35 protein-coding genes, 6 tRNA genes, 2 rRNA genes and 4 pseudogenes (1 of these 47 cut by a window edge) are annotated in these 47,328 nt (G+C 64.2%); 39 read left to right on the top strand and 8 right to left on the bottom strand.

Annotated elements, in window-relative coordinates; genetic code table 11:
• Positions 1-128: 128 nt before the first annotated feature.
• From MRB47_RS15230 to MRB47_RS15140, 19 genes and pseudogenes are all read left to right on the top strand, one after another.
• Positions 129-3,004, top strand: a 23S ribosomal RNA gene (locus MRB47_RS15230).
• 120 nt (positions 3,005-3,124) lie between these two features.
• Positions 3,125-3,237, top strand: a 5S ribosomal RNA gene (gene rrf, locus MRB47_RS15225).
• A 74-nt stretch (positions 3,238-3,311) separates the two neighbouring features.
• Positions 3,312-3,608, top strand: a pseudogene (locus MRB47_RS15220) (16S rRNA pseudouridine(516) synthase); the annotation flags it as partial.
• Positions 3,609-3,792: 184 nt separating this feature from the next.
• Complete coding sequence (istA, locus tag MRB47_RS15215) at positions 3,793-5,337, top strand: IS21 family transposase (RefSeq protein ID WP_252100662.1); 1,545 nt, start codon at positions 3,793-3,795, stop codon at positions 5,335-5,337.
• A 36-nt stretch (positions 5,338-5,373) separates the two neighbouring features.
• A complete protein-coding gene (istB, locus tag MRB47_RS15210; protein WP_011805003.1) occupies positions 5,374-6,111 on the top strand; it encodes an IS21-like element helper ATPase IstB in 738 nt (245 codons plus the stop codon).
• 152 nt (positions 6,112-6,263) lie between these two features.
• Positions 6,264-6,710 (top strand): annotated as a pseudogene (locus MRB47_RS15205) (pseudouridine synthase); the annotation flags it as partial.
• A 162-nt stretch (positions 6,711-6,872) separates the two neighbouring features.
• Positions 6,873-7,844 carry a YncE family protein gene (locus MRB47_RS15200; protein WP_376748844.1) on the top strand — a complete coding sequence of 324 codons (972 nt, stop codon included), beginning with the start codon at positions 6,873-6,875 and terminating at the stop codon, positions 7,842-7,844.
• Positions 7,831-8,667, top strand: a complete 837-nt coding sequence (locus MRB47_RS15195) for a polysaccharide deacetylase family protein (RefSeq protein ID WP_252101115.1) — start codon at positions 7,831-7,833, stop codon at positions 8,665-8,667. The genes MRB47_RS15200 and MRB47_RS15195 overlap by 14 nt, the downstream gene beginning before the upstream one ends.
• A 50-nt stretch (positions 8,668-8,717) precedes the next feature.
• Entirely contained in the window at positions 8,718-9,716 is a 999-nt protein-coding gene (locus MRB47_RS15190; RefSeq protein WP_252101114.1) for a sterol desaturase family protein, read from the top strand.
• 15 nt (positions 9,717-9,731) lie between these two features.
• Complete coding sequence (locus tag MRB47_RS15185) at positions 9,732-10,634, top strand: EI24 domain-containing protein (protein ID WP_011804619.1); 903 nt, start codon at positions 9,732-9,734, stop codon at positions 10,632-10,634.
• Positions 10,631-11,452, top strand: a complete 822-nt coding sequence (locus MRB47_RS15180) for a competence/damage-inducible protein A (protein WP_252101113.1) — start codon at positions 10,631-10,633, stop codon at positions 11,450-11,452. Before MRB47_RS15185 ends, MRB47_RS15180 begins: the two co-directional genes overlap by 4 nt.
• Positions 11,453-11,602: 150 nt before the next feature.
• Positions 11,603-13,018 carry a type I glutamate--ammonia ligase gene (gene glnA, locus MRB47_RS15175; protein WP_047351607.1) on the top strand — a complete coding sequence of 472 codons (1,416 nt, stop codon included), beginning with the start codon at positions 11,603-11,605 and terminating at the stop codon, positions 13,016-13,018.
• Between the two features lie 207 nt (positions 13,019-13,225).
• The gene (locus MRB47_RS15170) at positions 13,226-13,729 is read left to right on the top strand and encodes a hypothetical protein (RefSeq protein WP_015912808.1); all 504 of its coding nucleotides are present in this window, start codon (positions 13,226-13,228) and stop codon (positions 13,727-13,729) included.
• 34 nt (positions 13,730-13,763) lie between these two features.
• Entirely contained in the window at positions 13,764-14,834 is a 1,071-nt protein-coding gene (glnL, locus tag MRB47_RS15165; protein ID WP_047351613.1) for a nitrogen regulation protein NR(II), read from the top strand.
• A gap of 51 nt (positions 14,835-14,885) precedes the next feature.
• On the top strand, positions 14,886-16,421 hold the full coding sequence (gene ntrC, locus MRB47_RS15160) for a nitrogen regulation protein NR(I) (protein WP_411275702.1): 1,536 nt from the start codon (positions 14,886-14,888) through the stop codon (positions 16,419-16,421).
• 181 nt (positions 16,422-16,602) lie between these two features.
• Positions 16,603-17,238 (top strand): annotated as a pseudogene (locus MRB47_RS15155) (DUF2383 domain-containing protein); the annotation flags it as partial.
• Positions 17,239-17,422: 184 nt separating this feature from the next.
• A complete protein-coding gene (istA, locus tag MRB47_RS15150; RefSeq protein ID WP_252100662.1) occupies positions 17,423-18,967 on the top strand; it encodes an IS21 family transposase in 1,545 nt (514 codons plus the stop codon).
• 36 nt (positions 18,968-19,003) lie between these two features.
• Positions 19,004-19,741, top strand: a complete 738-nt coding sequence (gene istB, locus MRB47_RS15145; protein WP_011805003.1) for an IS21-like element helper ATPase IstB — start codon at positions 19,004-19,006, stop codon at positions 19,739-19,741.
• Positions 19,742-19,896: 155 nt separating this feature from the next.
• Positions 19,897-20,217 (top strand): annotated as a pseudogene (locus tag MRB47_RS15140) (PA2169 family four-helix-bundle protein); the annotation flags it as partial.
• A 42-nt stretch (positions 20,218-20,259) separates the two neighbouring features.
• Here MRB47_RS15140 and xth read toward each other — a convergent pair.
• The 5 genes from xth to MRB47_RS15115 form a co-directional block, all read right to left on the bottom strand.
• Positions 20,260-21,036 (bottom strand): exodeoxyribonuclease III, encoded by a 777-nt coding sequence (xth, locus tag MRB47_RS15135; RefSeq protein ID WP_252101112.1) that lies wholly within the window; start codon positions 21,034-21,036, stop codon positions 20,260-20,262.
• A 71-nt stretch (positions 21,037-21,107) separates the two neighbouring features.
• A complete protein-coding gene (locus MRB47_RS15130) occupies positions 21,108-21,602 on the bottom strand; it encodes a dihydrofolate reductase (protein WP_252101111.1) in 495 nt (164 codons plus the stop codon).
• A gap of 16 nt (positions 21,603-21,618) precedes the next feature.
• A complete protein-coding gene (locus tag MRB47_RS15125) occupies positions 21,619-22,452 on the bottom strand; it encodes a thymidylate synthase (protein ID WP_047351250.1) in 834 nt (277 codons plus the stop codon).
• A gap of 52 nt (positions 22,453-22,504) precedes the next feature.
• Positions 22,505-23,929: an FAD-binding oxidoreductase gene (locus MRB47_RS15120; protein ID WP_041838803.1), complete on the bottom strand. Its 1,425-nt coding sequence runs from the start codon at positions 23,927-23,929 to the stop codon at positions 22,505-22,507.
• Positions 23,930-23,970: 41 nt separating this feature from the next.
• On the bottom strand, positions 23,971-24,387 hold the full coding sequence (locus MRB47_RS15115) for a DUF2069 domain-containing protein (RefSeq protein WP_252101110.1): 417 nt from the start codon (positions 24,385-24,387) through the stop codon (positions 23,971-23,973).
• A gap of 21 nt (positions 24,388-24,408) precedes the next feature.
• Here MRB47_RS15115 and MRB47_RS15110 point away from each other — a divergent pair, with 21 nt between their 5' ends.
• Positions 24,409-25,698: a YihY family inner membrane protein gene (locus tag MRB47_RS15110; RefSeq protein WP_252101109.1), complete on the top strand. Its 1,290-nt coding sequence runs from the start codon at positions 24,409-24,411 to the stop codon at positions 25,696-25,698.
• Positions 25,699-25,722: 24 nt separating this feature from the next.
• Here MRB47_RS15110 and hpnE read toward each other — a convergent pair whose 3' ends face one another.
• A complete protein-coding gene (hpnE, locus tag MRB47_RS15105; RefSeq protein ID WP_252101108.1) occupies positions 25,723-27,027 on the bottom strand; it encodes a hydroxysqualene dehydroxylase HpnE in 1,305 nt (434 codons plus the stop codon).
• Positions 27,024-27,863: a presqualene diphosphate synthase HpnD gene (gene hpnD / locus MRB47_RS15100; protein ID WP_011804634.1), complete on the bottom strand. Its 840-nt coding sequence runs from the start codon at positions 27,861-27,863 to the stop codon at positions 27,024-27,026. Before hpnD ends, hpnE begins: the two co-directional genes overlap by 4 nt.
• Before the next feature lie 147 nt (positions 27,864-28,010).
• Between hpnD and MRB47_RS15095 the strand changes: the two genes are divergently transcribed.
• Both MRB47_RS15095 and MRB47_RS15090 read left to right on the top strand, forming a co-directional pair.
• A complete protein-coding gene (locus MRB47_RS15095; protein ID WP_252101107.1) occupies positions 28,011-28,901 on the top strand; it encodes a UDP-2,3-diacylglucosamine diphosphatase in 891 nt (296 codons plus the stop codon).
• A 5-nt stretch (positions 28,902-28,906) separates the two neighbouring features.
• Entirely contained in the window at positions 28,907-30,073 is a 1,167-nt protein-coding gene (locus tag MRB47_RS15090) for a glycosyltransferase (protein WP_252101106.1), read from the top strand.
• A gap of 83 nt (positions 30,074-30,156) precedes the next feature.
• Here MRB47_RS15090 and hpnC read toward each other — a convergent pair whose 3' ends face one another.
• The gene (gene hpnC / locus MRB47_RS15085) at positions 30,157-31,047 is read right to left on the bottom strand and encodes a squalene synthase HpnC (RefSeq protein ID WP_252101105.1); all 891 of its coding nucleotides are present in this window, start codon (positions 31,045-31,047) and stop codon (positions 30,157-30,159) included.
• A gap of 87 nt (positions 31,048-31,134) precedes the next feature.
• Between hpnC and MRB47_RS15080 the strand changes: the two genes are divergently transcribed.
• The 17 genes from MRB47_RS15080 to MRB47_RS15000 all read left to right on the top strand — a co-directional run.
• Positions 31,135-32,388, top strand: a complete 1,254-nt coding sequence (locus MRB47_RS15080; protein ID WP_252101104.1) for an efflux RND transporter periplasmic adaptor subunit — start codon at positions 31,135-31,137, stop codon at positions 32,386-32,388.
• An 11-nt stretch (positions 32,389-32,399) separates the two neighbouring features.
• The gene (locus tag MRB47_RS15075) at positions 32,400-35,549 is read left to right on the top strand and encodes an efflux RND transporter permease subunit (protein ID WP_252101103.1); all 3,150 of its coding nucleotides are present in this window, start codon (positions 32,400-32,402) and stop codon (positions 35,547-35,549) included.
• Between the two features lie 89 nt (positions 35,550-35,638).
• Positions 35,639-35,725: transfer RNA gene (locus MRB47_RS15070), tRNA-Leu, on the top strand.
• A 78-nt stretch (positions 35,726-35,803) separates the two neighbouring features.
• Entirely contained in the window at positions 35,804-37,114 is a 1,311-nt protein-coding gene (gene tig, locus MRB47_RS15065; protein ID WP_252101102.1) for a trigger factor, read from the top strand.
• A 123-nt stretch (positions 37,115-37,237) separates the two neighbouring features.
• Positions 37,238-37,846: an ATP-dependent Clp endopeptidase proteolytic subunit ClpP gene (gene clpP, locus MRB47_RS15060; RefSeq protein ID WP_015912823.1), complete on the top strand. Its 609-nt coding sequence runs from the start codon at positions 37,238-37,240 to the stop codon at positions 37,844-37,846.
• Between the two features lie 97 nt (positions 37,847-37,943).
• Positions 37,944-39,209, top strand: a complete 1,266-nt coding sequence (clpX, locus tag MRB47_RS15055; protein ID WP_011804642.1) for an ATP-dependent Clp protease ATP-binding subunit ClpX — start codon at positions 37,944-37,946, stop codon at positions 39,207-39,209.
• A gap of 139 nt (positions 39,210-39,348) precedes the next feature.
• Entirely contained in the window at positions 39,349-41,769 is a 2,421-nt protein-coding gene (lon, locus tag MRB47_RS15050; RefSeq protein WP_252101101.1) for an endopeptidase La, read from the top strand.
• Positions 41,770-41,866: 97 nt separating this feature from the next.
• Positions 41,867-41,942, top strand: a tRNA-Gly gene (locus tag MRB47_RS15045).
• A gap of 53 nt (positions 41,943-41,995) precedes the next feature.
• Positions 41,996-42,069: transfer RNA gene (locus tag MRB47_RS15040), tRNA-Cys, on the top strand.
• A 114-nt stretch (positions 42,070-42,183) separates the two neighbouring features.
• Positions 42,184-42,259: transfer RNA gene (locus MRB47_RS15035), tRNA-Gly, on the top strand.
• Positions 42,260-42,392: 133 nt separating this feature from the next.
• Positions 42,393-42,484, top strand: a tRNA-Leu gene (locus tag MRB47_RS15030).
• Between the two features lie 12 nt (positions 42,485-42,496).
• Entirely contained in the window at positions 42,497-43,117 is a 621-nt protein-coding gene (locus tag MRB47_RS15025; protein ID WP_252101100.1) for a DUF6806 family protein, read from the top strand.
• A gap of 100 nt (positions 43,118-43,217) precedes the next feature.
• A complete protein-coding gene (uvrC, locus tag MRB47_RS15020; protein ID WP_252101099.1) occupies positions 43,218-45,191 on the top strand; it encodes an excinuclease ABC subunit UvrC in 1,974 nt (657 codons plus the stop codon).
• Between the two features lie 48 nt (positions 45,192-45,239).
• On the top strand, positions 45,240-45,806 hold the full coding sequence (gene pgsA / locus MRB47_RS15015; RefSeq protein WP_015912838.1) for a CDP-diacylglycerol--glycerol-3-phosphate 3-phosphatidyltransferase: 567 nt from the start codon (positions 45,240-45,242) through the stop codon (positions 45,804-45,806).
• 406 nt (positions 45,807-46,212) lie between these two features.
• Positions 46,213-46,485: an HU family DNA-binding protein gene (locus tag MRB47_RS15010; RefSeq protein ID WP_011805814.1), complete on the top strand. Its 273-nt coding sequence runs from the start codon at positions 46,213-46,215 to the stop codon at positions 46,483-46,485.
• Positions 46,486-46,499: 14 nt separating this feature from the next.
• Positions 46,500-46,575: transfer RNA gene (locus MRB47_RS15005), tRNA-Val, on the top strand.
• Between the two features lie 59 nt (positions 46,576-46,634).
• Positions 46,635-47,328, top strand: the 5' portion of a protein-coding gene (locus MRB47_RS15000; RefSeq protein WP_135149264.1) for a SurA N-terminal domain-containing protein. 1,229 nt of this gene lie beyond the right edge of the window; 694 of the gene's 1,923 nt are visible here — the first part of the coding sequence; its start codon is at positions 46,635-46,637; its stop codon lies off the right edge, out of view.

Below are 47,328 nucleotides of genomic sequence, written 5' to 3'. Positions count from 1 at the left end.
TTCTCTAGGCTGCGTTGAAAGACGCAACCGAAGAACATTCACATTACGGCATAACGCGCGAGGTGAAAGACCTCGCAAGTCTTTGAACTCGAAATGGCGATTTCTTGCAAGAGAAGTCAAAGTTATAGGGTCAAGTGACTAAGAGCATGTGGTGGATGCCTTGGCGATGATAGGCGACGAAAGACGTGATAGCCTGCGATAAGCTTCGGGGAGCTGGCAAATAAGCTTTGATCCGGAGATTTCTGAATGGGGAAACCTACCCGCAAGGGTATCGCTGACTGAATACATAGGTCAGCGAGGCGAACCGGGTGAACTGAAACATCTCAGTAGCTCGAGGAAAAGACATCAACCGAGATTCCGAAAGTAGTGGCGAGCGAAATCGGAGGAGCCTTCTAGTGATAGCACGACTGTTAGCAAAGCGGCATGGAAAGGCCGGCCATAGTGGGTGATAGCCCCGTATGCGAAAACAGACGTGTGGTACTGAGCTAGAGAAAAGTAGGGCGGGGCACGAGAAACCCTGTCTGAACATGGGGGGACCATCCTCCAAGGCTAAATACTCATCATCGACCGATAGTGAACCAGTACCGTGAGGGAAAGGCGAAAAGAACCCCGGGAGGGGAGTGAAATAGATCCTGAAACCGCATGCTTACAAAAAGTCGGAGCCCTTAGGGGTGACGGCGTACCTTTTGTATAATGGGTCAGCGACTTACATTCAGTGGCGAGCTTAACCGAATAGGGGAGGCGTAGAGAAATCGAGTCCGAATAGGGCGTTCAGTCGCTGGGTGTAGACCCGAAACCAAGTGATCTATCCATGGCCAGGATGAAGGTGCCGTAACAGGTACTGGAGGTCCGAACCGACTAGTGTTGCAAAACTAGCGGATGAGCTGTGGATAGGGGTGAAAGGCTAAACAAACTTGGAAATAGCTGGTTCTCTCCGAAAACTATTTAGGTAGTGCCTCAAGTATTACCTGCGGGGGTAGAGCACTGTTTTGGCTAGGGGGTCATGGCGACTTACCAAACCAAGGCAAACTCCGAATACTGCAGAGTACAGCTTGGGAGACAGAGCACCGGGTGCTAACGTCCGGACTCAAGAGGGAAACAACCCAGACCGCCAGCTAAGGTCCCTAAAATTGGCTAAGTGGGAAACGAAGTGGGAAGGCTAAAACAGTCAGGATGTTGGCTTAGAAGCAGCCATCATTTAAAGAAAGCGTAATAGCTCACTGATCGAGTCGTCCTGCGCGGAAGATGTAACGGGGCTAAGCCAGTTACCGAAGCTGCGGATGTGCAATTTATTGCACGTGGTAGGAGAGCGTTCTGTAAGCCTGTGAAGGTGTCTGGTAACGGATGCTGGAGGTATCAGAAGTGCGAATGCTGACATGAGTAGCGTTAAAGCGGGTGAAAAGCCCGCTCGCCGTAAGCGCAAGGTTTCCTACGCAACGTTCATCGGCGTAGGGTGAGTCGGCCCCTAAGGCGAGGCAGAGATGCGTAGCTGATGGGAAACAGGTCAATATTCCTGTACCGATCAATAGTGCGATGTGGGGACGGAGAAGGTTAGCTCAGCCAACTGTTGGATATGTTGGTTCAAGCCTGTAGTCGTGCCTGGTAGGCAAATCCGCCGGGCTTAGATGAGGGGTGATAACGAGTCTGCTTGCAGACGAAGTGAGTGATACCCTGCTTCCAGGAAAAGCCACTAAGCTTCAGCTATTGACGACCGTACCGCAAACCGACACTGGTGCGCGAGATGAGTATTCTAAGGCGCTTGAGAGAACTCAGGAGAAGGAACTCGGCAAATTGATACCGTAACTTCGGGAGAAGGTATGCCGCAAGTAGGTGAACTTGTACAAAGGGAGCCCAAAGCGGTTGCAAAAAATCGGTGGCTGCGACTGTTTAATAAAAACACAGCACTCTGCAAACACGAAAGTGGACGTATAGGGTGTGACGCCTGCCCGGTGCTGGAAGATTAAATGATGGGGTGCAAGCTCTTGATTGAAGTCCCAGTAAACGGCGGCCGTAACTATAACGGTCCTAAGGTAGCGAAATTCCTTGTCGGGTAAGTTCCGACCTGCACGAATGGCGTAACGATGGCCACACTGTCTCCTCCTGAGACTCAGCGAAGTTGAAATGTTTGTGATGATGCAATCTCCCCGCGGAAAGACGGAAAGACCCCATGAACCTTTACTGTAGCTTTGTATTGGACTTTGAACGGATCTGTGTAGGATAGGTGGGAGGCTTTGAAGTGAGGTCGCTAGATCTCATGGAGCCAACGTTGAAATACCACCCTGGTGCGTTTGAGGTTCTAACCTAGGTCCATTAGCTGGATCGGGGACAGTGCATGGTAGGCAGTTTGACTGGGGCGGTCTCCTCCCAAAGCGTAACGGAGGAGTTCGAAGGTACGCTAGTTACGGTCGGACATCGTGACGATAGTGCAATGGCATAAGCGTGCTTAACTGCGAGACTGACAAGTCGAGCAGATGCGAAAGCAGGACATAGTGATCCGGTGGTTCTGTATGGAAGGGCCATCGCTCAACGGATAAAAGGTACTCTGGGGATAACAGGCTGATACCGCCCAAGAGTTCATATCGACGGCGGTGTTTGGCACCTCGATGTCGGCTCATCTCATCCTGGGGCTGTAGTCGGTCCCAAGGGTATGGCTGTTCGCCATTTAAAGAGGTACGTGAGCTGGGTTTAAAACGTCGTGAGACAGTTTGGTCCCTATCTTCCGTGGGCGCTGCAGATTTGAGGAAGCCTGCTCCTAGTACGAGAGGACCGGAGTGGACACACCTCTGGTGTATCGGTTGTCACGCCAGTGGCATTGCCGAGTAGCTAAGTGTGGAAGAGATAACCGCTGAAAGCATCTAAGCGGGAAACTCGTTTCAAGATGAGATCTGCCGGGGTCTTGAGCCCCCTGAAGGGTCGTTGTAGACCACGACGTTGATAGGCTGGGTGTGGAAGTGCAGCAATGCATTAAGCTAACCAGTACTAATTGCCCGTGCGGCTTGACCCTATAACTTTGACTGCCAATCGCAGTTCAAGACTGTTATGCCAAGTACGCAATCAAATCCACGCTGATTCACAGACTCTATGAATTCGCTGTGCAGTCCTCACTGCTCAGCAACCCTTTATGCCTGATGACCATAGCAAGTTGGTACCACTCCTTCCCATCCCGAACAGGACAGTGAAACGACTTCGCGCCGATGATAGTGCGGGTTCCCGTGTGAAAGTAGGTCATCGTCAGGCTCTTACAGCCCAAACCGCCCTCCCACTAACACAGTGGGAGGGCGTTTTGCTTTGCAGCGATAACGCCGTATTTCATGCAGCTTCAGGACATTCTCTATTCGCAAGGATTCGGCACGCGCCGCATTTGCGCTGGCTTGATTCAGCAGGGCAGAGTTGCCATTCATGCGACAGGCACCCTAGAGCCCACGATCTGCCAAGACGCGACGCAGGATATTGATGTCGAAGGTTTGGTGTTGCGCGTTCAAGGAGTGGATTGGCCATACCAACCCAGGGCCTATGTCATGCTCCATAAGCCTGCAGGAACCGAGTGTTCGCAAAAGCCATCGGCCTATCCCAGCATCTACACGTTGTTGCCCGCTCCGCTTAGGCAGATGCGTATTCCACGCGATGGCGGACACGATTCCATGCTGATGGCGGACAGTGTTCCAGCGTGATGGCGGACAGTGTTCCACGCTGAAGGCGGACAGCATTCCAAACTGATGGCGGACACCTGCGGGGTGTTCTGAGTGACCCGAACGCGGCATACGCTGCCCGGTTTTTTGACCGGAACCAGCGATGCCCACACCCAGGGTCACCATGAGCAAACTACGACACACACTGCAACTGCTGCACCGCGGGGCCTTGAGCACCCGTCAAATCGGTGCCGCCCTCGGCATCTCCAAATCCACTGTCAGCGAGATAGCCAGCTACGCGCGCGTGGCCGGCGTGGACTGGGCACTGGCCCAGAGCCTGAACGACGACGAACTCCAGGCCCGGCTCTACAAGCCACCCGTGGCGCGCGAGTCCCGGCACCTTGAACCCGACCACGCCCACATCCACCGCGAACTGCGCCGACCTGGCGTGACGCTGCAGTTGCTTTGGGAGGAATACCAGCAACAGCACAGCGGGCAGGCGTACAAGTACAGCGCCTTCTGCGAGAAGTACAAGGCCTGGGCCCGGCGCCTGCAGCGCTCCATGCGCCAGACCCACACGGGCGGTGACAAGCTCTTTGTGGACTACGCCGGCCAGACCGTTCCCGTGGTGGATGCCGACACTGGCGAGATACGCCAGGCCCAGGTCTTCGTGGCCGTGCTGGGCGCATCGAACTACACCTACGCCTGCGCCACCGCCAGCCAGAAGACCACCGACTGGGTGGCCAGCATCATTAGCGCGCTGGAGTTCATCGGCGGCGTGCCCCGCCTGCTGGTGCCTGACCAGCCGCGCGCCCTCATGGCCCGACCCGACCGTTACGAGCCCACCGCGCACCGCCTGCTCGAAGAGCTCTGTGCGCACTACAGCCTGGCCGTGATGCCCGCGCGCCCGGCCAAGCCACGCGACAAACCCAAGGTGGAGGTCGCTGTGCAGGTGGTCGAGCGCTGGATTCTGGCCAGGCTGCGCCACCAGACCTTCTTCAGCCTGGCCGAGCTCAACCGGGCGATTGCCGCCTTGCTGGTGGACTTGAACCAGCGCGCGTTCAAGAAGCTGCCGGGCAACCGCACTAGCGCCTTCGCCGAACTCGACCGGCCAGCCCTGCGCCCCCTGCCGCCGGTGCGCATGCCCATCGCGCGCTTCAAACCCGCCCGCGTCAACATCGATTACCACGTTGAGCTCGATGGCCACTACTACTCGGTGCCCCACGCCCTGGTGGGTGAGCCGGTGGAGTTGCGCATCACGGCCGGCACGCTCGAAGTCCTGCACGGCAGCAAACGCGTGGCCGCCCACGCCCTCAATCCCCGACGGGGTGCACACACCACCACGCCCGAGCACATGCCGGCCTCGCACCGGGCGCACCTGCAGTGGACGCCGGCCAAGCTCATCGCCTGGGGTGAGCGCGTGGGCGCGGCCACCGCCGCCGTGGTGCGCTGGCAGATGGAGCACCGCCAGCATCCCGAGCAGGGTTACCGCTCCTGTCTGGGCCTCATGCGCCTGGGCCGTGAGTACGGGGCTGACCGGCTGGAGGCCGCCTGTGCGCGGGCGCAGTCGATTCGCTCACCGTCCTACAAGAGCATCGCCTCCATCCTGGGCTGCGGCCTGGACCAGCGGCCGCTGGATGCGCCGATGGCCGCACAGGCGAGCCTGCCGCTGCACGAGAACGTGCGCGGGCCGGGCTACTACCACTGAACTCCAACGTGCAAGCAAACCTAACAAGGAAGAACCATGCTCAACGAACAGACCTTGAACCAACTGCGCGCCCTGCGCCTGGACGGCATGGTGGCCGCCCTCAGCGACGCGGCCACCCACATCACGGCCAGCGAGCTGCCCTTTGAACAACGCCTGGCGCTGCTGGTGCAGCGCGAGGTGGACTGGCGTGACAGCAAGCGCCTGGAGCGCCTGTTGAAGGCGGCCCGCCTGAAGGTCTCCAGTGCCTGCCTGGAGGACATCGACTGGCGCGCCAGCCGGGGCCTGAGCCGAGAGGTCATCACCAGCCTGGCCGGCGGGGACTGGCTGCGCCATGGCCACAACGTGCTGCTCACCGGCGCCACCGGGTGCGGCAAGACGTGGCTCGCCTGCGCACTGGGGCAGCAGGCCGCGCGCCTGGGCTTCTCGGTGCTCTACACCCGCGCGCCACGGCTGCTGCAGGAGCTGCACGTGGCCCACGGCGATGGCAGCCTGGGCAAACGGCTGGCGCAACTGGCGCGGCTGGACCTGCTCATCCTGGACGACTTCGGCATCGCGCCGATTGCCGCGCACGAGCGAAACGACCTGCTGGAATTGCTGGACGACCGGGTGGGCACGCGCTCGACGCTCATCACCAGCCAGTTGCCGGTGACGGCCTGGCACGCCTGGCTGGACGAGCCCACGCTGGCCGACGCCATCCTGGACCGCATCGTGCACGGCTCGCACAAGATAGCCCTCAAGGGCGAGTCGATGCGCAAGCTCACCAAGGCCGTCTGAGCCGGCCGCGCCGACCGCCATTCCACGCTGATGGCGGACACTTCGGCTACGATTTGAGCGTCACTCAGGACACCCGCGCAACGTGTCCGCCATCGCCTGGAACGCTGTCCGCGATGGGAATGGAATCACTGTCCGCCATCAGTGGAATGCGCAGGCAGAGGCCCAGCAAGGGGGCTGTGGATGGTGTGCAGGCCGTGGGGCGCTTGGACCAGGACACCACCGGTTTGCTGTTACTCAGTGACGATGGGCAATTCATCCACCGCATGAGTTCGCCCAAAAAGCATGTGCCAAAGGTATACCGTGTGACTGCCAAGCATCCCGTGACCAAGGAACAGGTCGACCGCTTGCTGGAAGGTGTGGTGCTCGATGATGACCCACGCCCTGCGCGGGCGGCTGCCTGCGCGCTAGTTGACGCGCATGTGCTTGACCTGACCCTGACGGAAGGGAAGTACCACCAAGTGAAGCGCATGATTGCCGCGGTAGGCAATCGGGTGGAAGCCTTGCATCGGTCGCACATCGGCCGTTTGGCATTGCCGGCGGATATGCAGCCGGGGGAGTGGCGTTGGCTCGGCGAAGAGGAACTCGCCCTGCTGCGGTAGCGAAAGACAGACAAGTGGTCTGCGCCCGTCGCGATCCAATAGGCGATTGCGTCAACGTCGCGCACATCGCGTCCGTTGTCTGCAAGTCACTTCTGTGAGTGATGTCCGAATGTTCGCAGGCGGGTGCCCAGTAGGAAGGGGAGCAGGGTGGTCAATCAGATGATGAGGCGCATGGCATGCGCGTGGTGGGCTGCTTGGCTGGTGTGGGGAACATCCGCTGGTGCGAGTGAGCCACCGGTGTTCGTTCTCAATTCGCTGCAGGCGGACATCAGCGTCATCGACCCCGCGACCTGGACCGAAATCGGCCGTATTGCCACTGGCAAGGAGCCGCACCACCTGTACCTCACGCCTGACGAGAAATCGCTGATTGTTGCCAACGCGCTCGGCGATAGCCTGACCTTCGTGGACCCGGCCACAGCGCAAGTGCAGCGTACGGTGCGGGGGATCGTGGATCCTTACCACTTGCGGTTTTCACCTGACATGAAATGGCTGGTCACGGCGGCCAACCGCCTCAACCATGTGGACTTCTACCGTTGGGACGGCAAGGAGCTCACGCTCGTGCAGCGCGTGTCCACTGGCAAGACGCCAAGCCACCTGTGGATCGATGCCGGCAGCCGCACGGTGTATTCGACCATGCAGGACAGCGATGAGCTGGTGGCCATCGATATATCGACGCAAAAGATCAAGTGGCGCACAAAGACTGGTGCCATGCCGGCGGATGTGTACGGTAGCCCCGACGGCAAGCATCTTTTTGTCGGCCTTACCGGCAGCGATAGCGTGGAGGTCTTCGATATTGCCGGTGAGCAGCCGCGCAGCGTGCAACGCATCAAGACGGGAGATGGCGCCCATGCCTTTCGCGCTGCGGGCGACGGCCGCCATTTGTTCGTGAGCAACCGAGTGGCCAATACCATCAGCAAGATCGACATGCAGGCGCTGCGCGTGGTGGATGGCTATCCGGCGCCCGGCGGGCCGGACTGCATGGATGTCTCGGCGGATGGTCGCTGGCTCTACGTCAGCGCCCGCTGGGCGCGCAAGATGCTCGTGATCGACACGGTGGAGCGCAAGGTGGCACGGGTTGTTCAAGTGGGCAAGTCTCCCCACGGCGTTTGGACACTCCGACATGCCAAGCGCTGAGCCACGCGGCCGCTCCCCCAGAGCACGGCGGAGGTGGCATATTTGTTGCGCTTCAATTTTGATAGCTGCTGGCGCTTATCCAGCAAGCGCTACAGGCCAAAATGACTGCAAAGGCGCTGTGTACCTGACTTTTGACACTGGCCACATGGGCGTTGCGCATCTGGTGGCCGAGGTGCTTCAGCGCCAGCAGGTCAAGGCGACCTTCTTTGCCGCAGACGAACCGACTCAGACGGGCGGTGGCAGCCTGGATGGCTACTGGGCGCCCTGGTGGCGCGCGCGCGTTGCAGAAGGGCACGAATTCGCATCGCACACGCTGCACCATGTGTACTGGCGTGCCGACCAGGGGACGCCGCTGCAGCCGCGGTTCAAGGTCAGGCCATCGGCCGGTCCTCAGGCAGGTCAGGACCTGACGATGACGGGGGCGCAATACTGCGCACAGATCGATGGCGCTGCGAGCCGGTTGCGTGCCCTGACGGGCCGGGAGCCGCTCCCGCTATTCCGCGCGCCGGGTGGCAAGACCTCTCAGCGCCTGCTGGAGGCTGCCAAATCCTGCGGTTATACGCATGTGGGATGGAGTGCTGCGGGATTCCTCGGGGACGAGCTGCCCAGCGACCAATACAGTAATACGGCCCTGCTGGAGCGTGCGTTGCGCACCGTTCGTGACGGCGACATCCTGCTGGCGCATCTGGGCATCTGGTCACGCAAGGATCCATGGGCACCCGCTGTGCTGGAACCTCTCGTCAAAGGCCTGAAGGCGCGGGGCATGTGCTTTCGCACGCTGCGCGAGCATCCTGTGTACGGAGCACAAGCGCAGAGAAAATGACACAACGCCCGGCTATGCTGCCGCGCACCCACGCAACGCCACGGTGACTCATGTCAGGGCTGACCTATTTATTCGATACCGCGCAGCAATGGCTGTTCGAGACGCTGGTACAGCCCGCGCTCTTCATGCTGGGCCAGGCCAATGTGCTGGAGGACGGTTATGCCGCCACCGGGTGGCTGCTGGTGGGACTGCTGCAACTGGGGGTGATGGTCGCGGTGATCGGGCCTTTGGAGCGTTGGCGCCCGGTGGAGCCGTTGCGCGACCGTGGCGCCGTGCACGTGGACATGCTTTACACGCTGATCCATCGCCTGGGTCTTTTTCGCCTGGCACTGTTCTTCACCACGGAGCCTCTGTGGAATGCACTGTTTGGCGCCCTGCGCGCCCATGGCTGGAAGACCCTGCAGCTGGATGCGCTCTGGCCGGGTGTCTCCGACTTGCCCGTCGTGAGCCTGCTGCTGTACCTGCTGGTGTTCGACTTCGTGGACTATGGGATCCACCGCGGACAGCACCGCTTTGAATGGTGGTGGAGGCTGCATGCGCTCCACCATTCGCAGCGGCAGATGACGATGTGGAGCGACAACCGCAACCATCTGCTGGACGATCTGCTGCGCGATGCCATCATCGTGTTCGTCGCGCAGTGCATCGGTGTGGCGCCGGGGCAGTTTGTCGCCATCGTGGCCCTCACGCAGCTCAGCGAGAACCTGCACCACGCCAACCTGCGCCTGTGGTTCGGCCAGGTGGGTGAGCGCCTGTGGGTCAGCCCGCGTTTCCACCGCATGCACCACGCCATGGGCCTGGGCCCTGAAGCTGCACCTGGTCAGGGAACCCATCAGCACCCGCATGCGGCAGTGCCGGGCGGCAACAACTTCGGCGTGTTGTTGCCGTGGTGGGACATGCTGTTCGGTACGGCCAACTTCGAGCATCGCTACGAGCCCACGGGCGTGCGCGACCAGGTGGAGGCGGACGCGGACGGCCGCGTGCGCGATTACGGGAGGGGGTTCTGGGCGCAGCAGTGGCGCGGCCTGCTGCGGCTGGTGGGGCGGGCGTAGAGAGCCGATCGCGCTATGCTCGCGCGCATGGGGCTTTTCATCGATTCCTTCTGGCGCGCAGTGGGCTATTGCCTGATGCCGCGCGTCATTGCGCTGTCGCTGTTGCCGCTGGTGCTGATCACGGTGGTGGCGCTGGGCGGCGGCTACCTGTTCTGGACAACTGCCGTGGCCTGGACGCAGACGGCGCTGGAAAGCTCCACCTGGCTGGGCCTGCTGTGGGGGTGGCTGCACAACTTTGGCGTGGATAACCTGCCCGTGGCGCTGGCGCCGCTGCTGGTGCTTATGGGAGCCACGCCACTGATCGTCATTGTCTGCGTGCTCGCGGTGGCCGTATTGATGGCCCCTGCCATCGTGACTCTGGTGGCGCAGCGGCGTTTTGCGCAACTGCAGCGCAAGCGGGGCGGTTCATTCCTTGCCAGCGTGCTGTGGTCTCTGGGGTCGACCATCGCGGCGCTCATTGCGCTGGTGCTGTCCATGCCGCTGTGGCTGGTCCCGCCGCTGGTGTTGATCCTGCCTCCGCTCATCTGGGGATGGCTCACCTACCGTGTCATGGCCTTTGACGCACTGGCCGAACACGCGAGCAAGCCGGAGCGGCAGGAGATTTTCAAGCGCCATCAGCTCAGCCTGCTGAGCATTGGCGTGCTGAGCGGATTTCTAGGGGCCGCGCCCGGCATTGTCTGGGCGTCGGGAGTGGTGTTCGCAGCGGCGTTCCTCGTCCTAGTGCCGATCGCCATCTGGATCTACACGCTGGTGTTCGCCTTCTCATCGCTGTGGTTCACGCATTTCTGTCTGGCCGCGCTGCAACAGCTGCGCGAGCAGCGAGGCGAACGCCCGCCGGGCGATACGCCTGCAACCGCCGCGCCCGCAACGCCAGCGCCTTCTTTGCCATCCTCGTCTCACCTGCAGGACAACCCATGACACCGGCTTTCGGCCTCATCATCGTTGGCGATGAAATCCTCTCGGGCAAGCGGGCGGACAAGCACCTCGCCAAGGTCATCGAACTGCTTGCGGCACGCGGGCTTGCGCTGTCCTATGCGGACTACGTAGGCGACGACCGTCCGCGCATCACGGCGGCGCTGCAGCGGGCCTTTGCCTCGTCGGACATCGTGTTCAGCTGCGGCGGCATTGGTGCCACTCCCGACGACCACACACGCCAGTGCGCGGCGGCCGCGCTGCAGCGCCCGTTGGTCCTGCACCCCGAGGCCAAGCGCCTGATCACCGAGCGCATGCAGGATGTGGCACGGGAGCAGGGCGAGGCGTTCGACCCCGACCGCGCCGACAATCTGCATCGGCTGAACATGGGCGTTTTTCCTGAGGGCGCGCGCATCATTCCCAACCCTTACAACAAGATCCCCGGCTTCTCGTGTGACGGCCCTGGGGGCGGCATGGTGCATTTCGTGCCGGGGTTCCCGGTCATGGCCTGGCCTATGGTGGACTGGGCACTCCAGCATTACTGTGCCCCGTGGTTCAACCAGCAGCCGCAGATGGAGCGCTCCGTCGTGCTTTATGGCGCAATGGAAGCCGCGCTGACGCCGCTCATGGAGCGGATCGAGGCCGGACACCCGGGGATCAAGGTGTTCAGCCTGCCGAGCGTGGACCATCCGGTGCACGGGCGCCATGTGGAATTGGGCGTCAAGGGGGCCGCTGCCTTGGTGCCTGCCGCGTGGCAGGCACTGCAGGAAGGTTTGCACCAAACAGGTGCATTCATGGGCCCTGAAATGGTGCGCAAATGGTAAGAAGGCGGACCACTTAAAATCCTGTTTGGTGCGCCGTCGCAGGGCTCTGCGCCCGGCTTGCCCCGTACGGGTGTCCCCATTCGCTGGCACGCAAACTGCTTTTCTGTGCGCATCATTGTTGATGAGCACTTCTATCCCTGGAGAACCCTGATGGCCAAGACCGTTGCAGACGTGATGAAGATGGTGAAGGAAAACGAAGTCAAGTTCGTGGACTTCCGCTTCACGGATACCCGCGGCAAGGAACAGCACGTCACCGTGCCGATCTCGCACTTCGACGAAGACAAGTTCGCCTCGGGCCATGCGTTCGACGGCTCGTCGGTCGCCGGCTGGAAGGGTATCGAGGCGTCGGACATGCTGCTCATGCCCGATCCGAACACCGCCAACATCGACCCGTTCTTCGAAGAAACCACCATGATCATGGCGTGTGACGTGGTGGAGCCGGCCGACGGCAAGGCCTACGACCGCGACCCGCGCTCCATCGCCAAGCGCGCCGAGGCGTACCTGAAGGCCTCCGGCATGGGCGACACGGCCTATTTCGGCCCGGAGCCCGAGTTCTTCATCTTCGACGGCGTGCGCTGGAGCACCGATCCCAACCACACCTTCTACGAGATCGAAGAGTACGAAGCCCCCTGGAATACCGGCGCCAAGCTCGAAGGGGGCAACCGCGGCCACCGTCCCACCACCAAGGGCGGCTATTTCCCCGTGCCCCCGGTCGACAGCACGCAGGACATGCGCGCAGAGATGTCCCTGATCCTTGAATCCCTGGGCATTCCGGTCGAGGTGTTCCACCACGAAGTGGCCGGTGCCGGCCAGAACGAGATCGGCACCCGGTTCAGCACGCTGGTGGAGCGTGCCGACTGGACCATGCTGCAGAAGTACGTGATCCACAACGTGGCCAACGCCTACGGCAAGACCGCCACCTTCATGCCCAAGCCCTACCACGGCGACAACGGCTCGGGCATGCACGTGCACCAGTCGGTCTGGAAGGACGGCAAGAACCTGTTCGCCGGCGACGGCTATGCGGGTCTGTCGGACTTCGCGCTGTACTACATCGGCGGCATCATCAAGCACGCTCGCGCACTGAACGCCATCACGAACCCTGGCACCAATAGCTACAAGCGCCTGGTGCCGCACTTCGAGGCGCCGGTGAAGCTGGCCTACTCGGCCAAGAACCGCTCGGCCTCCATCCGCATCCCGTTCGTGGCCAACCCGAAGGGCCGCCGTGTGGAAGCGCGCTTCCCCGATCCGCTGATGAACCCTTACCTGGGCTTTGCGGCCCTGCTGATGGCGGGTCTGGACGGCGTGGAAAACAAGATCCACCCGGGCGAAGCCGCTACCAAGGACCTGTACCACCTGCCGCCCGAGGAAGACAAGCTGGTGCCCACCGTGTGCCACAGCCTGGACCAGGCGCTGGAAGCGCTGGACAAGGACCGCGCGTTCCTGACCAAGGGCGGCGTGTTCACCGACTCCATGCTCGACGCCTACATCGAGCTGAAGATGCAGGAAGTCACGCGCTTCCGCATGGCCGTGCATCCCGTCGAGTACGACATGTACTACTCGCTGTGATGGCAGGGGCTCAGGCCCTCGGCTGTTGTCAACAGGGCGGCTCCGGCCGCCTTTTTCTATGGACGGGCTGCGCGCGTTGGCTAACGGGGCACGGCATCCCGTCGCACCAAAACCGCAGCGTTGGGCCGTCGCAATTGGCGGGTTGGAGTGATTGGGGGATACTCACCGGCACCGCGCATGCCCGACGCATGCCATGTGAGGAATTCGATGAAAAGCACTTTGTTCGCCCTGACCGTTATCGCCGCCGTGCTGCAGCCCGCCTGGGCGCAGGACCGCATTTACCGCTGCGGCAACGAATACACCAACAACGCCACGCAGGCCAAGGAGCGCGGCTGCAAGCTCGTGGAAGGTGGCAATGTGACGGTGCTGCAGGGTTCGCGCCCGGCGGCGGCCTCCTCGGGCGGCAGCGCAGGCGCCTCCGGTGCCAGCGCCAGCAGCTCGCCCGCGAACGCACCGCGTGTGGGCGCGGCCGACCAGCGTGCGCGCGACGCCGATGCGCGCGCCATCCTGGAGTCTGAACTGAGCAAGGCGGAAACCCGCCTGGCCGAGTTGCGCAAGGAGTACAACGACGGCTCGCCCCAGCGCACGGCGCTGGAGTTGCGTAACCCGCAGGGCTACATCGAGCGCACGGCCGAGCTCAAGGCCAGCGTGGCCCGGGCCGAGGCCGATGTGGCCGGCATCAAGCGCGAACTCTCGCGCCTGAACAAGTAAGCGCCGCGGTCCCTGCGTGCGGCACAAAGGCGCGATCATCCAAGAGCCCACCCCAACGGACCGCTACCAGGCGCTGGACCTCGTCTCCACGCTGATCGCCGTGCTGCACCCCGGCGGGGCGGCCCTCTTCGTCAATGCAGCGCTGGAAAACGCCCTGGGCCTGTCGCGCCGCACGCTGGAAGGCGTGGACTTCGCCGGCCTGTTCACCGATCCGACCATCCTGCAGACGGCGCTGGCCGGAGCGCGCGGGCGCGACTTCGCGGCGCTGCGCTTCGAAGCCGTGCTGCGCCGCTCGCCGCAGGAGCCTTTGCCGGTGCACGCCAGCGTGGCGGTGGTGGAGCACAGCGGCGACGTGATCGTGGAGCTGTGGCCCCTGGAGGCGCAGGCGCGCCAGGACCGCGAGGAGCGGCTGCGCGAGCAGGCGCAGGCCAACAAGGAGCTGATCCGCAATTTGGCGCACGAGATCAAGAACCCGCTGGGCGGCATCCGAGGTGCGGCGCAGCTGCTGGAGATGGAGCTGGAAAGCCGCGACCTGACCGAGTACACCCAGGTCATCATCCACGAGGCCGACCGCCTGCAAAGCCTGGTGGACCGGCTGCTGGCGCCGCACCGTCACCCGCACCTCGTCGGCGATGTGAATATCCACGAGGTCTGCGAGCGCGTGCGCTCCCTGGTATTGGTCGAGCATCCGCAGGGCCTGGCCGTGCTGCGCGACTATGACACCTCCATCCCTGAGTTTCGCGGCGACCGCGCGCAGCTCATCCAGGCCGTGCTGAACATCGTGCAGAACGCGGCGCAGGCGTTGCACGAGCGCATTGCCGCGGGCGACGCGGTCATCACGCTGCGCACGCGCGTGGCGCGGCAGGTCACGTTCGGGCGCCAACGCTACCGGCTGGCATTGGAATTGCATGTCATCGACAACGGACCGGGCGTGCCCGAAGCCATCAAGGAGCGGATCTTCTATCCGCTGGTGACTGGGCGGGACGGGGGATCGGGACTGGGCTTGACGCTGGCGCAAACCTTTGTGCAGCGACACCATGGGCTCATCGAGTGCGAGAGCCAGCCGGGCCGCACCGACTTCCGCATCCTCATACCACTGCCTTGAGTCCCTGACACGCACGACCCCAACGGGTAAAGGTAAAGGGAGCTGGAACACATGAAGCCGATCTGGATAGTAGACGACGACCCCTCGATCCGCTTCGTCCTCGAAAAGGCGCTGGCGCGCGAAAACCTGCCCACGCGCAGCTTCACGCAGGCGCGCGATGTACTGGACGCGCTGGCCGACGTAGCCGCGGGCGACCCCACCCACCAGGGACCGCAGGTCCTGGTGAGCGATATCCGCATGCCGGGCGGCTCCGGCCTGCAACTGCTGGAGAAGGTGCGCGGCCTGCAACCCGGTCTGCCGGTCATCGTGATGACGGCGTATTCCGACCTGGACAGCGCCGTGTCCGCCTTCCAAGGCGGCGCCTTTGAATACCTGCCCAAGCCGTTCGACCTGCCCAAGGCGGTGGAGCTGATCCGCCGCGCTGTGGAGGAGAGCCAGCGCGAGGAGGTTGCCGAGCAGCAGCTCACCGCGATGCCCGAGATGCTGGGCCAGGCACCCGCCATGCAGGACGTGTTCCGCGCCATCGGCCGGCTGAGCCAGAGCGTGGTCACGGTGCTGATCACGGGCGAATCCGGCTCGGGCAAGGAACTCGTGGCACGCGCGCTGCACAAGCACTCGCCCGTGGCAGGTGGGCCCTTCGTGGCCATCAACACTGCGGCCATCCCGAAGGACCTGCTGGAGAGCGAGCTCTTTGGCCACGAGCGCGGCGCCTTCACGGGTGCGCAGACGCAGCGGCGCGGGCGCTTCGAGCAGGCCGAGGGCGGCACGCTGTTCCTCGATGAAATCGGCGACATGCCCTTCGACCTGCAGACGCGCCTGCTGCGCGTGCTGTCGGACGGGCAGTTCTACCGCGTGGGCGGCCATGCCGCCGTGAAGGCCAATGTGCGCGTGATCGCTGCCACGCACCAGAACCTGGAGCAGCGCGTGAAGGACGGCGCCTTCCGCGAGGACCTGTTCCACCGCCTCAACGTGATCCGCCTGCGCCTGCCGGCGCTGCGCGAGCGCAGCGAAGACGTGGCCATGCTCACACGCTACTTTCTGCAGCGCAGCGCACGGCAACTGGGCGTGGAGCCCAAGCGCATCTCCGACGCGGCGCTGGCCCTGCTCACACGCTTTGCCTTCCCCGGCAACGTGCGCCAGCTGGAGAACATCTGCCACTGGCTGACGGTGATGGCGCCCGCGCAGGTCATCTCGGCGCAGGACCTGCCGCCCGAGGTGCTGGAGGCCACGCCGCATCCCGCCGCGCCGTTGCCCGGCGTGGCGGACGAGGTCGCCGCTGGCGCGACGAGCGCGTCGTCCCCCGCGCTGCCGCCCGCGCCGGCGGGCCCGCGCACCGAACAGGCTGCGGCCCTGGATGGCGTGGGCTGGGAGCCCGCACTGGTGAGCGAGGCCCAGCAGTTGCTGCGCAGCGGCCAGGCCGACGTGTGGGACGTGCTCACGCGGCGTTTCGAGTCGCGCCTGATCCGCACGGCGCTGCAGGCCACGCACGGGCGGCGCATGGAAGCGGCGCAGCGCCTGGGCATCGGCCGCAACACCATCACGCGCAAGATCCAGGAACTGGGCCTGGATGCGCACGATGATGAGTGAAACAAGGCGCTGGCGCTTTGAGGAAAAGCGCTAGTAGCTATTGATTCGATAGCATAAGACCTGGTGGCGCGCATGCGCAGCGTGCGCGCGAGTCCTACAGGCAGGGGCTGCCGTCACCGACCCGATGGTGCCCGGGGGGCTTCAACAATGAATTCATTGTTCAACCAACCGGAGTCGATACATGTCGGATTTCAAGGATGCCAATCGTGACCCCCTGACCAACGAACCGGGGGCCCACCCCATCGGCACGGGCGTAGGCGCCGCGGGTGGAGCCGTTGCGGGCGCCGCCACGGGTGCCATCGGCGGCCCTATTGGTGCTGCCGTGGGCGGTGTGGCGGGAGCCGTTGTCGGCGGTCTGGCCGGCAAGGCGGCGGCCGAGGCGGTCAACCCCACGGCCGAGGACGCCTACTGGCGTGAAACCTACCAGCGCGAACCGTACTACGTGACCGGCCGGGCCTACGAAGAATACCGCCCCGCCTATGAGATGGGCTGGAGCGCCGCCAGCCGCTACCCCGGTGATTTTGAAACGGTAGAGCCCGAACTGTCGCGCGACTGGGGCCGCGCCCGGGCCCAAAGCTCGCTGGAATGGGCGCAGGCCCAGCCCGCCGCGCGCGCCGCGTGGGACCGCGTGCGCCGCAACCCCACGGTGACCGCGTCGGGCACCGCGGCAGGCGCCACGCTGATGGACAACGAGGACGTGGTGGACGTGCTGGACGATCTGCTGGAATGCAGCCGCGACGGCGAGTACGGGTTTCGCACCTCGGCCGAGCGTGCGGAATCGCCCGAACTCAAGAGCCTGCTGGAGCGCCGCGCCCAGGTGCGTATTCCACGCGATGGCGGACACGATTCCATGCTGATGGCGGACAGTGTTCCAGCGTGATGGCGGACAGTGTTCCACGCTGAAGGCGGACAGCATTCCAAACTGATGGCGGACACCTGCGGGGTGTTCTGAGTGACCCGAACGCGGCATACGCTGCCCGGTTTTTTGACCGGAACCAGCGATGCCCACACCCAGGGTCACCATGAGCAAACTACGACACACACTGCAACTGCTGCACCGCGGGGCCTTGAGCACCCGTCAAATCGGTGCCGCCCTCGGCATCTCCAAATCCACTGTCAGCGAGATAGCCAGCTACGCGCGCGTGGCCGGCGTGGACTGGGCACTGGCCCAGAGCCTGAACGACGACGAACTCCAGGCCCGGCTCTACAAGCCACCCGTGGCGCGCGAGTCCCGGCACCTTGAACCCGACCACGCCCACATCCACCGCGAACTGCGCCGACCTGGCGTGACGCTGCAGTTGCTTTGGGAGGAATACCAGCAACAGCACAGCGGGCAGGCGTACAAGTACAGCGCCTTCTGCGAGAAGTACAAGGCCTGGGCCCGGCGCCTGCAGCGCTCCATGCGCCAGACCCACACGGGCGGTGACAAGCTCTTTGTGGACTACGCCGGCCAGACCGTTCCCGTGGTGGATGCCGACACTGGCGAGATACGCCAGGCCCAGGTCTTCGTGGCCGTGCTGGGCGCATCGAACTACACCTACGCCTGCGCCACCGCCAGCCAGAAGACCACCGACTGGGTGGCCAGCATCATTAGCGCGCTGGAGTTCATCGGCGGCGTGCCCCGCCTGCTGGTGCCTGACCAGCCGCGCGCCCTCATGGCCCGACCCGACCGTTACGAGCCCACCGCGCACCGCCTGCTCGAAGAGCTCTGTGCGCACTACAGCCTGGCCGTGATGCCCGCGCGCCCGGCCAAGCCACGCGACAAACCCAAGGTGGAGGTCGCTGTGCAGGTGGTCGAGCGCTGGATTCTGGCCAGGCTGCGCCACCAGACCTTCTTCAGCCTGGCCGAGCTCAACCGGGCGATTGCCGCCTTGCTGGTGGACTTGAACCAGCGCGCGTTCAAGAAGCTGCCGGGCAACCGCACTAGCGCCTTCGCCGAACTCGACCGGCCAGCCCTGCGCCCCCTGCCGCCGGTGCGCATGCCCATCGCGCGCTTCAAACCCGCCCGCGTCAACATCGATTACCACGTTGAGCTCGATGGCCACTACTACTCGGTGCCCCACGCCCTGGTGGGTGAGCCGGTGGAGTTGCGCATCACGGCCGGCACGCTCGAAGTCCTGCACGGCAGCAAACGCGTGGCCGCCCACGCCCTCAATCCCCGACGGGGTGCACACACCACCACGCCCGAGCACATGCCGGCCTCGCACCGGGCGCACCTGCAGTGGACGCCGGCCAAGCTCATCGCCTGGGGTGAGCGCGTGGGCGCGGCCACCGCCGCCGTGGTGCGCTGGCAGATGGAGCACCGCCAGCATCCCGAGCAGGGTTACCGCTCCTGTCTGGGCCTCATGCGCCTGGGCCGTGAGTACGGGGCTGACCGGCTGGAGGCCGCCTGTGCGCGGGCGCAGTCGATTCGCTCACCGTCCTACAAGAGCATCGCCTCCATCCTGGGCTGCGGCCTGGACCAGCGGCCGCTGGATGCGCCGATGGCCGCACAGGCGAGCCTGCCGCTGCACGAGAACGTGCGCGGGCCGGGCTACTACCACTGAACTCCAACGTGCAAGCAAACCTAACAAGGAAGAACCATGCTCAACGAACAGACCTTGAACCAACTGCGCGCCCTGCGCCTGGACGGCATGGTGGCCGCCCTCAGCGACGCGGCCACCCACATCACGGCCAGCGAGCTGCCCTTTGAACAACGCCTGGCGCTGCTGGTGCAGCGCGAGGTGGACTGGCGTGACAGCAAGCGCCTGGAGCGCCTGTTGAAGGCGGCCCGCCTGAAGGTCTCCAGTGCCTGCCTGGAGGACATCGACTGGCGCGCCAGCCGGGGCCTGAGCCGAGAGGTCATCACCAGCCTGGCCGGCGGGGACTGGCTGCGCCATGGCCACAACGTGCTGCTCACCGGCGCCACCGGGTGCGGCAAGACGTGGCTCGCCTGCGCACTGGGGCAGCAGGCCGCGCGCCTGGGCTTCTCGGTGCTCTACACCCGCGCGCCACGGCTGCTGCAGGAGCTGCACGTGGCCCACGGCGATGGCAGCCTGGGCAAACGGCTGGCGCAACTGGCGCGGCTGGACCTGCTCATCCTGGACGACTTCGGCATCGCGCCGATTGCCGCGCACGAGCGAAACGACCTGCTGGAATTGCTGGACGACCGGGTGGGCACGCGCTCGACGCTCATCACCAGCCAGTTGCCGGTGACGGCCTGGCACGCCTGGCTGGACGAGCCCACGCTGGCCGACGCCATCCTGGACCGCATCGTGCACGGCTCGCACAAGATAGCCCTCAAGGGCGAGTCGATGCGCAAGCTCACCAAGGCCGTCTGAGCCGGCCGCGCCGACCGCCATTCCACGCTGATGGCGGACACTTCGGCTACGATTTGAGCGTCACTCAGGACACCCGCGCAACGTGTCCGCCATCGCCTGGAACGCTGTCCGCGATGGGAATGGAATCACTGTCCGCCATCAGTGGAATGCGCACCCAGGAATGCGCAACCGCCGCCACGGAACTGGAGAGCGCGATCCGCAGCCACGGCGGCGAGCCCTCCAGCGGCGGCACCATGGCCGGCGCGCTGCACCGCGGTTGGGTGTCGGTGAAGGCGGCGCTGAGTACCTATGACGACAAGGCCGTGCTGGAAGAGTGCGAGCGCGGCGAGGACGTGGCCGTGGCCCGCTACAACAAGGCGCTGGAAAACGCACTGCCACCCGCCGTGCGCACCCTGGTCGAGCGCCAGGCCCAGGGCGTGAAGCGCAACCACAACGAAGTGCGCGCGCTGCGCAACCGTTACCAGGCTGCGTCCTGATGGCCTTCAGCGCGGGCGCCTGTCGCCCGCGTTGGCCACCTGTCAGCCCAGCGACACCACGACCGGCGCGTGGTCGCTGGGCTGCGGATTTTTGCGCGGAGCGCGGTCAATGCGGCAGGCCGTCACGGAGGGTCGCAGCGCAGCGCTGACCAGGATGTGGTCGATGCGCAGCCCGCGGTTCTTCTGAAACCCCAGCATGCGGTAGTCCCACCACGAATAGCTCTTCTCGGGCTGATCGAACAGGCGGAAGGCGTCGGTCAGGCCCAGCCCCAGCAAGTCCTGGAAGTGCTGGCGCTCCTCTACCGTGTGGTGGATGGTGTCCTTCAAGCCCACGGGATCGAAGGAGTCGCGGTCCTCGGGTGCCACATTGAAGTCGCCCACCAGCACCAGCCGCGGATGCGCGGCCAGCTCGGTGCGCAGCCAGTCGCGCAGCGCCTCCATCCACAGCAGCTTGTAGCTGAACTTCTCGGTCCCTGGCGCCTGGCCGTTCACAAAGTAGCAGTTCACCAGGCGCAGCGGGCCTTCAGGCGTATCCAGCGTAGCGGCGATGACGCGGGCCTGCTCGTCGCCATGGCCCGGGATATTGCGCACCACGTCGCGCAGCGGCGTGCGGCTGAGGATGGCCACGCCGTTATAGGTCTTCTGGCCGAAGCACACCGCGTGGTAGCCCGCTGCTTCGAAGGCGTCGTGCGGGAATTTCTCGTCCACCAGCTTGAGCTCCTGCAGGCCGATGGCGTCCACGGGGTTGGCCTCCAGCCAGGCCAACACCTGCGGCAGGCGCACGGAGAGGGAATTGATGTTCCAGGTGGCGATTTGCATGTTTTTGGCCTCCAGCGCTTTTGCAGCAAGCGCAAGCAGCTATCAAAAATAGAGTGAAAAGGGCGCGGGCGTCAGCCGCGGCGCTCGAAGGTCACGAAGGCGTAGGGCAGGCCGCCCGCGCCCACATGGCTGCTACGGGCCGTTTCCACCCATTCCGGTCCCAGGGCCGGGGCGTAGGCATCGCCCTCGTAGTCCCGTGCGATCTCGGTGACCTCGACGCGCGTGGCCAGGGGCAGGGCCTGGGCGTAGATCTGCGCGCCGCCGATGACCCATGCCGTGGTGTTGCCGGACTGCTGGGCCAAGGCGAGTGCCTCAGGCAGGCTGGATGCGCGCTGGGCGCCGCTTTCCTGCCAGTCGGCCTGGCGCGTCACGACGATGTTGGCGCGCCCCGGCAGCGGCCGAAAGCGCGGGGGCAGCGAGTCCCAGGTCTTGCGGCCCATGATCACCGGATGGCCCTGCGTGAGCGCCTTGAAATGCGCCAGGTCTTCGGGCAAATGCCAGGGCATGGTGCCGTCCTTGCCGATCACGCCGTTGGCGGCGCGCGCGTAGATCAGGTTCACTTGCATGGCTGTTCGTCCCGCCTCAGACCGCCACCGGCGCCTTGATGGCGGGGTGGTGTTCGTAGCCCACCACTTCGAAGTCTTCGTAGGCGTAGTCAAAGATGGATGCGGGCCGGCGCTTGATCTGCAGCGTCGGGTAGGCATAGGGCTGGCGCGCCAGTTGGGTCTGCACCTGCTCGAAATGGTTGCTGTAGATATGGCAGTCGCCGCCGGTCCAGATGAAGTCACCCACCTGCAGGTCGCACTGCTGCGCCACCATGTGCGTGAGCAGCGCGTACGACGCGATGTTGAACGGCACGCCCAGGAAGATGTCTGCGCTGCGCTGGTAGAGCTGGCAGCTCAGTTTCCCCGGCTCGCCAGCCACCTGCGATGGCGCCACGTAGAACTGGAAGAACGCGTGGCAGGGCATGAGCGCCATCTGGTCCAGCTCGGCCACGTTCCAGGCGCTCACGATGATGCGGCGGCTGTCGGGGTGGGTCTTGAGCGTGTCGATCACCTGCTGGATCTGGTCGATGTGGCCGCCGTCCGGCGTGGGCCAGCTGCGCCACTGCACGCCGTACACGGGGCCCAGGCTGCCGTCGTCGCGCGCCCACTCGTCCCAGATGGTGCAGCCGCGCTCCTGCAGCCAGCGCACGTTGCTGTCGCCGCGCAGGAACCACAGCAGCTCCAGGATGATGGACTTGAGGTGCACCTTCTTGGTGGTCACCAGGGGAAAGCCTTCGGCCAGGTCAAAGCGCATCTGGTGGCCGAACACGCTCCTGGTGCCCGTGCCCGTGCGGTCGCCCTTGGCCGTGCCGTGCTCGAACACGTGGCGCATCAGGTCTTCGTATTGGTGGCGGATGGGGCGTGGGGTCATGGTCTTGAATGAAAAGTGGCTCCAGCGCTTGCTAGACAAGCGCCAACAGCTCTCATTTTTGAAGAATGCAGCCCGGGTTCATGAGGCCCTGCGGGTCCAGGGCCTGCTTGATGGCGCGCATCAGCCCCAGGGCCACGGGCGACTTGTACTGCGCCAGCTTGTCGGCCTTGAGCACGCCCACGCCGTGCTCGGCCGAGAACGAGCCGTCGAACTGCGCCACCGCGTCGTACACCAGGGCGTTGACGCGGTCCTCCTGCGTGCGCAGGAACTCCCGCGCATCGCCGCCCGCGGGCGCCTGTACGTTGTAGTGCAGATTGCCGTCGCCCAGGTGGCCGAAGTTGACCAGGCGCACGCCGGGAATCTCGCGCTGCAGCAGCGCATCGGTGTGCTCCACGAAAGCGGGGATGCGCGACGCGGCGATCGAGATGTCGTGCTTGATGTTCAGGCCTTCTTCGGCCTGGGCCAGCGGAATGCTCTCGCGGATATGCCACAGCTCATGCGCTTGCGACAGGCTCTCGGCGACCACGGCGTCCAGCACGCAGCCGTCCTCGAAGGCCAGTTCCAGCAGCGCCTCGAAGCGCTGGCGCGCGTGTTCTTCGGATTCGCTGTCGCTGTTTTCCAGCAGCACGTAGTAGGGCGGCGCGCCGTCCAGCCCGGCGAACGGCACGCGCAGCTGCGGCATGTGCTTGATGACCAGCGACAGTGCAAACTGCCCCATCACCTCGAAACCCGTGAGCCCGGCCCCCAGGTGCTGGTGCGACAGGCCCAGCAGGCGCACGGCCGCCGCCATCGACGGCACGGCGGCCCAGGCGGTGAGCTGCGCGGCGGGCTGGGGGAAGAGCTTCATGGTGGCCGCGGTGATGATGCCGAGCGTGCCTTCGCTGCCGATGTACAGGTCGCGCAGGTCGTAGCCGGTGTTGTCCTTGCGCAGGCCCGAGAGGCCGTTCCACACCTCGCCCTGGGGCGTGACCACCTCCAGGCCCAGGCACAGCTCGCGCGTGTTGCCGTAGCGCACCACCTGCGTGCCGCCGGCATTGGTGGACAGGTTGCCGCCGATGGTGCAACTGCCCTCTGCGGCAAGCGATAGCGGAAACAGCAGATCGGCTTTCTCGGCCGTCTCCTGCAGGGCCTGCAATATGCAGCCGGCCTCCACCGTCATGGTGAGGTTGTCGCGGTCGATGGCGCGCACCGCGTTCATGCGCGTGAGGCTCAGCACCACCTGCGTGCCGCTGCCGTCGGGCGTGCTGCCCACCGACAGGCCGGTGTTGCCGCCCTGCGGCACGATCGCCACGCCGGCATCGGCACAGGCGCGCACCACTGCTGCCACCTCGGCCGTGGAGCCCGGGCGCACCACGGCCAGGGACTTGCCATGGGAGCGCTTGCGCCAGTCCTGTTCATAGGCGGCAAGGTCGCCCTCGGTCAGTACATGGGCGGCGCCGACGATCCGGCGCAGGGTGTCGAGCAGGGCAGTGGTCATGGCGGTCAATCCAGTCGATGTCAGGCAAAGGCTCAGCACGCTCATGCAGGCGCGGCGGCGCGGGCCGTCTTGGCGGCACGCTGGCGCAGCCGCACATGCAGCGCGCAGGCGGTGAACAGCAGCAGGCACAGCACGATCTCTAGGCCCGCCAGCCAGTTGCCGGGCGCCGGGTCGCTCCAGGCGCGCACCACCCCTTCGGTGAAATACAGCCACACCAGCAGGCTGACCCAGCGGTAGGTGTACATGCGCCGCTTGAGCAGCCCGGCCAGCGGCACCGCCAGCGGCAGGGCCTTGAGCGCCAGCCACGAGCCGCCTGGGCGCACCGGCGCCAGCCACAGCTCCCAGGCCAGGCACAGCACGATCAGCGCCGCCAGGCTGCCCACGGCCAGCCAGCGCGTGGCCGCCACGTCGGTGGCGATGTGCAGGGCGGGGGCGGGGGGCAGGGTTTCGCGATGCATGGGGCTGGCATCATATCGGTCATGTCGTTGTCCCTACAGTCCATTGCAGTGCGTGCCGAGGAGTGGCTGGTGGAGCTTTCCCACTTCCCCTGGCGCACCACCGCGCAGACGCTGCGCGAGCGCTTTCGCGAGGACCGCCTGGGGCTGACGGCCAGCAGCCTCACCTTCACCACGCTGCTGGCGCTGGTGCCGTTCGTGACGGTGGCGCTGGCCATGTTCACCGTGTTCCCCATGTTTGCCGAGATGCAGCTCGTGTTGCAGCGCTGGCTGGTGGACAGCCTGGTGCCCGACAGCATCTCGCGCCCGGTGCTGGGCTACCTCACGCAGTTCGCCGCCAAGGCGCATGGCCTGGGCGCGGCGGGCTTGTCCATCCTCATGGTGACGGCGCTGGCGCTGATCCTCACCATCGATCGCACGCTCAACAACATCTGGCGCGTGCAGCGCCTGCGCCCGCTGGGCCAGCGCGTGCTGATCTACTGGGCCGCGCTCACGCTCGGTCCGCTGGTGCTGGCGGCCAGCCTGGCGTTGACTACCTCGGTCGCCAGCGCCGCGTCGCGCGGTATCGGCGACACGCTACCGGGCGGAGCGCGCCTGCTGTTCGATGCGATCGAGTTCTTCGTGCTGGCCGCCGGCATGGCGGCGCTGTACCGCTATGTGCCCAACACCCAGGTGCACTGGCGCCACGCCTGGGCGGGCGGGGTATTCGTCGCCGTGGGCATCGAGCTGGCCAAGAAAGTGCTGTCGCTGTACCTGGCGTCGGTACCCACCTATTCGGTGCTGTACGGCACGTTCGCCACGCTGCCCATCTTGCTGCTGTGGGTGTACGTGGCCTGGGTCATCGTGCTGCTGGGTGCGGTGGTGGCCGCCTATCTACCGAGCCTGCTCGCCGGCGTGGCGCGCTGCGCCACGGGCGAGGGCTGGGCCTTCTTGCTGGCCGTGGAGGTGCTGCAGCAGCTGCACCGCGCGCGCCAGCAACCGCCCCACGGGCTGAGCGTGCTGGAGCTGGCCCAGCGGCTGCGCGTGGATGTGCTGCAGGTGGGGTCCGTGCTGCCGGTGCTGGCGGCGCTGGATTGGGTGGTGCGGGTGGACGAGACGGCCGCCGATGGGTCCGACGCAGCCGACGCACGCTACGTGCTGCTGGCCGAGCCGGCCACCACGCACATGGAGCCGCTGGTGCAGCGCCTGCTGCTGGCGCGCACCCCGCCGCTGGAGCGCCTGTGGGCGCACACGGGGCTGGAGGTGCTCACGCTGGCCGACGTGCTGCCGCGCGAATCCATGCAGCGGCCGCCTGAGATGCTCCTTAAACGATAGCTGTTAGCGCTTGATGGGTAAGCGCTAGAGGCTGTTTTGGCCTAAATCTTGCGCGGCCGCCGCGCCGTGCAGTACCGCGCCCTCCAACGTGGCGGGGTAGGGCCCTGCCACGTAGTCGCCGCAGGCCTGCAGGCCGGGCGCAATCACGCGCGGCGGGCGCGCCAGGGCGGGCGTGCAGGCAAAGGTGGCGCGCTTTTCCACCACCGTCTGCACCGCGCGCAGGCCGGGCAGGGCCAGGTCCTCGGCCGCCTGGGCCAGCACGTCGCGCTCCAGCGCGGCGCGCTCGCCCTCGAAGGCGCTGACCACGAACGCCAGCAGCCCGGCCGGGCCGCCCAGCAGTGCGCGGTCGAAGACGAACTGCGCGGGCCGTTGCGCGCGCGCGCGCAGCGCCAGCATGGGGCGGGGCAGCAGCGGGGTGCGCGCTCCCGGCAGTTCGGCATACACGGTGGCGATGGCGCCAAAGCGCAGTGCCTGCGCACCGGCGGCCCAGGTCTGCAGGGCGGGGCGCTCGGCTGCGGGCACGGCGGCGTCGGCCACGAGGCGGGCGGACTCGGTGCTGCTGGTGGCCAGCAGCACGGCGTCGAACGCGCAGCCGTCCACGCGCCAGCCGGCCTCGTCGCGTGCGAGTGCCTGCACGCGTTGGCCGCGGTGCACCGCGTGGCCGCGCTGCTGCAGCCACTGCGCGGCGGGCTCGGGGAACAGCGCGCCCAGGTCGGTGCGCGGCAGCAACAGGTGGGAGCCGCCCCGGCCGGCGAACAGGCTGTCGTGCAGCACGCGCAGGAACACCTGGCCGCAGGAATCTTGCACGGGCGTGTTCAACGCCGACACGCACAGCGGCGCGATGAACTCGTCCACCAGCCGCTTTGGCAGGCCTGCGCACAAGTCCGACACGCTGGTGCCCGGTGCACACCGGAACCCCGCCAGCCGCCAGCGTGCGGCGCGCGCCAGCAGGGCCGCACGCTCGCGCAGGCTCCAGCCGCGTGCGCGGGCGATGCCGGCCAGCGCATCCCAGGGCGGCGGGGCATCGGGCAGGGCCAGGCCGCTGCCGTCGGGGAACACTAGCGCCAGCGGTAGGCGCAGCAGGGCGGAGTCGGGCGTGACGCCCACGGCGCGCATCAGGCGCAGGCATTCGGCATAGGCGCCGATGAGGATGTGCTGGCCGTTGTCCAACACCAGGGGCGAGCCGTCTGCGCGCTGGCCGGCCACGGCGCGCGCGCGCCCGCCCAGGGTGCGGCTGGCCTCGAACACGCTGACCGTGTGGCCCGCCTGGACCGCATGCACGGCCGCGGCCATGCCGGCCCAGCCGGCGCCGACGATGGCAACCTTCACATCATCCCCAGCGCCTGCACTTTCCAGGCCAGCCAGAACTTGCGCAGCGGCGTGAGGCTGGTGCGCTGGTGCAGTACCTGGAAGTTGTCGGCCTCGATCTCGCGCAGCAGCGTGCGGTAGATGCTGGCCATCATCAGGCCGGGCTTCTGCGCGCGCCGATCCACGTCGGGCAGCAGCGCCAGCGCCTGGTCGTAGAAGAGGTGCGCGCGTTCGGCCTGAAAGCGCATCAGCGTGGTGAAGCGCTCCGAATACTCGCGCTTGGTGATCTCGTGCGCCTTCACATCGAACTGCTGCAGCTCGGAAATGGGCAGGTAGATGCGCCCGCGCATGGCGTCCTCGCCCACGTCGCGGATGATGTTGGTGAGTTGGAACGCCAGGCCCAGCTTGTGCGCGTACTGCGTGGTGCGCTCATCTTGCTGGCCGAAGATGCGCGCCGCCACCTCGCCCACCACGCCGGCCACCAGGTGGCAGTAGCGCGCCAGGCCCGCGAAGTCCAGGTAGCGCGTCTGCTCCAGGTCCATCTGGCAGCCCTCGATCACGGCCAGCAGGTGGCGCTGTTCGATGCCGTAGGCGGCCGCATGCGGCATCAGCGCCTGCATCACCGGGTGGCTGGGCTGCCCGGCAAAGGCCTTGGCCACCTCGCCCTGCCACCAGGCCAGCTTGGCCTGGGCCACGCTGGCTTCGGAGACTTCGTCCACCACGTCGTCCACCTCGCGGCAAAAGGCGTAGAAGGCCGTGATGGCCGTACGCCGCTCGCGCGGCAGGAAGAGGAAAGCGTAGTAGAAGCTGCTGCCGGAGGCGGCGGCCTTTTGCTGGACGTACTGTTCAGGACTCATGGGGGCGTGATTCTCCCATGGCCCTGGGCGGGGCTCGCGGGGGAAACATGCGCAGCGCAGGGCCGGAGCGCTGCGCCGCCGCAACGTCACGGGCCAGACGTGGAAATGTCATGCCGCTGTCGTGGCGCCGGCCCACCATGCCTGTTCATGATGCGCGACGATGCCTTCCTGAACGCTTGGAAATCCTCCGCGGCCCGGCTGCCGGACGACCCAGCGGATGATGCATGCGACCCGGCGCGCCCCCCGCTGCGCTACCGCACGCTCTGGATCTCCGATCTGCACCTGGGCACGCCCGGCTGCCAGGCGCAGGCGCTGCTGGACTTTCTCAAGCACACCGAGTGCGAGACGCTGTTTCTGGTGGGCGACATCATCGACGGCTGGCAACTGCGCCGCCAGTGGTACTGGCCGCAGGCGCACAACGACGTGGTGCAGAAGCTGTTGCGCAAGGCCCGCAAGGGCACGCGCGTGATCTTCATCCCCGGCAACCATGACGAGTTTGCGCGCCGTTATGTGCAGCTCAACTTCGGCGGTGTTGCCGTCGCCGAGGACTGGGTGCACGAGACCGCCGACGGCCGCGCGCTGTGGGTGATCCATGGCGACCTGTTCGACGGCGTGATCCAGTGCGCCAAGTGGCTGGCCCATGTGGGCGACTCGCTCTACGAATTCACGCTCAAGCTCAACCGGCACCTGAACACCCTGCGCGCGCGCCTGGGGCTGCCGTACTGGTCGCTGTCCAAATATCTCAAGCTCAAGGTCAAGCGCGCCGTGAGCTACGTGGGCGACTTCGAGAACGCGGTGGCGCGCGAAGCGCGCAAGCGCGGCCTGCACGGCGTGGTGTGCGGGCACATCCACCATGCGGAGCTGCGCGACATCGACGGCATCCTGTATGCCAACGATGGCGACTGGGTGGAAAGCCTCAGCGCGCTGGCCGAGCACGCCGATGGGCGCCTGGAGATCCTGCACTGGGCGCAGCACATGCCCGTGCAGCGCAAGAGCGGCGCACAACTACCGCAACCCATTCCTGTCACTACCGATTGAAGTCCATGGCGCCTGAAGCTGCCCCGTTGGTCGAGCTGATCTATTTCAATGCCGGGGGCGGACACCGCACCTCCGCGCTGGCGCTGGAAGCGGCCATCGCCCGCGCTGGGCTGCCGTGGCAGGTGTGCCGCACCAATCTCTTCGAGGTGCTGGACCCGAACGCGCGCTTTCGCCAGTGGACGGGCATGGAACCGGAAGACATCTACAACAAGCGCCTGGCCCGGGGCTGGACGCTGGGGCTGACGCACGAGTTGCGCCTGCTGCAGGGCATGATCCGTTGGAACCACCAGCGGATCATGCAGTCGCTGCGCCGGCACTGGGCGGCGCGCCGGCCGGCGATGGTGGTGTCGCTGGTGCCCAACTTCAACCGCGCCATGGCCGACGCGCTGGAGCAGGCCCTGCCAGGCGTGCCCTACGTCACGGTGATGACCGATCTGGCCGACTACCCGCCCAGCTTCTGGATGGAGCCGCAAACCCAGCAGATCGTGGTCTGTGGCTCGCCTTATGCCGTGGACCAGGCGCGCGCTGCGGACTTTCCGCCCCACCGCATCTGGGAAACCTCGGGCATGGTGCTGAGTGCGCAGTTCCATGCGCCGGTGGACCAGGATCGTGCCGCCGAGCGGGCGCGGCTGGGGCTGGACGAGCGTCCCGTGGGGCTGGTGCTGTTCGGCTCCGAGGGTTCCAGAGAGATGGTGACGATAGCCCGCCGCTTGACGGACACCCCGCTGATCCTGGCCTGCGGGCGCAACGCGGCCCTGGCGCAGGCTCTGCGCGCGCTGCGCCGCAACGCGCCTACCGTGGTGCTCGAATACACGCGCGAGATGGCGCGCGTCATGCAGCTGGCGGACTTCTTCATCGGCAAGCCGGGCAGCGGCAGCCTGAGCGAGGCGGTGCACATGGGGCTGCCGCCCCTCGTCACGCGCAATGCGTGGACCATGCCGCAGGAGCGTTACTGCACGGAATGGGTGGGTGAGCAGGGCCTGGGACTGGTGTTGCCGAGCTTCCGGTCCATCGCATCGGGCGTGCAGGCCCTGCTGGCCGACCTGCCGCGCTACCAGGCCGCGACGCGGCGCATGCACAACCGCGCGGCGGCCGAAGTGCCGCAGGCGCTGGCGCAGATACTGCGCCATGCGCAGGCCCGGGCCGAATGGGCCGGGCGCTGGGTGGCCTGAGGGTTGCACGCGCGCCGCGCGATGCGGTGATGGGGGCCATTGACCCCCGCGCGCTCGCGCTGCTGCAGCGGGTGGGGCGGCCCTTACATGCGCGCGGCGCGCGCCAGCATGCGGGGCCAGTCGAGCGTGCCCAGCCGCGGCCGCGTGAGCAGGCTGGCGCCATCCAGCGCCTGCACCTTGTCCAGAATGCGCAGACCGCCCTGCACGACCAGGCGCAGCTCCCACCCCACACGGCCGGGCAGCCGGTGTACCAGGGGGCTGCCCTGGAGCATGAGAGTGCGCGCCCAGGCGGCGCAGTCCAGCACCAGCCGGTCGCTGGCGACAGAGCGGCGCTGCGCCGCGAGGTCCGCGCGCGCCACGCCATGGGCGGCGCAGTCGGCATCGGTGAGGTAGTGGCGCCCGCGGGGCAGGTCCACGCTCAGGTCCTGCCAGAAGTTGATGAGCTGCAGTGCGGTGCAGATGGCGTCGCTCTCGCGCAGTGCGTCCTGCCCGTGCACGCCGTACAGGTGCAGCAGCAGACGCCCCACGGGATTGGCCGAGCGGCGGCAATAGTCCAGCAGCGAGCCGCGGTCGGGGTAGGTGGCGCCGGCCTCTGTCAGGGTGACGTCCTGCATGAAGGCGTCCAGCAGATCATCCAGCAGCGGCACCGGCAACTGGTGGCTGTGCAATACCGCCTGCAGCGGCCCGAAGACGCTGGCCCAGCGGGGCTCGGGTGCCTGGCCGCTCGCCACTGCCTGTAGTTCGGTGCGGTAAGCGCGCAGGTCCGCCAGGCGCTCGGCTGCGCAGGCCGTGCCCTCGTCGGCAATGTCGTCGGCCGTGCGCGCAAACGCGTAGATCGCGGCGATCGGCGGGCGCATCCGTGGCGGGCACAGCAGCGAGGCCACGGGAAAGTTCTCGTAGTGCGTGACCGGCGGCGCCTCGGCGGGCGCGGTGCGCGGATCGCGCAGGGGGGCGGGGGACTCGGGATGCTTCACGCGGCCATTGTCGTGCTTGACAAGAGCGACCGGCCTCTCATAGATTACTAACCAGTCAGTCAGTAATTTGGCATGCCGGATGTTTCCATGACCCACCCTGTCGCACAGCGCGCCGCGGGCCTGCCGGGCCCGTCTTCATTGCAACCCCGCCGCGGGGTTTTTTTGTGGCCGCCGCGTGGCGGCGTGGCGGGTGCTGCACTGGTGCTGGCCGTGGCTGCCTTGGCGCTGGCGGGATGCTCGCGCCGCGAGCCGGCGCCAGAGCCGGTGCGCGCGGTGAAACTGCTCACCGTCGGCGTGGCGCCCCTGCAGATGCGCCTGGAATACGCGGGCGAAGTGCGCGCGCGCGTGGAATCGCGCCTGGGTTTTCGCGTGGCCGGCAAGATCGTGCAGCGCCAGGCCGAGCTGGGCCAGCGCGTGCAGGCCGGCCAGGTGTTGGCGCAGCTGGATCCGCGCGACTATGAGCTGGCTGCGCAGGCCGCGCGCGCCCAGGTGGCGTCCGCCACCACGCAGCGTGATTTGGCCGCGGCGGATTTCGAGCGCTTTTCCAAGCTGCGCGCGCAGAACTTCATCAGCGGGGCGGAGCTGGACCGCCGCCAGGCTCAGCTGAAGGCCGCGCAGGCTTCGCTGGACCAGGCGCGCGCGCAGCTCGCTTCCCAGGGCAACCAGACCGAGTACACACGCCTGGTGGCGGATGCGCCGGGGGTGGTGACGTCGGTTGACGCCGAGCCTGGCCAGGTGGTGTCTGCGGGCACGCCGGTGGTGCGCATTGCTCGCGACGGCCCGCGCGACGCGGTGTTCTCGGTGCCGGAGGACAAGGTGGGCCAGTTGCGCGTAGGGCAGGCCGTGCAGGTGCGCGCCTGGTCGGGCGACGCGCTGCTGCAGGGCCGGGTGCGCGAGGTGGCGGCCAGCGCCGATCCGGTGACGCGCACCTTCCTCGTGAAAGTGGCGGTGGAGGGCGCGGACGTGCCGCCGCTGGGCGCCACCGTGTATGTGGCGCCGCAGGTGCTGGCGCGGGGCGGCGTGCCGGCGATCAAGCTGCCCACCAGCGCCCTGCGCCAGGAGGGCGGCCAGACGGTGGTGTGGGTCTATGAGGCCAAGGACGGCAGCGCCACCGGCACCGTGCGCCTGCAGCCGGTGCAGATCGCCACGGCCGACGGCAACGAGGCCGTGATCGCCGCCGGCCTCACCCCCGGCATGCGGGTGGTGGCCACGGGCGTGCATGTGCTGGCCCCGGGACAGGTGGTGACGGTGTACAAGCCAAAAACGGCTCCAACGCCCGAAGGACAAGCGCTACCAGCTATTAATAATGAAGCGCCAGCGGCCTCCGCTGCCGCTCGCTGAGGAGCCGCCCCATGCAGCAGACGCAGCCCAAGCAGGGCTTTAACCTGTCGCGCTGGGCGCTGGAACATGCCGCGCTCACGCGCTACCTGATGGTGGTGCTGATGGTGCTGGGCATCGCCGCGTACTTTCAGCTGGGGCAGGACGAGGACCCGCCCTTCACCTTCCGCGCCATGGTGGTGCGCACCTACTGGCCCGGCGCCACGGCGCAGCAGGTGGCCGAGCAGGTGACGGACAAGATCGAGCGCACCCTGCAGGAGGTGCCCTACGCCGACAAGATCCGCAGCTACAGCAAGCCGGGCGAGTCGCAGATCATCTTCGAGCTCAAGGACTCGTCCAAGCCGGCGGAGGTGGCCAACATCTGGTACCAGGTGCGCAAGAAGGTGGGTGACATGCGCTACCAGTTGCCGGGCAATATCCAGGGGCCGTTCTTCAACGACGAGTTCGGCGACGTGTACGGCGTGATCTACGCCCTGCAGGGTGAGGGCTTCAGCTATGCCGAGCTGAAGGACTTCGCCGACGACGTGCGCCAGCAGCTGCTGCGCGTGAAGGATGTGGCCAAGGTCGAGCAGTTCGGCGTGCAGGACGAGCGCGTCTGGGTCGAGGTTTCGCAAAAGCGTCTGGCGCAGCTGGGGCTGGACTTCAACGCGGTGTTGCAGCAGCTGGGTGCGCAGAACGCGGTGGAGAGCGCGGGCGCGATCCAGTCGCCGCAGGACGTGGTGCAGGTGCGCGTGGGCGGGCAGTTCACCAGCGTGGAGCAGCTGCGCGACATGCCGATCCGCGGAGGCTCTGGAGCCCAGCTGCGCCTGGGCGACATCGCCGAGGTGCGAAGGGGCTATGTCGATCCGCCGGGGGTGAAGGTGCGCTTCCAGGGGCACGAGGTCATCGGCCTGGGCATCTCCATGGCCAAGGGCGGCGACATCATCCGCTTGGGCAAGGCGCTGCGCGCTGCAGCGGCCGACATCCAGGCGCGGCTGCCGGCCGGCGTGCAATTGCACCAGGTGCAGGATCAGCCGGCGGCAGTGGCCGATTCGGTGGGCGAGTTCATCAAGGTGCTGATCGAGGCCGTGGTGATCGTGCTGGCGGTGAGCTTTATCTCGCTGGGGCTGCACAAGGGCGGGCGTTTTGGCTGGCACGTGGACTACCGGCCGGGCCTGGTGGTGGCGATCACCATCCCGCTGGTGCTGGCCGTGACCTTCCTGGCCATGCACTATTTGGGAATAGGGCTGCACAAGGTGTCGCTGGGGTCCCTCATCATCGCGCTGGGCCTGCTGGTGGACGACGCCATCATTGCCGTGGAGATGATGGTGCGCAAGATGGAGGAGGGCTACGACAAGGTGCGCGCGGCCACGTTTGCGTATGACGTGACGGCCAAGCCCATGCTCACCGGCACGCTCATCACGGCCGCGGGTTTCTTGCCCATCGGCATCGCCAAGTCGGTCACGGGCGAATACACCTTCGCGATCTTCGCGGTGACGGTGATTTCGCTGGTGCTGTCGTGGATCGTGTCGGTCTATTTCGTGCCCTACCTGGGCACGCTGCTGCTGAAGGTGAAGCCGCATGCGCCCGATGCGCCGCCGCCCGAGGTGTTCGACACGCCGTTCTACCACCGCTTCCGGCACATGGTGGACTGGTGCGTGGCGCACCGGTGGATCACCATCGGCGCCACCATCGGCATCTTTGCGCTGGGGCTGGTGGGCATGGGACGCGTGCAGCAGCAGTTCTTCCCCGACTCCAGCCGGCCGGAAATCATGGTGGACCTGTGGTTCCCCGAGGGAACCTCCTTCGCAGCCAACGAGGCCGTGGTGCGCCGTGTAGAGCAGCGGCTGATGGAGCAGGAAGGCGTGGCCAGCGTGGCCGCGTGGGTGGGCTCGGGCACGCCGCGTTTTTACCTGCCGCTGGACCAGGTGTTCCCGCAGCCCAACGTATCGCAGTTCATCGTGCTAGCCAAGAGCCTGCCCGAGCGCGAGTCGCTGCGCCTGCGCCTGCCCCGGTTGTTGGCCGAGGAGGTCCCCGAGGCGCGCGGCCGCGTGAAGCTGCTGCCCAACGGCCCGCCCGTGCCCTACCCCGTGCAGTTCCGCGTGGTGGGCAGCGACCCGGCCGTGCTGCGCGAGCGCGCCGACGAGGTGAAGGCGCTGATGCGCGGCAACGCCAACCTGATCGGCGTGAACGACAACTGGAACGAGTCGGTCAAGGTGGTTCGCCTGGAGGTGGACCAGGACAAGGCGCGCGCGCTGGGAGTGACCAGCCAGTCCATCGCCCAGGCTTCGCGCATCATGTTCAGCGGCTCCACGGTGGGGCAGTACCGCGAGGGCGACAAGCTCATCGAGATCGTGCTGCGCCAGGCGCAGGACGAGCGCGAGGCGATCTCCGACATCGGCAACGCCTACCTGCCCACGGCTTCGGGCCGCTCCATTCCGCTCACGCAGATCGCCAGGCCCGTGTTTACCTGGGAGCCGGGGGTGATGTGGCGCTGGAACCGCAACTACGCCATCACCGTGCAGGGCGACCTGGTGGAGGGGCTGCAGGGCGCCACCGTCACGGCGCAACTGCTGCCCGAGCTGCGCGCGCTGGAGGCCCGCTGGCAGGCGGCCGGTGAGAACGGCGTGCGCATCGAGGTCGCGGGTGCGGTGGAAGAGAGCAGCAAGGGCTCGGCCTCCATCGTGGCGGGCGTGCCCGTCATGCTGTTCATCGTGTTCACGCTGCTGATGCTGCAGCTGCACAGCTTCAGCCGCTCCGTGCTGGTGTTCCTCACCGGCCCGTTGGGGATTGCGGGAGTGGCGGCGGCGCTGCTGCTGCTGAACCGGCCCTTCGGCTTTGTGGCGCTGTTGGGGGTTATCGCTCTCATGGGCATGATCCAGCGCAATTCGGTGATCCTGATCGACCAGATCGAGCTCAACCGTGCGGCCGGCGTGCCCGCGTGGGACGCGATCGTGGCGGCGGCCGTGTGGCGCCTGCGGCCCATCGTGCTGACGGCGGCGGCGGCGGTGCTCGCCATGATCCCGCTGTCGCGCAGTGTGTTCTGGGGGCCTATGGCTGTGGCCATCATGGGTGGACTGGTCGTGGCCACGGTGCTCACGCTGCTGGCACTGCCCGCGATGTACGCCGCGTGGTTTCGTGTGCGGCGGCCCGATCCCGGAACGCCGATAACCGATTCCATTTAAAGGCGGGCCGCAACAGGGTAAAATCTGCCGTTTGACCTATTTCACCGGGGTGGCCTGCTGTGCCTGCCATCCGGGTGGCTTTCAGAACTGCGCGGGTGGCGAAATTGGTAGACGCACCAGGTTTAGGTCCTGACGCCAGCAATGGTGTGGGGGTTCGAGTCCCCCCCCGCGCACCAACGTGAGACTTTGGCGGAACGTGGTGCAGGCTTGCACTGCAAGTCGGCACGGTCCGCATCCAGACACTAGGAACAACCATGGCCGTAACTGTTGAAACCCTTGAAAAGCTTGAGCGCAAGATCACGCTGAGCTTGCCCCTGACCACGATCCAGACCGAAGTGGACGCGCGCCTCAAGCGCCTGGCCCGTACGGTGAAGATGGATGGTTTCCGTCCCGGCAAGGTCCCTATGAGCGTAGTGGCTCAGCGTTACGGCTATTCGGTGCAATACGAAGTGCTGAACGACAAGGTGGGCGAGGCGTTTGCACAGGCCGCCAATGAAGCCAACCTGCGCGTGGCAGGCCAGCCCCGCATCACGGAGAAGGACGGCGCGCCTGAAGGCGAAGTGACTTTCGAGGCCGTGTTCGAGGTGTTCCCCGAGGTCAAGATCGGCGATCTGTCCACCGCGGAAGTCGAGAAGCTCTCCGCCGAAGTGACCGACAGCGCCATCGACAAGACCTTGGACATCCTGCGCAAGCAGCGCCGTACCTTTGCACAGCGTGCCCTGGCCGCTGCTGCAGAAGACGGCGATCGCGTGACGGTGGATTTCGAGGGCAAGATCGACGGCGAGCCCTTCCAGGGCGGCAAGGCCGAGGACTTCCAGTTCCTGGTGGGCGAAGGCCAGATGCTCAAGGAATTCGAAGACGCAGTGCGCGGCATGAAGTCGGGCGAGAGCAAGACCTTCCCCCTGGCCTTCCCCGAGGACTACCACGGCAAGGACGTGGCTGGCAAGACGGCCGACTTCATGGTCACCGTCAAGAAGATCGAAGCGGCCCACCTGCCCGAAGTGAATGAGCAACTGGCCAAGTCGCTCGGCATTGCCGACGGCACGGTGGAAGGCTTGCGCGCCGACATCAAGAAGAACCTGGAGCGCGAAGTCAAATTCCGCCTGCTGGCCCGCAACAAGCAAGCCGTGATGGACGCTCTGGTGTCCAAAGCGGAACTGGATCTGCCCAACGCCAGCGTGCAGGCTGAAATTGCCCGCCTGCTGGAAGCTGCACGCGCCGACCTCAAGCAGCGCGGCATCAAGGACGCCGACAAGGCCGAAATCCCCGAGGACGTGTTCCGCCCTCAGGCCGAGCGCCGCGTGCGCCTGGGCCTGGTGGTCGCCGAACTCGTGCGTGCCAATAACCTGCAGGCCAAGCCGGAGCAGCTGAAGGCCCACGTGGACGAGCTGGCCGCCAGCTACGAGAAGCCTGAGGACGTGGTGCGCTGGTACTTCAGCGACCGCAATCGCCTGGCTGAGGTGGAAGCCGTGGTCATCGAGAACAATGTGACCGACTTCGTGCTGGGCCAGGCTAAGGTGAGCGACAAGGCCGTGTCCTTCGATGAACTGATGGGCCAGGCCTGAGTAGCTGGCCCTTGCCCCGGGCTTTGACCCAGGGGTGAGGACGAAACCCGGCGGGGCTTGTGCTTTGCGGCACAAGCCCCAATTCATTTTCTGGGTACAGTATCCGCCTGACTGGAGAAACGTATGAGCGCATTGGAAACGCAAGCCCTGGGCATGATCCCCATGGTCATTGAGCAGTCCGGCCGCGGCGAGCGGTCCTACGACATTTATTCGCGCCTGTTGAAGGAGCGCGTGATCTTCCTGGTGGGTGAGGTCAATGACCAGACTGCCAACCTGGTGGTTGCGCAGCTGCTGTTCCTTGAGAGCGAGAACCCGGACAAGGATATTTCGTTCTACATCAACTCCCCGGGGGGCAGCGTGACGGCGGGCATGGCCATCTATGACACCATGCAGTTCATCAAACCGGATGTGTCCACGCTGTGCTGCGGCTTTGCGGCGAGCATGGGGGCTTTCCTGCTGGCTGCAGGGGCCAAGGGCAAGCGCTATTCGCTGCCCAACTCCAAAATCATGATCCACCAGGTGCTGGGCGGTGCCCGCGGACAGGCGACGGATATCGAGATCCACGCGCGCGACATTCTGCGTACCAAGGATCAGATGAACCGCATCCTGGCGGAGCGCACGGGACAGCCCATCGAGAAGGTGAAGGCGGATACCGAGCGGGACTATTTCATGACCGCGGACGAAGCCAAGGATTACGGCATCGTGGACCAGGTCATTGCCAAGCGCCCCTGAGTTTTGGCCGGCGCGCGCGGCGTTTCCCCCTGTGGGAAACGCCGTTTTTATTTCGTTATCATCTTGACAACATCCCCAGTCATAAGGCATTGCCCCCATGGCCGAGAAAAAAGGCTCCTCCAGCGAAAAAACCCTTTACTGCTCTTTCTGCGGTAAAAGCCAGCACGAAGTAAAGAAGCTGATCGCCGGCCCGTCGGTCTTTATCTGCGACGAGTGCATTGACCTGTGCAACGAGATCATCCGTGATGAGCTGCCCACCGGCGATGCCGGACGCGAAGGCCGTGGAGATCTGCCTACGCCTGCGGAAATCAAGACTAACCTCGATCATTACGTCATTGGTCAGGAAAAGGCCAAACGTACGCTGGCCGTCGCCGTGTACAACCATTACAAGCGTCTGCGCCACAAGGACAAGGCCGGTAAGGACGAGGTGGAACTGTCCAAGAGCAACATCCTGTTGATCGGCCCTACGGGGTCGGGCAAGACGTTGCTTGCGCAGACCTTGGCGCGGCAGCTCGATGTGCCCTTCGTGATGGCTGACGCCACCACGCTGACGGAAGCCGGCTATGTTGGAGAGGATGTAGAGAACATCGTCCAGAAACTCCTGCAAAGCTGTAACTACGATGTGGAACGTGCCCAGCGGGGCATTGTCTACATCGACGAAATCGACAAAATTTCGCGCAAATCCGACAACCCCAGTATTACGCGGGATGTCTCAGGCGAAGGTGTGCAGCAAGCGCTGCTCAAGCTCATCGAGGGGACCATGGCGAGCGTGCCTCCACAAGGTGGACGCAAGCATCCCAACCAGGATTTTCTGCAGATCGATACCACCAACATTCTGTTCATTTGTGGTGGTGCGTTTGCTGGGCTGGAAAAGGTCATTGAGAACCGTACTGAAGCTTCCGGTATTGGCTTTGGCGCGGCAGTGCGTAGCAAGAAGCAGCGTTCTTTGACCGAGGTGTTTCAGGATATCGAGCCTGAGGACCTCATCAAATTCGGCCTGATTCCAGAGTTGGTGGGTCGCATGCCCGTGGTCACAGCCCTGGCCGAACTGAGCGAGGACGCGCTGGTGCAAATCCTCACCGAGCCCAAAAACGCCTTGGTCAAGCAGTACAGCAAGTTGCTGGCGATGGAAGGCGTTGAGCTGGAAATTCGTCCCGCTGCGTTGAAGTCCATCGCGCGAAAAGCCATCGCACGCAAGACGGGTGCCCGCGGCTTGCGCTCCATTCTTGAGCAAGCGTTGATTGGCACCATGTTTGACTTGCCCAACGTCTCCAACGTGGAAAAGGTGGTGGTGGACGAGGCCACCATCGAAGAGAACAAGGCCCCTTTGCTGGTTTATCGCGAGGCCGCCAAGACCGCCTGAAAGCCGTGAGCCGCCGGGAGCAGAGCGCGTGATTGATGCGCCCGGCGGGCCATGTCGCTAACACCTGGGTGCAGATGCTGCCGGGTTGAAAAATGTGGTCCATGGACCATATTCCATGGAACTACTAGAGGATTGCCCCATGTCCGGACACACACCCCTGCCCGATACGCCCCTGGATCTACCACTGTTGCCTTTGCGCGATGTGGTGGTTTTTCCTCATATGGTGATTCCCCTGTTTGTGGGGCGTCCCAAGAGCATCAAGGCGCTGGAAGCCGCCATGGATGCCGATCGACGAATCATGCTGGTTGCGCAAAAAGCAGCCGCCAAGGATGAACCGCAGGTTTCGGATATGTTCGAAGTCGGGTGCATATCCACCATCCTGCAGATGCTGAAGCTTCCCGATGGCACGGTGAAGGTGCTGGTGGAGGGGCAGCAGCGCGCCCACGTTCGCATGGTGCATGAATCGGACGTTCACTTCACGGCGACGGTTGAGCCCATGCAGGCGTCCGCCGAGGACGCCGCTTCGAGTGAAATTGAAGCGCTGCGCCGGGCGGTAATGCAGCAGTTTGATCAGTACGTCAAACTGAACAAGAAGATTCCCCCTGAGATTCTGACTTCCATTTCGGCTATCGATGATCCGGGGCGGCTGGCTGACACCATTGCCGCGCACTTGCCGCTCAAGCTGGAGAACAAGCAGGTTGTTCTCGACTTGGCAGGCGTCAAGCAGCGTCTGGAGAATCTGTTCGAGCAGTTGGACCGCGAAGTGGATATCCTCAATGTGGATAAGCGCATTCGCGGTCGCGTGAAGCGCCAGATGGAGAAAAACCAGCGGGACTTCTATCTCAACGAACAGGTCAAGGCGATCCAGAAGGAACTGGGCGAAGGCGAAGAAGGCGCGGATCTTGAGGAGATCGAGAAAAAGATCAAGGCCGCGCGCATGCCGGTCGAAGCGCGCAAGAAGGCGGAAGGTGAGCTGAAAAAGCTCAAGCTCATGTCTCCTATGTCTGCCGAAGCCACTGTGGTTCGCAACTACATTGATGTGCTCACGGGACTGCCCTGGAGCAAGAAGTCCAAGGTCAAGCACGATCTTGCCCATGCAGAGGCTGTGTTAAACGAGGACCACTATGGCCTGGAAAAGGTGAAAGACCGAATCCTGGAATATCTCGCCGTGCAGCAGCGGGTGGACAAGGTGAAGGCGCCCATCCTGTGCTTGGTCGGCCCACCGGGTGTGGGCAAGACTTCGCTCGGGCAGTCCATTGCAAAGGCAACGGGGCGCAAGTACGTGCGTATGGCGCTGGGGGGGATGCGTGACGAAGCAGAGATCCGGGGTCACCGTCGTACCTACATTGGGGCGATGCCAGGCAAGGTGTTGCAGAGCCTGGGCAAGGTGGGGGCGCGCAATCCGTTGTTCCTGCTCGATGAAATTGACAAACTAGGCATGGACTTTCGAGGTGACCCCTCGAGCGCGTTATTGGAAGTCCTCGATCCTGAGCAGAACCACAAGTTCGGCGACCACTATGTGGAGGTCGACTTCGACCTTTCCGATGTCATGTTTGTCGCGACTTCCAACTCGATGAACATCCCGCCGGCGCTACTTGATCGCATGGAGGTGATACGTCTTTCCGGATATACCGAGGACGAAAAAACCAACATTGCCATCAAGTATTTGCTCCCCAAGCAGATGCAAAACAATGGCGTGAAAGACGCCGAGTTGCAGGTCACGGAATCCGCCGTACGGGACATCGTGCGCTACTACACGCGTGAAGCGGGCGTCCGCTCCCTAGAGCGCGAACTCTCCAAAATCTGCCGAAAAGTGGTCAAGGCAATCCAGCTCAAGAAGCTGACGGCTCCCGTGGAGGTGTCGGCGGACAACTTGCCTGAATACTTGGGAGTGCGCAAGTACACCTACGGTCGCGCGGAACAGCAGAACCAAGTGGGACAAGTGGTTGGCCTGGCATGGACCGAAGTCGGCGGGGATCTGCTCACGATCGAGGTCGCGACCATGCCCGGCAAAGGCAACATCCTTCGCACAGGATCGCTGGGCGATGTCATGAAGGAGTCGGTCGAAGCGGCCCGCACAGTAGTACGTAGCCGTGCGCGCTTACTTGGTATTCGCGATGAGGCGTTCGAGAAGCGAGATCTTCATATCCACGTGCCCGATGGTGCGACCCCTAAAGATGGTCCTAGCGCCGGCATTGCGATGACGACGGCGATCGTTTCTGCGCTGACCGGAATACCGGTCCGCGCAGATGTTGCGATGACGGGGGAGATCACATTGCGCGGAGAGGTCACAGCAATTGGTGGGCTCAAGGAGAAACTTTTGGCGGCTTTGCGGGGAGGGATCAAGACGGTGTTGATTCCTGAAGAAAACGTAAAAGACCTCCAGGAAATTCCAGACAACGTCAAGAGTGGTCTGGAGATCATCGCCGTGAAGTGGATCGACAAGGTGCTGGAGATAGCACTCGAGCGCAAGCCTGTTGCATTGGCAGACGACGACGGCGCCCAAACCGTGGCGGTGCCTGCATCCGCCGATGTGTCACGGGGCTCCGTGAAACATTGATGGAAAAAACTTTGCACTATTCTTGGAGCACGCGAAAAGTACTCTATAATTTCACTTATCGACGCTAAACATGCTACAGTGTGAGGCTTAGGTAAATGCGGGAATAGCTCAGTTGGTAGAGCGCAACCTTGCCAAGGTTGAGGTCGTCGGTTCGAGACCGATTTCCCGCTCCATATCCAGGAAAAGAGGAGGCAATGCTTCCGCTTTTCATCAAGGCGCAAGACCTGGCGCGGTAGCAAAGCGGTTATGCACCGGATTGCAAATCCGTTTAGCCCGGTTCGACTCCGGGCCGCGCCTCCAGATGGTGGTATGTAGAGGAGGCGCAAGCTTCTTCAAAGGGTCAATTGGAAGCCTAATGGTGGAAAATTGATGCTACAATCAAAGTCTTTCCGGTGCCAGTTGGTGGCGGAAAATGCGGGAATAGCTCAGTTGGTAGAGCGCAACCTTGCCAAGGTTGAGGTCGTCGGTTCGAGACCGATTTCCCGCTCCAAAATTTGAAAGGGAAGCTACGGCTTCCCTTTTTTATTGGTCGAAGTGCTGGCGCAAGAAGTCGGTTCGTCTGTGGTGTTGCGCAACAATGCCGGCCCCGCTACTCTGTCTTCATGGCTTGCATACCGACCGGCGCCCCGATGGTGAAATTGGTAGACACTGCGGACTTAAAATCCGCCGCTTCCTGAGAAGGGGCGTGCCGGTTCGACCCCGGCTCGGGGCACCATCTGGATTCGCTATGTCACATTACAACGCTCCCTTTGAAATCCACGTCCATGGTCAAGTGCAATTGCGTGCTGATGTGGACTTCAGTCAGCTTCAGGAAGCACTCAAGCCATTGTGGAAGTACGCTGGTGCGCGTTCTCTCGCGGATGGAGCTTCGAGCGCCTATGAGGAGGAGCCGGGCATACAGTTCGATGCCAAGGAGCACATCCTGCAGATGTGCTGGACGGTGCGTGGCGACGAAGACTTCCGCCAGTCTCTGGATGAAATGTGCATGAGTCTCAATGAATTGGCTGAGCAGGGCGCAGCCATCGAGGTGACGTTCTACGATGCCGAGTTCGATGAGGATGACGCACCCGAGGACGAAGAGGCGCGTGATGATTTCGTGATGCTGTTTGTGGGGCCCACTCCCGCCGCCATCATGCAAGTACAACGTGACCTTCTTGTGCAAGATGTGGTCAATCTGATGGAGCGGCACTTCGACGGCTCCGAGCTAGGTGGCGTTGTCTCAGAGATTGACAAGCTCTTCTCTCAACGTTTTGATGCGCTGGTGAGTTCGCTTGAAATTGGTAAACCGCCACGAGGTCCGGGTGGCAGCGGGCATGGCGGCGGACGCCGGCCGCGTCACCTTCACTAACGTGCTCGACAAATCTTTGTGTCGAGCACCATGGCGTGAGTTGCAGTGCTCCCCCCGCACGGTATAGAAGAGGCTTTCGACGCGTGCCCACAATAGCGTCATGACCACAACCTATTCGGATGAGCTTCTGGCACAGGTGGCGGCGCTGCCACCTTTGCCCGGGGTGTACCGCTACTTCGATGCACAGAATGTCTTGCTATATGTCGGCAAGGCGCGCAACCTGAAAAAGCGGGTCAGCAGCTACTTCAGCAAGCAGCACGGAGGCACGCGCATTGGCCATATGGTGGGCAGAATTGCGCGGCTGGAAACGACGGTGGTGCGCTCCGAGGCCGAAGCGCTCCTGCTGGAAAATAATCTCATCAAGTCCCTGGGCCCGAAGTACAACATTCTTTTTCGGGACGACAAGAGCTACCCTTATCTCAAGATCACCGGTGTCTCGGCAAAGGACGGTACGGGGGATGCTCCGGGACAGTGCTACCCGCGCATGGCGTATTACCGGGGGGCAGTGGATAAACGTCACCGATACTTCGGTCCTTACCCTGGCGCATGGGCCGTCAAAGAAAGCATTCAGCTACTGCAGAAGGTTTTTCGGTTGCGTACTTGTGAAGACACGGTGTTTGCGAATCGCACGCGTCCCTGCTTGCTGTACCAGATCAAACGCTGCTCCGCTCCGTGTGTGGGTTTGATTTCCCCAACGGCCTATGCCGCAGATGTCCGCAGTGCGGAGGCGCTGCTGCTGGGTGAAACCCAGGAACTGCTTCAAACGCTGGAACAGCGCATGCTCGCGTACGCCGAGAAGCTGGAGTTTGAACAGGCGGCCGAGGTCCGCAACCAGATCACGGCACTCGCACGTGTGTTGCACCAACAAGCGGTGGAGACGGCATCGGACAAGGACGTGGACATACTCGCCGTTAAAGTGGCTGGCGGCCGTGCCTGCGTCAACCTGGCGATGGTGCGCGGTGGCCGGCACCTTGGCGACAGGCCTTACTTTCCGGTTCACGTAGAGGAAGCGACAGGCGTCTTCCAACTGGAAACGCGCGAGGATGCTCCGGATAACCTAATGGTAGAGGAGGCTGGCGGACTCGAGCAGTCGGTGCCGGCGCAGATCCTTGCTGCGTTCATTGCGCAGCACTACCTTGGGGTACCGTTGCCACCGACACTGATTACGAGCGAGCCAGTCGACCCCGCATTGGTTTGGGTACTGGCACAGCAGACGGGGGTGCGAGCGACAGTCGTCCACCAGCCGCGCGAACAACGGCGAATCTGGCTGGAAATGGCGGAGCAGAACGCACAGATTCAGTTGGCACGGTTGCTGGCGGAGGAGGGTTCCCAGCGGGCGCGCACGCGTGCCCTGGCGGAAGCGCTGGATCTGGAGGCAGAGAGCTTGGATGACCTCACCATCGAGTGTTTCGACATTTCGCACACTGCAGGGGAGGCGACCCTGGCTTCCTGCGTGGTTTTTCATCACCACAAAATGCAAAGTGGCGAGTACCGCCGTTTCAAAATCGAGGGCATTACCCCGGGCGATGACTATGCAGCTATGCGTCAGGTACTCATGCGTCGCTACAGCAAGGTTGCCGAAGCACAGCGCGAGGCAGGGGGAGCGGAGGTGACAAATGCCCCGCGCTTGCCGGACCTGGTGCTGGTGGACGGTGGCAAGGGGCAAGTAAGTATGGCGCGCGATGTGTTCCAGGAACTGGGCCTGGATATCTCACGCATCGTTGGTGTCGAAAAGGGGGAGGGCCGCAAGGTGGGGCTGGAAGAACTGGTCTTTGCGGATGGACGCGATAAAGTCTATCTGGGGCGAGACTCGGCTGCGCTGATGCTCGTGGCGCAGATCCGTGACGAGGCCCACCGCTTCGCCATCACCGGAATGCGCGCCGCTCGTGCAAAAGTACGCGTAGGCGGCAGCCGATTGGAAGATATACCCGGTGTGGGGCCTAAAAAACGGGCAAGGCTGCTTCAGCGCTTTGGGGGCGTGCGCGGCGTGGCAGATGCCAGCGTGGACGACCTCGCCACGGTCGAGGGCATATCTCACGACTTGGCAGAAGAGATCTATCGCGCGCTGCGCTGACCCGGTTGACGGCCCGGGGCATTGCCGCGCGTGCCACAATTGGCCCCCATGTTTTTCACTATTCCCACCATCATGACTTGGACGCGCATTGTCGCGATACCCTTGATCGTGGGAGTGTTCTATGCGCCGCTGGACCCTGCGATGCGCAACCTCATCGCCACGGTGATGTTCATCGTTTTTGCGGCCACCGATTGGCTCGATGGGTTTCTTGCACGCAAGCTCAACCAGACCTCCGCGTTCGGGGCGTTTCTGGATCCCGTGGCTGACAAGTTCTTGGTATGTGCGTCGCTATTGGTACTCGTGCATATGCAACGTGCCGATGTGTTCGTGGCACTCATCATCATCGGCCGCGAAATCGCTATCAGTGCCTTGCGGGAATGGATGGCGCAGATCGGGGCGAGCAAGAGTGTGGCCGTGCACATGATCGGCAAGCTCAAGACCACGGTGCAGATGATTGCCATTCCTTTCCTGTTGTATGACGGGCAGTTGTTTGGCGTCATTGACACCGGTGTGTGGGGTACCTGGCTGATCTGGGTCGCCGCAGTGCTGACGGTGTGGTCCATGGTTTATTACCTGCAAAAAGCACTGCCAGAAATTCGAGCGAGAGTCCGTTAAGTTTCTTGCTACTGCTGGGAGAGTCTTGTGCCAAAAGGGTTCATTGCTATATATGGTATAGCAAGGCAATCCGCGCCCACATGGAGAAGGCTGGTGGCGGCAACTCGGCACCGCAGGGCGAAAGTGCTTGTCAATACGGAATGCGCCTAGCGCGCAAGGTCGAAACAAAAGCGGTGCTCGAATCCGGGACGGGGATCAAATACGACTAGAATTCGCTCCCATGCTGTCGCCCACGCGGTACGTCTTATTGACACCCTACAGTGCGATGGCTTTAATCTGACACAGCAATTTCTGACGCTGCTTCAGTTCCCTCCGCCTCTGCCTTTCGGACCGCTTCCGTTGCAGGGGGCGCGGAGGCCAGATTTGCATAAAGACATTCATCCACTCTTTTCCCGAGAGGCTTCTTGTGAATAAAACCGAATTGATTGAGCACATCGCCAACAACGCTGATATCTCCAAGGCTGCAGCTGCGCGCGCACTGGAGTCCACGATCGAAGCGGTTAAGAAGACTCTCAAGAAGGGCGGCACGGTGTCGCTCGTCGGTTTCGGCACATTCGCCGTCGGCAAGCGCGCTGCGCGCACTGGTCGTAATCCCCGCACGGGCGCTACGATTAAAATCAAGGCTGCTAAAGTTCCAAAGTTCCGTCCAGGCAAAGCACTGAAAGATGCTTTGAACTGATTGTGAAATATGGGGGGTGCTTAGCTCAGTTGGTAGAGCGGCGCCCTTACAAGGCGTAGGTCAGCGGTTCGACCCCGTTAGCACCCACCACCCCATTCAAAGGCGAACGCAAGTTCGCCTTTTCTTTTGCAGCTGTTGAAAGATTGACCATGTTCGAATCCATCCGCAAGCACTCCAAGATCGTCATGTTCTTGTTGTTCTTGCTGATCATCCCGTCGTTCATCCTCGTGGGTATCGACAGCAACTATTTCAGCGGAGGAAGCCCAGTGGTAGCGCGGGTCGATGGCAAGGACATCACCCAAGCAGACTGGGACAACGCCCACCGTATGGAGAGCGATCGAATCCGCGCTCAGTCGCCAGGTATCGATGCCAAGCTGCTGGATTCACCGCAGGCACGCTATGCCACGTTGGAGCGGCTGGTGCGTGACCGCGTGCTGCAAGTCGCGGCGCAGGACATGCACATGCTGACCAGCGATGCGCGGTTGGCACGCGAGCTGCAGAGCATTCCGCAGATAGCGGCGTTGAAGCGAGCTGACGGCACGCTGGATGCCGAAGCCTATCGCGCCCTGGCTGGTGCGCAGGGACTCACCCCTGAGGGGCTTGAAGCACGCATCCGCCAGGACTTGTCGGTCAACCAGGTCATGGGCGGTGTCATGGGTTCGGCGTTCAGCGGCCCGGCGGAAGCACGTTTGGCACTGGATGCACTGTTCCAGCGCCGTGAAATCCAAATCGCCCGTTTCAATGCTTCGGCGTTTGTGTCCAAGGTCGCGGTGACGGATGCCGACCTGGAGGCCTATTACACCGCCCATCCTGCGAAATTCCAGCAGGCTGAACAAGCGTCGG

The sequence above is a fragment of the Diaphorobacter sp. LI3 genome (assembly GCF_022807955.1).
In the GTDB taxonomy this organism is placed as follows: domain Bacteria; phylum Pseudomonadota; class Gammaproteobacteria; order Burkholderiales; family Burkholderiaceae_C; genus Diaphorobacter; species Diaphorobacter nitroreducens.
This window is presented reverse-complemented; position numbering and strand designations above follow the sequence as displayed.

Coding starts and splice junctions, on each gene's coding strand:
- MRB47_RS15125 (WP_047351250.1), bottom strand. CDS start 22,452: ATGACCCCACGCCCCATCCGCCACCAATACGAAGACCTGATGCGCCAC.
- MRB47_RS15200 (WP_376748844.1), top strand. CDS start 6,873: ATGAGGCGCATGGCATGCGCGTGGTGGGCTGCTTGGCTGGTGTGGGGA.
- MRB47_RS15095 (WP_252101107.1), top strand. CDS start 28,011: ATGATGCGCGACGATGCCTTCCTGAACGCTTGGAAATCCTCCGCGGCC.
- MRB47_RS15130 (WP_252101111.1), bottom strand. CDS start 21,602: ATGCAAGTGAACCTGATCTACGCGCGCGCCGCCAACGGCGTGATCGGC.
- MRB47_RS15185 (WP_011804619.1), top strand. CDS start 9,732: ATGCTCGCGCGCATGGGGCTTTTCATCGATTCCTTCTGGCGCGCAGTG.
- MRB47_RS15190 (WP_252101114.1), top strand. CDS start 8,718: ATGTCAGGGCTGACCTATTTATTCGATACCGCGCAGCAATGGCTGTTC.
- ntrC (WP_411275702.1), top strand. CDS start 14,886: ATGAAGCCGATCTGGATAGTAGACGACGACCCCTCGATCCGCTTCGTC.
- istA (WP_252100662.1), top strand. CDS start 3,793: ATGCCCACACCCAGGGTCACCATGAGCAAACTACGACACACACTGCAA.
- lon (WP_252101101.1), top strand. CDS start 39,349: ATGTCCGGACACACACCCCTGCCCGATACGCCCCTGGATCTACCACTG.
- xth (WP_252101112.1), bottom strand. CDS start 21,036: ATGCAAATCGCCACCTGGAACATCAATTCCCTCTCCGTGCGCCTGCCG.
- clpP (WP_015912823.1), top strand. CDS start 37,238: ATGAGCGCATTGGAAACGCAAGCCCTGGGCATGATCCCCATGGTCATT.
- MRB47_RS15075 (WP_252101103.1), top strand. CDS start 32,400: ATGCAGCAGACGCAGCCCAAGCAGGGCTTTAACCTGTCGCGCTGGGCG.
- MRB47_RS15195 (WP_252101115.1), top strand. CDS start 7,831: ATGCCAAGCGCTGAGCCACGCGGCCGCTCCCCCAGAGCACGGCGGAGG.
- istB (WP_011805003.1), top strand. CDS start 19,004: ATGCTCAACGAACAGACCTTGAACCAACTGCGCGCCCTGCGCCTGGAC.
- istB (WP_011805003.1), top strand. CDS start 5,374: ATGCTCAACGAACAGACCTTGAACCAACTGCGCGCCCTGCGCCTGGAC.
- MRB47_RS15120 (WP_041838803.1), bottom strand. CDS start 23,929: ATGACCACTGCCCTGCTCGACACCCTGCGCCGGATCGTCGGCGCCGCC.
- MRB47_RS15025 (WP_252101100.1), top strand. CDS start 42,497: ATGTCACATTACAACGCTCCCTTTGAAATCCACGTCCATGGTCAAGTG.
- MRB47_RS15110 (WP_252101109.1), top strand. CDS start 24,409: ATGTCGTTGTCCCTACAGTCCATTGCAGTGCGTGCCGAGGAGTGGCTG.
- pgsA (WP_015912838.1), top strand. CDS start 45,240: ATGTTTTTCACTATTCCCACCATCATGACTTGGACGCGCATTGTCGCG.
- MRB47_RS15080 (WP_252101104.1), top strand. CDS start 31,135: ATGACCCACCCTGTCGCACAGCGCGCCGCGGGCCTGCCGGGCCCGTCT.
- MRB47_RS15090 (WP_252101106.1), top strand. CDS start 28,907: ATGGCGCCTGAAGCTGCCCCGTTGGTCGAGCTGATCTATTTCAATGCC.
- MRB47_RS15115 (WP_252101110.1), bottom strand. CDS start 24,387: ATGCATCGCGAAACCCTGCCCCCCGCCCCCGCCCTGCACATCGCCACC.
- hpnD (WP_011804634.1), bottom strand. CDS start 27,863: ATGAGTCCTGAACAGTACGTCCAGCAAAAGGCCGCCGCCTCCGGCAGC.
- glnA (WP_047351607.1), top strand. CDS start 11,603: ATGGCCAAGACCGTTGCAGACGTGATGAAGATGGTGAAGGAAAACGAA.
- clpX (WP_011804642.1), top strand. CDS start 37,944: ATGGCCGAGAAAAAAGGCTCCTCCAGCGAAAAAACCCTTTACTGCTCT.
- MRB47_RS15180 (WP_252101113.1), top strand. CDS start 10,631: ATGACACCGGCTTTCGGCCTCATCATCGTTGGCGATGAAATCCTCTCG.
- uvrC (WP_252101099.1), top strand. CDS start 43,218: ATGACCACAACCTATTCGGATGAGCTTCTGGCACAGGTGGCGGCGCTG.
- MRB47_RS15170 (WP_015912808.1), top strand. CDS start 13,226: ATGAAAAGCACTTTGTTCGCCCTGACCGTTATCGCCGCCGTGCTGCAG.
- tig (WP_252101102.1), top strand. CDS start 35,804: ATGGCCGTAACTGTTGAAACCCTTGAAAAGCTTGAGCGCAAGATCACG.
- istA (WP_252100662.1), top strand. CDS start 17,423: ATGCCCACACCCAGGGTCACCATGAGCAAACTACGACACACACTGCAA.